The sequence below is a fragment of the Ralstonia pickettii genome (assembly GCF_001699815.1).
GTDB classification, from domain to species: Bacteria; Pseudomonadota; Gammaproteobacteria; order Burkholderiales; family Burkholderiaceae; genus Ralstonia; species Ralstonia thomasii.
This window is the reverse complement of record NZ_MCGB01000077.1, coordinates 1-55,941: the sequence shown is the minus strand read 5'-3', so window position 1 is coordinate 55,941 and position 55,941 is coordinate 1. Positions and strand designations below refer to the sequence as shown.

The following is a 55,941-nucleotide window of genomic DNA, read 5'->3' as shown; positions in this document are numbered from 1 at the left end:
TGCAACCCACGGGCGAGAAAGACCCGTTCGCGCTGCGCCGCCACGCGCTGGGCATCCTGCGCATGCTGATCGAGAAGCCGCTCGCGCTCACGATTGACGATGCACTGCAGATCGCCGCTGCCAGCTTCGACGGCATCGCCGCCGTCAAACCGAACCTGGCCGCCATCACCGACTTCCTCTACGACCGCCTGCGCGGCTACCTGAAGGACAAGGGCTACAGCACCAACGAGGTCGAAGCCGTGGTGAGTCAGCGCCCGCAGCGCCTAGACGACATCGTCGCGCGCCTAGAAGCCGTACGCGCCTTTGCTGCCCTGCCGCAGGCCGAGGCGCTGGCGGCCGCCAACAAGCGCATCACCAACATCCTGAAGAAAACGGACGTGGCCATTGGTGCCGTGCAGCCGCCACTGCTCAAGGAAGACGCCGAGCGCGCGCTGCACCAATCCGTGGTTTCAGCGGAACCGCAGGTGCACGACGCCTTCGCACGCGGCGATTTCACCACTGCGCTCAAGACGTTGGCCGGTCTGCGCGAAGCGGTCGACACCTTCTTCGACGGCGTGATGGTGATGGCCGACGACACCGCGCTGCGCGACAACCGCCTGGCGCTGCTGGCTGAACTGCACGGACTGATGAACCGCGTGGCGGACATCTCCAAGCTGGCCGCCTGATCGGCACCCCAAGCACCGTTCGGAGCCCACCATGCCCCACGTTCCCAAACTGGTGATTCTCGACCGCGATGGCGTCATCAACCGAGACAGCGACCAGTTCATCAAGTCGCCCGACGAGTGGATCGCGCTCGAGGGCAGCCTGGAAGCCATTGCCGAACTTAACCAGGCGGGCTACCAGGTGGTGGTGGCAACCAACCAGTCGGGCATCGGACGCGGCCTGTTTGAGGCCGCCGCGCTCAACGCCATGCACGAGAAGATGTACAAGGCGCTCGCCACCTACGGCGGGCGCGTCGATGCCGTCTTCTTCTGCCCGCACACCGCCGCCGATGCCTGCGAATGCCGCAAGCCCAAGTCCGGCATGCTGCGCGAGATTGCACGCCGCTTCGACGTGGACCTCACGGGCGTGCCGGTCGTGGGAGACTCGCTGCGCGATCTGCAAGCCGGCGTCGAAGTCGGCGCCGTACCGCACCTCGTACTGACCGGCAAGGGCACCAAGACCCGCGATGCCGGCGACCTGCCCCCGGGCACCCAAATTCACGAGGACCTGCGTGCGTTTGCGCGTGCGCTGCTGTCCCCCGCGCCCCAGGGCACGCCCACGCGCGCCCCTTGAATTCGCCCCCAATGACTTTTATCCGTTCGCTGCTGTACCTGATTTTCCTGATTGTCTGGACGCCGATCTATGCGGTGGCCTGCTTCATCGTGTTCCCGTTCATGAATCCGGCTCGCCGGTTCTGGATGGTGTCGGGCTGGACCAAATCCGCCATCTGGATGGCGCGCTGGCTGCTCGGCATCCGTTGGCAATACCAGGGCTGGGAGCACATCGAAGAAGCCGTCGCCACCAACAAGCCGGTGGTGCTGCTCTCCAAGCATCAGTCCGCGTGGGAAACCATGGCCTATGTCGCGACCATGCCTCGGCCGCTGTGCTACGTATTCAAGCGCGAGCTGCTGTATGTGCCCTTCTTCGGCTGGGCGCTGGGCATGCTCAAAATGGTGCACATCAACCGCAAGGACGGCGCCAACGCGTTCGCCTCGGTCGCACGTCAGGGCAAGGAACGCATGGCCGAAGGCGCGTGGGTGATCATGTTCCCGGAAGGCACCCGCACGCGCTCGGGCGACCCGAAGCCGCGCTACAAGAGCGGCGGTGCGCGTTTTGCCGTGGATACCGGCGCGTGGGTCATCCCGATCGCCCACAACTCCGGCCGCGTGTGGCCGCGCAATTCGTTCCTGAAGCATCCGGGCCTGATCACGCTGTCGGTCGGTCCGGCCATCCCGACTGCAGGCAAGACCAGCGACGAACTCAACCGCGAAGTCGAAGCATGGATCGAAGCGGAAATGCGTAGAATCGACGCCGATAGCTACCGCGAGCACGCATGAAACTGCTGCGCCCACCGACTTCGCCCACCACCGCCGACAGCGTCCAGCTTGAGCTGCCGCTGCTCGCACCCGAAGCCTCGTCGCCCACGCAGCCGCCTGACGCGCCGCTCCTCGCCCCGCCCGCACTCGATTTTTCCACCGCACCGCTTGGCCCCCACCAGCGCCGCCTGACGCTGGGCGAGCGCGCGCTCATCTATAACCTCAAGCGCTCGTCGCGGCGGACCATCGGCTTTGTCATCGATGACCGCGGCCTGTCGATCACGGCACCGCGCTGGGTCACGCTCGCCGAGATCGAACACGCCATCGCCGAAAAGCAGAAGTGGATCTTCGCCAAGCTGGCCGAATGGCGCACGAGCGCCGCACGCCGCATGCTGCCGACGATGGAGTGGCAGGACGGCGCCGGATTGCCGTTCCTCGGCAAGACGATCACGCTCAAGCTGGAATCGCCCATCGGCGCATTGATGTTCGATGCCGACACCAGCATGCTGCACCTGGGCCTGCCGCACACCACCACCGAGCAGCAGATCAAGGACCGCGTGCAAGGCTGGCTGCAGACGCAAGCCCGACGCCTCTTCGGCGAGCGTCTTGAGGTATATGCCGAGCGCCTTGGCGTGCGGCATAGCGCGTATGCACTCTCCTCCGCCGCCACGCGCTGGGGAAGCTGCACCGCCGACGGCAAGATCCGCCTGAACTGGCGCCTCGTGCATTTCCCCCTCAGCTTGATCGACTACGTGGTTGCGCATGAACTGGCGCATCTCAAAGAGATGAACCACAGCCCGCGCTTCTGGGACACGGTGGAGTCGATCTTTCCTGAGTTTCGTGAGGCGCGGGAGCAACTGCGCTCGCATCCGCCGGAATACTTGCCGGCGTTCTGATTCGCCCTGCCGACGCTCCTGCGGCGGATGCGGCGGTTGCAGAGAACGCCTGTCCTGCACGCTCGGCCACACCCTCCTACAATATTGCCTTCCCCACAGTCCTCCAGGAAGGAAACCCCATGCGAATGCTCCACACCATGCTGCGCGTCGGCGACATGCAGCGCTCGATCGACTTCTACACCAAGGTGCTCGGCATGCAACTGCTGCGCACCAGCGACAACCCCGAGTACAAGTACTCGCTGGCGTTCGTCGGCTACGGCCCGGAAGCCAGCAACACGGTCATCGAACTGACCTACAACTACGGGGTGAGCGAGTACGAACTCGGCACGGCATTCGGGCACTTGGCCATCGAGGTCGACGATGCCGCACAAGCCTGTGACCAGATTCGTAACGCAGGCGGCAAGGTCACGCGTGAAGCGGGCCCGGTCAAGGGCGGCAGCACCATCATCGCGTTTGTGGAAGATCCGGATGGCTACAAGATCGAGCTGATCCAGGCGCGCTCGATGCCCGATGGCAACCGCCACTGACGCCATCCGCCGGCCGCTGGACGGCACTGCCATCGGCCTGATGGTGGTGCTGTGCATGTGCTGGGGCTTTCAGCAGGTTGCCATCAAGGTGGCCGCGCACGACGTGGGGCCCGTCATGCAGGCCGGTGTGCGCTCGGCAATCGCGTCGGTCCTGGTACTGGCGTTTGCGCTGTGGCGCGGCACGTGCCTGTCGGTGCGTGACGGCACATTGGCCGGTGGTCTGATGGCCGGTGTGCTCTTCGGGGTCGAGTTCCTGTGCATCTTCATTGGCCTGAGCTACACCACTGCCTCGCGCATGGCGGTGTTCCTTTACACCGCGCCGATCTTCACCGCCCTCGGCCTGCACTTTTTCGTGCCGGGTGAGCACCTGCGCCCGCGCCAGTGGGCCGGGATCGGCATTGCGTTTGCGGGGATCGTGCTGGCGTTCGCCGACGGTGTCCTGCACCCGGCGGCCGGGCCGTCGACCTCGCTGGGCGACGCGCTGGGCGTGGTGGCAGGCGCGCTGTGGGGCGCGACGACCATCGTCGTGCGGGCAAGCAAGCTTTCCGAAGCACCGGCAGCGAAGACGCTGCTGTACCAACTTGCCGTCTCGGCCGTGCTGTTGCTGTTGATGGCCGCCGGCACCGGCCAGGCCTTTACGGCAAACCTTACACCGACCGCGCTGGCCAGCCTCGCCTACCAATCCGTGCTGATTGCGTTCGCCAGTTACCTGACGTGGTTCTGGCTGCTGCGCCGCTACCTGGCATCGCGGTTGTCGGTGTTCTCGTTCCTGACGCCGCTGTTTGGCGTGGCGTTTGGCGTGCTGCTGTTGCACGAGCCGGTGGGACTGCGGTTTGCTCTGGCGGCGGCGCTCGTGCTGTCGGGCATCCTGCTCGTCAATCTTCGCTAAGGTCGGAGGCGCTGCCGGCAATGCGATTGGCCGGCAGTGCGTTCGCCACTGCCACGAAGTCTTCCACCGACACTTCTTCTGCGCGCCGGCCCAGGTCAAAGCCAAGCGCTTCGAAATCGATCACATCGCGCAGCGCGCCCAGCGTGTTGCGCAACACCTTGCGGCGCTGCGAAAACGCCATCGTCACCACCGTGCCAAGCGCGCGCAGGTCGACCGGCGCATACGGCGATTTGTCGGCCGGCCACGGAATCATCCGCACCACCGCCGAATCCACTTTGGGCGGCGGGTTGAACGAGCCCGGCGGCACATCCAGCACCAGCTCCATGTAGTACCGCACCTGCAGCATCACCGACAGCCGGCTGAACGCCTTGCTACCCGGCGCGGCGACCATGCGGTCGACCACTTCTTTCTGCAGCATGAAATGCTGATCGCGCACACGATCGGCGAACGTGGCCAGATGAAACAGCAGCGGGCTCGAGATGTTGTACGGCAGGTTGCCGACGATGCGCAGCGGCCGGCCCGCCTCCTGCAGCGAACCGAAATCGAACGCCAGTGCATCGCCCGCATGCACGATCAGCCGATCACCGAATCGCTGCTGCAAGCGCGCGACAAGGTCTCGATCCAGCTCGACCACCTGCAGCGTGCGCACGCGCTCCATCAGCGGCACCGTGAGCGCGCCCAGGCCGGGGCCGATCTCGACAAGTACATCGTCGGGCTTCGGATCGATGGCGGCAACGATGGCGTGGATCACGCCGTCATCGACCAGGAAGTTCTGGCCGAAGCGCTTGCGGGCCTGGTGCCCTTGGTGAACGCCGGTCGTGGATCGTGCCATTGCGAACTCGAAATCGAAGAGGTGAAGGAAACTCAGGAGCGCGCGGTGTGCCGCGCCATGGCGATGGCAGTATCGATCGCCTCGATCATGCTGCCGAACTCGGCGCGGCCCGTGCCGGCCAAGTCCAGCGCCGTGCCGTGGTCCACCGACGTGCGGACAAACGGCAAGCCCAGCGTGATGTTCACGCCATGGCCGAAGGTGCCGTACTTGAGCGGCGCCAAACCTTGGTCGTGGTACATCGCCAGCACGCAATCGGCATCGGCCAGCAGGCGCGGCTGGAACAGCGTATCGGCCGGATACGGACCGCGGGCATCGATTCCGCGTGCACGCGCCCGCGCGATGGCGGGCTCGATCACCTCGATCTCTTCGCGGCCGAGGTGGCCGGATTCACCCGCATGCGGATTCAACCCCGTCACGAGGATGCGAGGTGCGTTCAGTCCAAAACGCATGCGCAGGTCACGCTGCACGATGTCCAGCGTTTCGTCGAGCACCGCGGGGGTGATGGCGTCCGGCACCTCGCGCAGCGGCAAGTGCGTCGTCGCCAGCGCCACGCGCAGCATGGCGTTGTCGTGCGCCGGCTGCGGACCGGCGAGCATCATTACCACGCGCGGCGTTCGGCTGCGCTCGGCCAGGTACTCGGTGTGGCCGGTAAAAGGCACGCCTGCGTCGTTGATCGTGCTCTTCTGCACCGGCGCCGTGACCATCGCGTCGTAACGGACGCCATCTTCGGTGCCGATCTGGCAACCGTCGATGGCAGCGTCGAGCAAGTCCAGCACATAGCGGCCGTTGGCGGCATCGAGCACGCCGGCGCGCACCGGCGCACCCAGCGGGCGCTCCACGACAGTCAGCGCCGTCGAGGCAACGCGCCAGAAATCGCCCTGCGCGATCGCGTCAGCGCGTGCCTGCAGCAGCGCGGCATCGCCAATCACGTGCCACTGCACATCGGCGTAACGCGGCAATGCCTGCCGCGCCAAATGCAGCAAAGCGGCCACGGTGATGTCGGGGCCGATACCGGCGGGTTCGCCAGTGGTGATGGCAATGTTCAGCATGCAGCGCTTTCCTGCGATGGTTTCTGGAGCGATCTAGAAACGCCACGGCCGCCCGCAGGCGGCCGTGAGCGATGCGGATGCCCGTAGCTTATTGCTGACGGTTCACGCGGTATTCCACGTGTGCCGAATCGCGCAGTTCACGCAGCCAATCCTCATAGGCGGCCTGCACCTTCTGCTCGCGAATGACCGAGCGCGCGTAGTCGCGCTCGCGGTCTCCCGACACCTCTGCCTCGCGGCGGCCTTCCACCTGGATCAGGTGCACACCGAACTGGCTTTGCACCGGCTGCGACACATCGCCCGGCTTGAGCTGGTTCATGGCCTGCTCAAATTCCGGCACCAGCTGGCCCGGCGACACCCAGCCCAGCTCGCCACCCGCACCGGCAGAGCCGTCCTGCGAATACCGGCGTGCCGCATCGCCAAAATCGTAGCCGTGGACGATCCGGTCACGCAGGCCCACCAACTGGCGGCGCGCGTCGTCCGCCGACATCGTCGGACCGGTCTTGATCAGGATGTGGCGCACTTGCGTCTGCTGCACCTTGGCGGCAATGGCCGTGCTCGATGCGCGCTTCTCCAACAGCTTGATCACGTGATAACCAGCCGGGCTTTCGACCACTTGGCTCGCCACCTGGCCCGCCTTCATGTCGACCACGGCGTTGGCAAACACAGCCGGCAGGCGCCCGATCGGCCGCAGCCCAAGCTCGCCGCCTTGCGCGGCATCTTGCGCGCCAGAATTGTCACGCGCCAGCTTGGCGAAATCCGCGCCGCCCTGCGCTTGCTTGAGCAGGCCTTCGGCCTTCTTGCGCGCTGCGGCCTTCTCGGCATCCGTGGCGCCTTCGGCGACCGGCACGAGAATCTGCGCGACGTTGTATTGCTGTTCGCCGGCCGGGGCCGTGCCGCCACCCTGCTGCGCCAGATAGTTGTCGATCTCGCCGTCGTAGACCTGCACCTTCGAGTCGACCTCGCGCTCACGCAGGCGCGCCAGAAGGATTTCCTGACGCAGGTCGTCGCGGTACTTGTCGTACGTCATGCCGGCGTCCTTCAGCTTGCTCTTGAGCTGCGGCACCGACAGGTTGTTGCGCTGGGCCACGCTTTCCACGGCGCGATCCACATCGGCGTCGGACACGCGGATGCCGCTTTCCTTGGCGGTCTGCGCCTGCACGCGCTCCAGGATGAGCTGCTCAAGCACTTCGCCGAGCAGATCGGCGCGCGGCGGCAGCGGGCGGTTCTGTGCGCGGAACGTGCGCTCGACCAGATCCGCGCGGTTGAGCAGTTCGCGGCGGGTGATGACGTCGGTGTTGACCACAGCCACCACCTCGTCGACCAACTGGCTGCGCGGCGCGCCTGGAGCCGTTGGCTCGGGCAGCGTGCCCTGCAGCAGCGGCTGGCTCGGCGACGAACCGGGGTTGGCGAAGATGCCCCGCACCGGTGCACTCTTTTTTGCCGATTGCGCCTGCTGCGCGTGGACGGCTGGCGACAGCGTGGTCCCCGCCAACAGCGCAAGCAGCACGCCGGTGGCAACACGCAAGCGGCCCAGAGGAGCCACACGCGTGGCGAAAGCGGTCGATTGGAAAGCCATGATGTCGTTATTCATATTGATCCAGCACGGACGGCGTGATCGGCTGTGCGTTCACCGGCTGGTAGCCGGGCACGTTCAGACGAATCACGTCGATCGGATTGTTCCCCACCTTCGACAAACCCTTGAATTCGATCTGGGCAAAGATATGCGTCGTATAGCCCGAAACCGCATTGCTGTAGCGCTGTACCGCCAGTCGGCCGACCCAGCAGTCCGCCACATATTCGAGGCCGAGCAGCACATCCGATGGCTTGCGCGCATCCAGGTCGTAACCGATGCGACCCAGGCCGTAGAGGCGCCGCGTAATCGGCCACTGCGTGGAGATATCGGCCTGTTCCAGCGGCAACTGACCGGTATTGGCGTCTTGCCGGTAATAGCGGTAGCCGAGGTTGATCACCTTGTTGGCTTCCGGCTTCCAGCTGAACGCGACCGTCGAACGCATGATGCGGTCGAGGTCCTGATTGTACTGAAGGTTCGTATCGAAAAAGATGCCGCGGAACATCTGGATCGTGGTCGCACCCAGAAGGTCCGAATAGCGGCGTACCGACGTCGGGGCCGCACCCGCCAGCGTCACGCGCTGCCCGTCGAGATCGACGCGCTGCGCAATCGTGGCACGCAGGCGCTCGATGCCTGATTCGGCCTCGATGAAACGCGTGGTCACACCTGCCGTCACCTTGTTGTTGTCGGCAATGCGGTCGTAACCGGTGTACGGGTTCTCGGTAAATATCTGCCCGAGGTTGTAGTCCGACTGGCCGGTATCGAACAACGGAATCTGCGACTGGTCGCGATACGGCGTGTACACGTAGAACACGCGCGGCTCCAGCGTCTGGATGTAGCTCACGCCGAACAATTTGGAGACCAGCGGCGCATCGCGCTCGAAGGTCATGCCCGAATCGAGCGAGAACGTCGGAAGCGTGCGATTGATCTGCGTGTCCTGCGTGTCGCCGGCCGGGCGGTCCAGGCGGTATGCGGTGGTGTTCAGGATGAACTTCGGGGTGACGTACCAGCCGGGGCGGACGATCGGGTAGCTGATCGTCGGCTGCATGAACAGGCGCTCGCCCTGCACGGTATTGGCCGTCGGGATCGAAAACCGCGTGTAGTCGGTCAGGAAATTGATGTCAAAGCCGCCAACGTCGTACTTGTTATAGGTCAGGCTCAACTGCGGCAGTCGCTCATACGGTGCTGCGAGTGGCGTTGTGGCGGTCGACAGCGTCTGGAACTTCTGCACGCGCGCCAGCGCAACCCAGTCGCCGAACGAGTAACTAACACCGCCCTCCTGGATGTACTGCCGCTGCGTCGCCGTGACAATGCTGCGGCCGAGGTCATCCGGGTAGGTGTTATCGGAAACCTTGTTGTAGTTGATGTAGCCGGTCAGGCCCGGCGCCAGGCGCTGTGTGTGTACTGCCGAAATCGACCAGCGGTTGCGGCCTGCCTCACGATCATCGGGCAGGAATTCGCCACGCAGAACGCCGCTGTACGATGTATCGAGATAGCGGTATTCCGCGCCGAGCTGCAAGCCGCGCTGGCTCAGCAGACGCGGATACAACGTCAGATCGCGATTCGGCGCGATGTTGAAGTAGTACGGCAGCGTGACGTCGGCCCCGCTGCGGCTGTTGTAGCCGAACACCGGTGCCAGGAAACCGCTGCGCCGATCGTCATTGAGCGGAAAATCCATGACCGGCGCCGCAAACACCGGCACGCCGAAGAAGTGCAGCACGCCGTTGCGGCCCGTGCCGACCTGGCGGTCGCTGTCGATGTCGATGCGGCTGGCGCTGAAGTACCAGTCGACGTTGTCGGGCGAGCACGTGGTGTACGTGCCGCGCGTGATGCGGCTGTTGTCCTTGTCGACGAAGTCGATGCGGTCTGCAGTGCCGTGGCCGCCGTTCGAGTGGAACTCGTAGCTCGGCGTGCTGATGGTCCCTTCGTTGGCGGTAATCTTCAGCTTGGCGTCCGGGCCGGTGACCAGCGTGCCGCCCTTGAACAGGCGCACGTTGCCGGTTGCGGTTGCGACGTCGGTGTCCTGGTTGTAATCGAGCGTGTCGCCCTTCAGCACCGAGCCGTTGCGGCGCAGTTCGCCATTACCGCGCAGGTGGATGTCTTCGTTGGTGCGACCGTCCATCTTGTCGGCCGCGGTAAACGTGGGGACAGTGTTGTCCGGTCGCTGGACGGGCTCGGCCATCTTGGGCACCAGCGGACTGCCGCCGGGCGTGGTCGGTCCGGACGTCGCCAGCGCGGTCACCGACGAGGCCGGAGTGACAGCGGGCGCCGTCGCTTGCGTTGTGCCCGTGCTCTGCGCCGCGGACGTCGCCGTCCAGACACCGGCCACCGCAAATACCAGCGGGCGCAATGCCAGCGTGCCACGCCTGATGGTGGCCAAGTCGGCGGGCCGCTGATCGGGCGCGGCGACAGCAGCGCGCTGCCGGTTCTTCCTGGCTCGGTTCGGTTCGGTCATGCAGATCGGGAACAGGGCCGCGCGCGCAACGGCACGCACAGGCACAAAATCAGTCGGTACTGCGGTCAATCCCGCCGCCGGACGCAGCCTGGACAAGGCCGGCGCTCGCTCGCGGCGAAACTCGGTCGGGTATTATACGGGGCTTCCTCCCAGCCTCATTCCAGCATTCTCTCAGCATGGCTTCGACCCCTGGCGCCGCAGCAGGCGCAACCGACGCACGCCTCAGCCAATTGCGCGACTGGCTCGGCACATTGCCCGCCGCCCACGGCCTGCGCATCGACACGCTGCAACCTGCTTCGGCCGATGCCAGCTTCCGCCGGTATTTCCGCCTGGACAGCGCCGTCAGTGGCAAGCCCGGCACGCTGGTCGTCATGGACGCCCCGCCGCCGCAGGAAGACTGCCGCCCGTTCGTCCATGTGGCCGGTCTGCTCAATGGTGCCGGCGTGCGCGCGCCGCTGGTGCTGGAGCAGGATCTTGCGCAGGGCTTCTTGCTGCTGACCGACCTGGGCCCACAAACGTATCTGCAATCGCTGCGCGAGCGCGATTTCGACCTCGCCTACGCCAACACGCTGTTCCGCCCTGCCATCCATACTCTGGTGCGCTGGCAGTTGGCTTCCCGCGAAGGCGAGCTGCCGCCGTATGACGAGGCGCTGCTGCGCCGCGAACTGTCGCTGTTTCCGGACTGGTACGTCGACCGCCACCTGCAACGCCCGCTCGACGCCACCCAGCGCGAATCGCTCGACAAGGTGTTCAAGCTGCTGGTCGATAGCGCCTTGGCCCAGCCGCGCGTGTACGTGCATCGTGACTACATGCCCCGTAATTTGATGATCAACGCGGCCGACCCATCGCAGCCGGGCGTGCTGGACTTCCAAGACGCCGTCTACGGACCGATCACCTACGACGCCGCCTCGCTGCTGCGCGACGCCTTCCTGTCGTGGGACGAAGAGCAGGAGCTGGATTGGGCCGTGCGCTACTGGGAAGCGGCCCGCGCCGCCAAGTTGCCCGTGGACGAAGACTTCGGCGAGTTCTACCGTGCGCTCGAATGGATGGGCGCGCAACGCCATCTGAAGGTGGCCGGCATTTTCGCGCGCCTGTGCTACCGCGACGGCAAGACCGGCTACGTGGAAGACACCCCGCGCTTCATCGCCTACCTGCGCCGTGTGTGCAGCCGCTACAACGCGCTGGCGCCGCTGGCTCGCCTGCTCGATCAACTCGAAGATCGCGCGCAGCAGATCGGCTACACGTTCTGATGGTTTCCCCCCGCGCCGTTGAGTTTCGCGCCGGCATGCTGGCGCTCGCGCCCATGCTGCTGGGCGTGGTGCCGTTCGGCCTGATCTACGGCGTGCTCGCCACGTCGGCCGGCATGCCCGCGTGGCTTGCCGTGGCGATGAGCGCCATCGTTTTCGGTGGCGCCTCGCAGATGATCCTCGTGCAGTTGTGGGCCGGTGGCGCGCCCGCGCTGGTGATTGCGGCGACGGTCTCGATGGTGAATCTGCGGCACGCGCTGTATTCGGCCAGCATTGCGCCGGCGCTGGCGCACCTGCCGCGCCGCTGGAAATGGCTGATCGCCTATCTGCTGACCGACGAGGCCTTCGCCGCCATGAACCGCCGCGTTGTCACCGCGCAGGCCGGTAGCGCGGAAGCTGCCTATCGCCATTGGTATTTCCTCGGCGCTGGCGTGGCGCTGTGGTCGAGCTGGCAGGCGTCGACGATCGTCGGCGTGGTGCTGGGCGCGCAGGTGCCGACCTCGTGGCCGCTCGATTTCTTCCTGCCGCTGACGTTCATCGCCATCGTGGTGCCGGCACTGCGCACGCGCGCACAACTCGCTGCAGCGTTGGCGGGCGCCGCGCTGGCCGTGGCGTGGACGGGCTGGCCGCACAAGCTCGGGCTGATGAGCGCGGCGTGCGTGGGCATTGCCGTCGGTGCGCTGGTTGAGCGCTTGCTTGCCCGGCCGTCCGACAAGGGGGCTGCCGCATGAAAGCCCTGATCCTCTTCGGCGTGCTGCTGATTGCCGGCGCGGCGACCTACCTGATCCGCCTATCGTTCATCGCGCTGGAAGGGCGCATGAACCTGCCGACGTGGTTCCGCAACTCCCTGCCCTACGTGCCGGCCGCGATGCTGACCGCGCTCATCGCGCCCGACCTGCTGATGCGCGACGGCGCGCTCGCGGTGTCGGTCGACAACCCGCGCCTGCTTGCCGGCATCGTCGCCATCGTCATCGCACGGGTGACGAAGAGCGCGATGTGGACCATCGTCGGCGGCATGGCTGTGCTGCTGATTCTCATGAAGGTGATGGCTTGAATTCGACCACGCGCGCCATGATTTTTGCGGCGGGCCGCGGCGACCGCATGCGTCCGCTGACGGACCACACGCCCAAGCCGCTGCTCACCGTGGGCGGCAAACCGCTGATCGTCTGGCAGATCGAGCGCCTGGCTGCGGCCGGCGTGCGCGACATCGTCATCAACCACGCATGGCTGGGCGCGCAGATCGAAGCCGCGCTGGGAGATGGCAGTGCGTGGGGCGTGCGCCTCGCGTATTCGCCGGAAGGGCAGGCACTGGAAACGGCAGGCGGGGTCGCGCAGGCCATGTCGCTGCTGCATGCCGGCGAGGGCCACAGCGTATTCATCGCCGTCAGCGGCGATGTGTTCTGCGATTACGACTACGCCTTGCTGCGTGACCGGGCGCCCGCAATGGCCGCGCAAGCGGCACCCAGCATGCACCTGGTGATGGTGCCGAACCCGCCGTACCACCTGCGCGGCGATTTCGCGCTGGATAACGAAGGCGTGCTCCACGCCGACGGCACCGAGCGGCTCACGTTCGGCAACATCGGCTTGTACGACACGCGCCTGTTTGCCAGCATCGCGCCCGGCACGCGGCTGGCGATGACGCCGCTGTACCACCAGGCCATCGCCGAAGGCCGCGCTACGGGCGAGCGCTTCGACGGTCGCTGGGAAAACGTCGGAACGCCGGCCCAGCTGGCCGCACTCGACGCAGAACTCGCGGTGCGCTAGGCGCTTACGCCATCGCGGCGGACAACGATTCCGCCGTCATCGGGCGGCCCAGCAGGTAGCCCTGCAGCGAGTGACAACCGAGCCGCGTGAGAAACGCCTGCTGCTCGGCCGTCTCCACACCCTCTGCGACGATGCGCAGGTTCAGCGTCTGGCCCAGCGCCACGATGGCCGAGACGATGGCCGCGTCTTCCGTGTCGTGCGCCAGGTCGCGCACGAAGCCGCGGTCGATTTTCAGCTCGCTGGCGGGCAACCGCTTGAGATACAGCAGGCTGGAATAGCCGGTGCCGAAATCGTCGATCGAAATCCGCACGCCCATCGCGTCGAGCCGCTGCAGGATCTGCAGGCTCGCATCGACGTCGCGCATGGCCGTCGACTCCGTAATCTCCAGCGTCAGGCTGCGCGGGTCCAGCGCGTGGCGCGCGAGCGTATCGCGCACGCTGTCGATGAGTGCGGCATGGCCGAACTGCAGCGCGGAGAGATTCACGGCGACGCTCCAGCCGCTGTGCCCCTCGCGTTGCCATTGCGCCATCTGGCGACAGGCTTCGTCCAACACCCACGCGCCCAGCGGCACGATCAGGCCGGTCTTTTCGGCCAGCGGGATGAATTCATCGGCGGGCACCAGACCGCGCTGCGGATGCTGCCAGCGCACCAGCGCCTCGACGCCCATGATCGGCCCGTTGGGCGCGTTGAATTTCGGCTGGTAATGCAGCACGAGTTCGTGCCGCTCGACCGCGCGTCGCAGGTCTTGCACAAGCTGCAACTGCTGATGCACGTCGGCGTTCATCGATGGCTCAAAAAAGCTATAGGCGTTCCGGCCCAGGCCCTTTGCGTGGTACATCGCCGCATCGGCATTGGTCAGCAGGTCGTGCTGGTTGCCGCCGTCGCCAGGGTAGATCGCGATGCCGATGCTGGTGGAGACGCGCAGCTCGTGACCGCCGGCCATGAAGGGCTCGCGCACCACTTCTAGCAGCGCGTTGGCCAGGGTGCCGGCGTCTTCCGGATCGTCCACATAGGCGAGAACCACGAATTCGTCGCCGCCGACACGCGCCACGGTGTCCTGCTGGCGCACCCGCGCACCGATGCGCTGGGCAACGTCGATCAGCAGCAGGTCACCCACATGGTGGCCATAGACATCGTTGACGGCCTTGAAGCCATCGAGGTCCATGAACATGAGCGCGAAGCGGTGCTTCTCACGTTCGGCGGTGCGGATCGCCTGGGTCAGACGGTCTTCCAGCAGCACGCGGTTGGAAAGTTTGGTCAGGTTGTCGTGCAGCGCCAGGTAGGCCAGCTCCTTGTTGGCCGCGGCCAGCGAGTTCGCCAGCAAGGCGGTGCGTGCCTCCATGCGCAAGTCGAGCACCGAGATGATGAGCGCGATAGCCAGCACCGCCAGCGTGACGATGATGATGACCAGCGCCAGCCATTCGGCACTCGCGCCGGTATGCGCAGCGCCACACACGCTGCCCAATGGAAACGCCGCCGCCGACATGCCCGTGTAGTGCATGCCGACAATGGCCACGCCCATCACCACCGCTGAACCGGCACGCAGCGCACGGACGCGCCGCGACTGCCGCCGCAGGCGGAATGCGATCCACAGCGCAACGCCCGATGCCAGCACGGCAATCACGACCGACACCCCAAATCTGCCGGGGTTGTATTGAATGCCCGGATTCATGCGCAGCGCGGCCATGCCCGTGTAGTGCATGCCCGCCACGCCGGCCCCCATGAGCAGCGCTCCGCCTACCAGGCGCGGCCAAGGCAGTTCACGCCGGCTGACCAGCCACAACGCAAACGTCGACGCCCCAATGCCGATGGCGAGTGAGGCAAGCGTGATGCCCACGTCATATCCAACCGGGATCGGCAGGTTCAGCGCCAGCATGCCGACAAAGTGCATCGACCAGATGCCCAGCCCCATGGCCGACGCGCCGCCGATAAGCCACCACAACGCTGCGCGGCCTTGTGCGGTGACGACCCGTCCGGCCATATCCAGCGCCGTATACGACGCCAGGATGGCCACAAAGAGGGAAAGCAGGACGAGAAGAGGGTTGTAACTGCTGGCGAGCATCGGTTCTCCTGGGCAGGCCGATCCAATGCGGCCAATCCACGGCAGGCGGAGGTCGCAACCGGGATGCAAAACAGGTCAGTCTTAACGGGGGGCGCCGCCCGGGACTTTAGGAGAAGCCGTCCGCACCGCACAAGTCTCCTTTTGGATGTGGCAATGCCCCTCCCTGAATGACCGCCAGGCGCGGCGTTACAATCGACACATCCTTTCTGCTGCTGGAAAACACGACATGTCCGCCACCGAACTCGCTTTCCTCCAGACCTATCGCCAGCGCCGCGAGCGCATCGTGCAGTGGCTGCGCGCGGCGGGTGGCGGGGTCGCCATCGTGCCGACCGCGCCCGAGGCGATGCGCAACCGCGACAGCGATTATCCCTACCGGCACGACAGCTACTTCTATTACCTGACCGGCTTCACCGAGCCCGAAGCGGTACTCGCCATCGTGGTACCCGCAGGCAGCGCACCGGCGCGCAGCGTGCTGTTCTGCCGCCCGAAGCACGAAGAGCGTGAAATCTGGGACGGCTTCCGCTTCGGCCCCGAAGCAGCGAAGGACGCCTTCGGCCTGGATGAGGCGCACTCGGTGGAAGAGATCGATGCGACGTTGCCAAAGCTGCTCGCCAACGCCGCCGCCGTGGCATGTCCGCTGGCCGAGAGCAGCGCGTTCGACCGCCGCATGCGCCGCTGGCTCGATGCAGTGCGCATGCAAGGCCGCGCGGGGGTGTCGTCGCCGCACCAGGCGCTGGACGTGCGCGCCATCCTCGATGAGATGCGGCTGTTCAAGGACGCAAGCGAACTCGACATCATGCGCCGTGCCGGACGCATTTCCGCCGGAGCGCACGTGCGCGCCATGCAGGCGTCGCGTGCCGGGCTGCGTGAATACCATCTCGAAGCGGAGCTGCTATATGAATTCCGCCGCCACGGTGCGCAAAGCGTTGCCTATAACTCCATCGTGGCGACGGGCCCGAACGCGTGCGTACTGCACTACCGCGCCGGCAACGCAGAACTGCGCGACGGCGATCTCTGCCTGATCGATGCCGGCTGTGAGCTGGATGGCTACGCGTCAGACATCACCCGCACGTTCCCGGTCAATGGCCGCTTCACCGGCCCGCAACGCGAGCTGTATGCGCTGGTGGTGGCCGCGCAGGAAGCCGCCCTTGCCGAGACGCGCCCCGGCGTGCCTTACAACGTGCCGCACGATGCCGCCACGCGCGTGCTGGCGCAAGGCATGCTCGACACCGGCCTGCTCGACGCCGACAAGGTCGGCACGCTCGACGACGTGATCGCCGGCGGCCAATACCGCCAGTTCTACATGCACCGCACCGGCCATTGGCTCGGCATGGACGTGCACGATGTGGGCGAATACCGCACGCCCGGCACCGCTGCTCCGGCTGAAGGCGAACGCCCGTGGCGCCCGCTGGAAGCCGGCATGGTGCTGACCGTCGAACCCGGCATCTACGTGCGCCCCGCGCCCGGCGTGCCGGAACAGTACTGGCACATCGGCATCCGCATTGAAGACGACGCCATCGTCACGCCCGAAGGCTGCGAAATCATCACGCGCGACGTGCCCGTAGCCCCGGACGAAATCGAACTGGTGATGCGGGGCCAGGCATGACCGACAGCATCACAGCGAGCAGCGCCGCACCGGACTTCGACGTGGCCATCGTTGGCGCCGGGCCCGTCGGGCTGGCGCTGGCCAACTGGTTGCTGCGCGACACCGACTGGCGCATCGCCCTGTTCGATGCGCGCGACGCCGAAGCCGCCGCGCGAGACCCGCGCGCGCTGGCGCTGTCTCATGGCTCGCGCGTGCTGCTGCAGGAGATTGGCGGCTGGCCCACGCGCGCCACGCCCATCACGCACATCCACGTCTCGCAACGCGGCCACTTCGGGCAGGCGCATATCCGCCGTGAAGACTACGACGTCCCCGCGCTCGGACACGTCGTGCAATACGGCGACCTGAGCGCCGCGCTCAACGCCGCCCTCGACACGCAGATGGAGCGTCACCCGGGGCGCCTCACCCGCTATGACCACACGCCCGTGGAGCGCGTCGAACAACTGCCGCGCGCCGACGGTACGGTCGCCCCGGCACGCGTGCGGGCGCTGCGCGAAGGGCGCCATCCGCTGGCCATCGAAACCGAAGTCGTCATCCAGGCCGAAGGCGGGTTGTTCGACGACGCACGCAAGCAGCAACGCGGCATCGCCCAGGCGCGCCGGCGCGATTACGGCCAGACCGCCATCGTCGCGCACGTGCGCTGCAGCGCCCCGCTCGAAGGCTGGGCATGGGAGCGTTTCACGCCCGAAGGCCCGCTCGCATTGCTGCCGCAGGATGACGCGCAAGGTCCCGGCTACGCCCTTGTCTGGTGCTGCGCGCCCGACGAAGCGCGCCGACGCGCAGCGTTGCCCGACGACGCCTTCCTCGCCGAACTGGGCGCTGCCTTTGGCGAGCGCATGGGCCGCTTCACGCACGCCAGCCCGCGCCATACGTTCGCGCTCGGGCTGCACGCCCAGCGCATTCCGGTCGACCGCCGCGTCGCCGCCATCGGCAATGCCGCCCAGACGATCCACCCGGTGGCGGGCCAGGGCTTCAACCTCGGCCTGCGCGATGCGTTCGAAATGGCACGCGCGCTTCGGGATGGGGCAACGGCGGCCACCCTCGCCCGTTTCGCCCGCGAACGCGCATTTGACCGCGCCGTCACCATCGGCCTGACCGATTTGCTGCCGCGCGCGTTTGCCGTGCCGGGCCGGTCGTTTGGCCACCTGCGCGGCGCCGCGCTCACGCTGCTGGAATGCCTGCCGCCGCTCAAGCATGGGCTCGCCCGGCAGATGATGTTCGGGCAGCGAGGCTAACGGATGGCGTGTGCCGAGGTAGGCGCTGCAGGCGACCGCCAGCAGATCACCGTGGTGGGCGCCGGCATTGTCGGCACGGCGTGCGCACTGCAATTGCAACGGGATGGCCACCAGGTCACGCTGCTCGATCAGGCCGGCATTGGCGAAGGCTGCTCGTTCGGCAACGCCGGCTGCCTGAGCGTGGCGTCGGTCGTGCCGATGGCGCTACCGGGCATGCTGAAGCAGGTGCCCAAATGGCTGGCCGATCCAATGGGCCCGCTGACGGTACGTTGGCACTATCTGCCGCGCGCGCTGCCCTGGCTGCTGCAATGGGTGTTTGCGGGCAACGAGACGCAGGCCCGTGCGACGGCGCAGCCGCTGGCGAGTCTCTTCAGCGCGACCTTTCCCGGTTATCGAAACCTGCTCGACGCCGCGCAATATGACGGCCTGATCCGTCAGACGGGCCATCTGTATGTGTGGCGCACGCTGGCGCGCTCGTCGGGCGATGTGCTGGCGCAGTCCATTCGCGATGCCACCGGCGTGCGCTCGCAAGCCCTGAGCGCCGGCGAAGCGCGCGAACTCGAGCCCGCACTGGCCGCCGACATCCAATCCGGCCTGCTGCTGCCCGACAACGGCTTCACGGTCAACCCGGAACGTCTGGTCAAGACGCTGGCGGCCAACTTTGCCGCAGCGGGCGGCACCTTCCTGCGCCGCAAGGTGCTGGACGTGGAATTCGGCCGAAGCGACTACGGCGGCCCGACGCGGCTGCACACCGATTGCGGCACGCTGCCCGTGTCGAAGCTGGTGCTGTGCGCGGGTGCGTGGTCGATGCGGCTGGGCGCAAAGCTCACCAGCATCCGCATTCCGCTCAACACGGAACGCGGCTATCACGCCACGCTGCGCGCGCCCAGCGTGCAGCCTTCACGGCCAATCATGGATTGCGAGCGCAAGTTCATCGCGACGCCCATGGAAGGCGGCCTGCGCATTGCCGGCACCGTGGAGATCGGCGGGTTGGACGCTGCGCCCGACTACCGCCGCGCCCGCATCCTCATGCGACAGGGCCAGCAGCTCTTCCCCGGCCTCGGCTTTACGGACGACAGCCAATGGATGGGCCATCGGCCCTCTCTACCCGACAGCCTGCCCGTGATCGACCGCTCGGAGCGCTACCGCAACGTGTTCTTCGCGTTCGGGCACGGCCACCTGGGCATGACAGGCGCGCCAGGCACCGCCCGACTCATCGCCGATCTGGTCAGCGAGCGCACGCCTTTCATCGACGGCCGCCCCTACGGCCTGCAACGGTTCCGCTAGCGCCAGCCACGGCAAGAACCCGGCCGCCGACCGCACTGCCGCATAGTTTGTGCACAACATTTAGGCAATCCGGCGGTTTGGCGGTAAAATCCCGTCCTCGCATTTTTCACTCCCGTCGCTCCGCCCGATCATCATTCGACTCTGGGCGGAAGGGGTGATTTTTCGTTTCTTTCAGCCGCGTCTTCCTCGACAGCCTTGCAGATCGGACCGCATACCCTTCGCAACAACCTGTTCGTCGCTCCCATGGCGGGTGTGACGGATCGCCCGTTCCGGCAGCTCTGCAAGCGGCTGGGCGCGGGCTATGCCGTGTCCGAGATGGTCGCGTCCAACGCGCAGCTCTGGAAAAGCGAGAAGACCATGCGGCGCGCCAACCACACGGGCGAGGTCGAGCCGATCGCCGTGCAGATTGCCGGCGCCGAGCCGATGATGATGGCCGAGGCCGCGCGCTACAACGTCGATCGCGGCGCGCAAATCATCGACATCAACATGGGCTGCCCGGCCAAGAAGGTGTGCAACGTGGCCGCTGGTTCTGCCCTGCTGCAGAACGAGCCGCTGGTCCAGCGCATTGTCGAGGCCGTGGTGGGTGCGGTCGGCGACCGCGTGCCCGTGACGCTCAAGATCCGTACCGGTTGGGACCGCGAACACCGCAACGCATTGAGCGTGGCGCGCATTGCACAGGACGCCGGCATCAGCATGCTGACCGTGCATGGCCGCACGCGCGCCGATCTGTATCACGGTGAAGCGGAATACGACACCATCGCCGCGGTCAAGGCGTCGGTGCGCATTCCCGTGGTGGCCAACGGCGACATCACCACGCCGGCCAAGGCCAAGCACGTGCTGGCCGTGACCGGCGCCGACGCCATCATGATCGGCCGCGCGGCGCAGGGGCGCCCGTGGCTGTTCCGCGAGATCGAGCATTTCCTGCAGACCGGCACGCTGCTGCCGGCGCCGGAGGTGGAAGAGATTCGCGGCATCATGAACGCGCATCTGGAAGAGCACTACGCGTTCTATGGCGAATACACCGGCGTGCGCACCGCACGCAAGCACATCGCCTGGTACACGCGCGGGTTGGCGGGGGCCAACCTGTTCCGCCACCGCATGAACACCATCGAGGACACCGCGGCCCAGTTGGCCGCCGTCAATGCGTTCTTCGACGAGCAGCGTGCGCTGTCCGACCGTCTGGTCTACGAAGACCAGGCGACCGGTGGCGACCACCCCAGGACGGGCAACAACGACAACAACAAGGAACTGCTTGCCGCATGAGCCGCAACCCGATCGAACGTTGCATCCGCGACAGCCTGGATGCGTATTACCGTGACCTGGACGGCGAGAACCCGTCCAACGTCTACGACATGGTGCTGCAGGCCATTGAACGGCCGCTGTTGGAAACCGTGATGGAATGGGCTTCCAACAACCAGTCGCAGGCGGCCGACTACCTCGGCATCAACCGCAACACGCTGCGCAAGAAGTTGCAGCAGCACGGCCTCATCTGAGGTTGCGGGCCGGCCTTTGAACCGATTTCCTTTCTGACGGCGCCTCCTGCCAGTTCGGCAAACCCAGCGCCACACCCGCCCACCGGCGTTTCCACCATGATCCAGCAAGCCCTGCTTTCCGTTTCCGACAAGACCGGCATCGTCGACTTTGCCCGTGCCCTGCACGAGCGCGGCGTCAAGCTCCTCTCCACCGGCGGCACCGCCAAGCTGCTCGCCGAGTCCAGCCTGCCCGTGACGGAAGTGGCGGACTACACCGGCTTTCCGGAAATGCTCGACGGCCGCGTCAAGACGCTGCACCCGAAGGTGCACGGCGGCATCCTGGCCCGTCGCGACCTGCCCGAGCACATGGCCGCACTGTCCGAACACAGCATCCCGACCATCGACCTTCTGGTGGTGAACCTGTACCCGTTCCAGCAGACGGTGGCCAAGGACGAATGCTCGCTGGCCGACGCCATCGAGAACATCGACATCGGCGGCCCGACCATGCTGCGCTCGGCGGCCAAGAACCACCGCGATGTGACAGTCATCGTTGACCCGGCCGACTACGCCACCGTGCTGGCCGAAATGCAGGCCAACAACAACACGGTCGGCTACGAAACCAACTTCATGCTGGCCAAGAAGGTGTTCGCGCACACCGCGCAGTACGACGGCGCCATCACCAACTACCTGACGAGCCTCGGCGCCGACAAGTCGCACAGCACGCGCAGCGCCTATCCGCAGACGCTGAACCTCGCCTTCGACAAGGTGCAGGAGATGCGTTACGGCGAAAACCCGCATCAGTCCGCCGCGTTCTACCGCGACCTGAAAGCCGTCGACGGCGCGCTCGCCAATTACAAGCAACTGCAGGGCAAGGAGCTGTCGTACAACAACATCGCCGACGCCGATGCCGCGTGGGAATGCGTGAAGTCGTTCGATGCGGCCCACGGCGCTGCATGCGTCATCATCAAGCACGCCAACCCGTGCGGCGTGGCCATCGGCGGCACCGCGCAGGAAGCGTATGAGAAGGCCTTCAAGACCGACTCGACCTCGGCCTTCGGCGGCATCATCGCCTTCAACGTGCCGCTGGATGAAGCAGCCGCACAGGTGGTGGCCAAGCAGTTCGTGGAAGTGCTGATCGCCCCGGGCTTCTCGGAAGGCGCACGTGCCGTGTTCGCCGCCAAGCAAAACGTGCGTGTGCTGGAGATTCCGTTGGGCAAGGGCGTGAATGCGTACGACTTCAAGCGCGTTGGCGGCGGCCTGCTGGTGCAGAGCCCGGACGCCAAGAACGTGCAGCCGAGCGAGCTGCGCGTGGTTACCAAGCGCCACCCCACGCCAAAGGAAATGGACGACCTGATGTTTGCCTGGCGCGTCGCCAAGTTCGTCAAGTCCAACGCCATCGTGTTCTGCGGCGGCGGCATGACGCTGGGTGTGGGCGCCGGCCAGATGAGCCGTGTGGACTCGGCCCGCATCGCCAGCATCAAGGCACAGAACGCAGGCCTGACGCTGGCCGGTTCGGCTGTGGCATCGGATGCGTTCTTCCCGTTTCGCGACGGCCTGGACGTGGTGGTCGATGCTGGCGCCTCGTGCGTGATCCAGCCGGGCGGCTCGGTACGCGACGATGAAGTGATCGCCGCCGCCGACGAACGCAACGTGGCGATGATCTTCACGGGCACGCGCCACTTCCGCCACTAAGCAACATCGTCCACGCGACGAACGAACGGGGCAAGGCGTAAACTGGCGCCTTGCCCCGTTTCCATTTCTGCCCACTTCCTTCATGCGCATCCTCGGCATCGATCCCGGCCTTCGCACCACGGGTTTCGGCGTGCTCGAACGGCACGGCCACAAGCTCGTCTACGTGGCCTCGGGCACGATCAAGAGCAACGGCAATGCCGACCTGCCCAGCCGCCTGAAGACGCTGTATGACGGCGTGTCCGAACTGGTGAGCACATACCGGCCGGACTGCGCTTCCATCGAAAAGGTGTTCGTCAACGTCAACCCGCAATCGACGCTGCTGCTGGGCCAAGCCCGCGGCGCGGTGATCTGCGGCCTGATGAGCGGCAACCTGCCCGTGTTCGAGTACACCGCGCTACAACTGAAGCAGGCCGTGGTCGGCTATGGCCGCGCCAACAAGGATCAGGTGCAGGAGATGGTCGTGCGCCTGCTCAACCTCGAGGGCAAACCCGGCGCGGACGCATCCGACGCCCTGGGCGTGGCGATCTGCCATGCGCACGGCGGCGAGACGCTGGCCGCCATGGCCGGTCTGGCGCCACAGCTTGCGCAAAAGGGGCTGCGCGTGCGGCGCGGCCGCCTCGTCGGCTGACAGGATTCTTGAAGCCCGCAGGTAGCGGCATCCGGGCACGGCGACTACCATGCGGGTACCCGTATTCAGGAGCCCCCGATGCCTCGCCGCCTCATCCTGCCGAGCCTGCTGATCTTGAGTACGTCCGTCGCCCTCTACGCCTGCCGGCTGGAGTACCACCACGGCAGCGGTGGCGGTGGCAACACCACGCCCATCGCCACCATCCAGGTGATCGGCCATCGCGGTGCCTCCGCATTGCGACCGGAGCACACGCTGGCCTCGTACCAGAAAGCCATCGACGACGGCGCGGACATCATCGAGCCGGATCTCGTCTCCACCAAAGACGGCGTGCTGGTTGCGCGCCACGAGAACGAGATCTCCGGCACGACCAACGTGGCCGACGTGGCAGCGTTTGCCGGGCGCAAGACCACCAAGACGATCGACGGCCAGAGCGTCACGGGCTGGTTCACCGAAGACTTCACGCTTGGAGAACTGAAAACGCTGCGCGCACGCGAGCGCATCCCGAACATCCGCCCCGACAACGTCGCCTACAACGACCAGTTCGACATCCCCACACTCGACGAGATCATCGCGCTGGCGCGGGACCAATCCGCCAAGCTCGGCCGCAACATCGGCATCTATCCGGAGACGAAGCACCCGACGTACTTCCAGTCGATCGGCCTGCCGCTGGAAGACCGGCTGATCGACGGCCTGCGCCGTGACGCGTTCACGGCCAGCCGCACGACGGTCTACATCCAGTCGTTCGAGGTGGCCAATCTCAAGGCCATTCGCAACAAGATCGGCGGCAGCCAACCGAACTGGAAACTCGTACAGCTGATGGGCACATCCGGCCGACAGCCCTACGATTTTGTGGTCGCCAAAGACAGCCGTACCTTCGGCGACATGATGACGAGCCAAGGCATGCGCGACATCGCCGCATACGCCAACGGCGTCGGCCCGGACAAGAGCAGCATCATGGGCCTGGATGCGAACGGCAAGCTGACCGATCCGACCGACCTGATCCGCAACGCGCACAACGCCGGGCTGGTGGTCCATCCATATACGTTCCGCCCCGAGAACACCTTCCTGCCGCCGTCGCTGCGCAGCGGTGCGGACAACACGCGCAACGTCAACGGCTCGATCACGGAGATCCAGGCGTTCCTGCGCGCGGGCGTCGATGGCTTCTTTACCGACGATCCGGCGGTCGGGCGGCAAGCCGTGTCGACCTTCAAGCGCTAGTCTTCGCGCATCGGAACCGTAGCGAGCGGCCGAGCCTGGATCGGGCCGCGCAGTAGGTTTGGGCTACACTGCGTCCCGTTTTGGAGGAGGAACCCCACCCATGATCGGACGCATCGCCGGGACGCTGATCGAAAAGAACCCGCCGCATCTGCTGGTCGATTGCCACGGCGTCGGCTACGAGATCGACGTGCCGATGAGCACGTTCTATAACCTGCCCGCCACCGGCGAGAAGGTCGTCCTGCTCACGCAGCAGATCGTGCGCGAGGATGCGCACCTGCTCTACGGTTTCGGCACCGCCGCGGAGCGCGAAACCTTCCGCCAACTCATCAAGATTTCGGGCATCGGCGCGCGCATCGCGCTGGCGGTGCTGTCGGGCATGTCGGTGGCCGAACTCGCGCAGGCCGTCACGCTGCAGGAAGCCGGGCGGCTGACGCGCATCCCGGGCATCGGTAAGAAGACGGCCGAGCGCCTGCTGCTCGAACTCAAGGGCAAGCTCGGCGCCGACCTGGGTACGGTGCCCGGCGGCCCAGCCGTCTCGGACGACGCGGTCGACGTGCTCAACGCCCTGCTGGCACTAGGGTATTCCGACAAGGAAGCGGCGCTCGCCATCAAGCAGGTGCCGGCCGGCACGGGCGTGTCCGAGGGAATCAAGCTGGCGCTCAAGGCGCTGTCCAAGGGCTGACGCCCGGGCGCGGCAAGACGGTAGAATGGCCTGCTCGCGCCTTTCCGGCGCCGTCTGCCCGTCATGATCGAAACCGACAAGCTCGCCGCCAAGGCTGTCTCTGCTGAGCGCATCATCTCAGCCTCCCCCGCCTCCCCCAATGAGGAGGCGTTCGAGCGCGCGCTGCGCCCCAAGCTGCTCGACGAATACGTCGGTCAGGAAAAGGTGCGCGGCCAGCTCGACATCTTCATGACCGCGGCCAAGAACCGCAGCGAAGCGCTGGACCATGTGCTGCTGTTCGGCCCGCCGGGTCTCGGCAAGACGACGCTGGCGCACATCATCGCGCGCGAAATGGGCGTCAACCTGCGCCAGACTTCCGGCCCCGTGCTGGAGCGCCCGGGCGATCTGGCTGCACTGCTGACCAACCTCGAAGCCAACGACGTCCTCTTCATCGACGAGATTCACCGGCTCTCGCCCGTGGTGGAAGAAATTCTGTACCCGGCGCTGGAGGACTACCAGATCGACATCATGATCGGCGAGGGCCCGGCGGCGCGCTCGGTCAAGCTTGATCTGCAGCCCTTTACGCTCGTGGGCGCCACCACGCGCGCCGGCATGCTGACCAACCCGCTGCGCGATCGCTTCGGGATCGTCGCGCGGCTGGAGTTCTATACGCCTGCCGAACTGGCAAAGATCGTCACGCGCTCATCAGGCCTGCTGAACGCCCACATCGTGGACGAGGGGGCGCTGGAAATTGCAAAGCGCTCGCGCGGCACGCCCCGTATCGCCAACCGTCTGCTACGTCGCGTGCGCGACTTCGCCGAAGTCAAGGCCGACGGCATCATCACCCGCGAAGTCGCCGATGCCGCCCTCGCCATGCTCGACGTGGACGCGGTCGGCTTCGACCTGATGGACCGCAAGCTGCTCGAGGCGATCCTGCACAAGTTCAACGGCGGCCCGGTCGGCATCGACAACCTGGCCGCCGCCATCGGCGAAGAGCGCGACACGATCGAAGACGTGCTCGAGCCCTACCTGATCCAGCAAGGCTACCTGCAGCGCACGCCACGCGGCCGCGTGGCCACGGCTTCGGCATACCAGCACTTCGGGCTGGGCGCTCCCAAGAGCGGCCCGGTGCGGGACCTCTGGGACGACAACCAATAACCCCCGCGCGCCCCGACATGTCTGCCGCCCCGCACCACCCGAACCGCACGTTCCGATACTACGACTTCATCATGGCGGCCTTCGTCACAGTGCTGCTGTGCTCGAACCTGATCGGCGCGTCCAAGGCGGCGCAGGTCACGTTGCCGGTGCTCGGATCGGTCACCTTCGGCGCTGGCGTGCTGTTCTTTCCAATTTCCTACATCTTCGGCGACATCCTCACCGAGGTGTACGGTTACGGGCGTGATCGGCGCGTGGTGTGGGCGGGCTTTGCCGCACTGATCTTTGCGTCGTTCATGTCGCTGGTCGTGCTGGCGCTACCGGTGGCGCCCTTCATGGCCGGTTATCAGAGGAGCCTGAACGACGTGTTCGGCAACACGCCGCGCATCGTCGCCGGGTCGCTCATTGCGTTCTGGTGTGGCAGCTTCGCCAACAGCTACACGCTGGCGAAGATGAAGATCGCGACGGAAGGAAAATGGCTGTGGACGCGCATCGTCGGATCCACCGTGGTGGGCGAGGCGGTCGATTCGTCGCTGTTCTACGTGATCGCCTTCTACGGCATCTGGCCCCACGAACAGGTGCTGCGTGTCGCCATTGCGCAATACATCCTCAAGACTGGCTGGGAAATCGTCGCAACGCCGCTCACCTACCGCGTCGTCGCCTTCCTCAAGCGCGCCGAGAACGAGGATTACTACGACCGCGACACCAACTTCACGCCGTTCCGGCTGAAGGTTTAAGGAACACGGCGGTCCACTTCGTCGAGCACCAGCAAATCCAGGTGCGCGACATCCCCCCATTGCAACACGGTCAGTTGATGACCATCGGATGAAAGCCGGTTGATGCTCGCGTTGCGCAGCTCGTGCTGGCGCGGCTCGGTGAGCGTCATGGCGTTGGCGTGGCGGTACAGGCAATCGAGCACGCCGCCGTGGCTGACCAGCGCGATGCGCTCGCCGGGGTGGCGACGGATCAGCCGGAGCGCAGTCTCGACCGCACGTTCGTGGAATTCAGTGAGGGTCTCGCCGCCGGGCGGGGCAAATTCGGGCACGCGGTTCTGCCAGGCATCAAAGTCGTCCGGATGCCGTGCGGCAACTTCGGCGTAGGTCAGACCTTCGAACTGGCCGTAGCAGCGCTCGCGCAAACCGGCGTCGTCGCGCACGGGCACGCCCACTTCATCTGCCAGCGCCCGCGCCGTCTGCCTGGCGCGCGACAGATCGCTCGCATAGACCGCATCGAACCGCTCGCGCGCGAGTGCCTTGCCCAACTGCGCAGCCTGCTCCAGCCCTTGCGTGTTCAGCGGCACGTCGAGTTGGCCTTGCAGGCGCCGTTCACGGTTCCAGTCGGTCTCGCCGTGGCGGATGAGCACGATGTGGGTGATCTGCAGCATCGGCAGGGGGATGGCGGCGGCGCGTGGCATCTCAGGGTTCCTGGACGAATCAGACAGATTTGGCCGCTTCCGGCGCGGCAGTCTTGGCAACAGATGCTGCGGCTTGCGGCGCAATCTGCAGCCAGAACGTGACCGGGCCATCGTTGACGAGCGACACCTTCATGTCGGCGCCAAACTCGCCGGTTGCCACGATGGGATGCTGGGCACGCGCGCGCGCCACGAAGTGTTCGTACAGGCGGCGCCCATCTTCCGGCGCAGCAGCGGGCGTGAAGCTCGGCCGTGTGCCAGACTTGGTATCGGCCGCCAGCGTGAACTGCGATACGACCAGCAAGCCGCCCGCCTGCCCGTTGCCGTCGATGTTGCGCACGGGCAGGTTCATCTTGCCCTGCGCGTCGGAGAACACGCGATAGTTCAGCAGCTTCTCCAGCAGACGATCGGCTCGGCGGCGGTGTCCCCACGTTCTGCACAGACCAGTGCGAGCAAACCCGGGCCGATCTCGCCGACGACGCGGCCGTCCACACGGACCGCCGCCTCGGACACACGCTGGATCAGCCCAATCACTTCAGCACCACGCGCGCAAAGCGACGCTTGCCGACCTGCATCACGAAGGTGCCGGCGTCGACCTTCAGGCCCTTGTCGCTGATGACGGTGCCGTCGATCTTCACGCCGCCCTGCTCGATGTTGCGGTTGGCGTCCGACGTGGACGGGCAGAGCCCAGCCTGCTTGAGCAGTTGTGCAATACCCAGTGGTGCGCCCGACAGCTCGATCTGCGGAATGTCGTCCGGCACACCGCCGCGGGCACGGTGGTTGAAATCTTCCAGTGCGCGCTCGGCATCGGCCTGGCTGTGGAAGCGGGCAACGATCTCCTGCGCCAGCATCACCTTGCAATCGCGCGGGTTGCGGCCCAGCGCGATCTCTTGCTTCATCAGGTCGATCTCGGCCAGCGGGCGGAACGACAGCAGCGTGTAGTACGTCCACATCAGGTCATCGGAGATGCTCATCAGCTTGCCGAACATCTCGTTGGGCGCCTCGCTGATACCGACGTAGTTGCCCTTGGACTTGGACATCTTCTCGACGCCGTCCAGGCCCACCAGCAGCGGCATCGTCAGGATGCACTGCGGCTCCTGGCCGTATTCCTTCTGCAGTTCGCGGCCGACCAGCAGGTTGAACTTCTGATCGGTGCCGCCCAGTTCCAGATCCGATTTGAGCGCGACCGAGTCATAGCCCTGCATCAGCGGGTAGAGGAATTCGTGCACCGAGATCGGCACGCCGGCCTTGTAGCGCTTGGTGAAGTCATCGCGCTCCATCATGCGGGCGACGGTGTACTTGGCGGCGAGTTGGATGATGCCGCGCGCGCCCAGCGGGTCGCACCACTCGCTGTTGTAGCGAATTTCGGTCTTGCTCGGGTCCAGCACCATGCTGGCCTGGCGGTAGTACGTCTGCGCGTTGGCTTCGATCTGCTCGCGCGTCAGCGGCGGGCGCGTGGCGTTGCGGCCGGACGGGTCACCAATGGTCGACGTGAAGTCGCCGATCAGGAAGATCACCTGATGCCCTAGGTCCTGCAACTGGCGCATCTTGTTGAGCACCACCGTGTGGCCGATGTGGATGTCAGGGGCCGTGGGATCGAGGCCCAGCTTGATGCGCAGGGGTACGCCGGTGGCAGCGCTCTTGGCCAGCTTCTGCTCCCACTCGGCGGCGATCAGCAGTTCGTCGCAGCCGCGCAGCGAGACTTCCATCGCGTGCGCCACCTCCGGGGTGACCGGATACTTGAGTGTGCCCGGCGTGGCGTTGTCGGAAGCGGCGGGAGTGGCAGATGCAGTCATGGCAAAAGGAAAGGTCACCGCGCCGCACGTGGAAAACGGCGCGAACGGATCAACAATCAGGGAAACGGTGCGTGCACGATAGCCGACATCGATTCAGGCGTGCCGGCCGCGCGATCCGGGGATTTTACCGTGATGTGTCCATTTGGCCTGCCATTGCGCTGGTAAGCTGTCGCGCATGAGCCATCCCAACCCCACCGCACTCCCCGCCGATCGCTATATCGGCTTGATGTCGGGCACCAGCCTGGACGGCGTCGATGGCGTGCTGGCGGACTTTTCCGGCGAACACCCGGCCGTCCTCGCCGACGCCTACGTACCCTTCTCGCCCGAACTGCGCCAGCGCTTTCTGGACCTGCAGCACGCCGGCCACGACGAGATCCATCGCGAGGCGTTGGCCGCCAACGCGCTGGCCATGATCTACGCCGAATGCGTCGCCCGGCTGCTTGCGTCCACCGGCCTGGCCGCGCACGATGTACAGGCCATCGGCGCCCATGGGCAAACGATTCGTCATCAGCCCGGCACGCATGATGGCATCGGCTACACGCGCCAGACCCAGCACCCCGCGGTATTGGCTGAACGCACCGGCATCGACGTCATTGCCGATTTCCGTAGCCGAGACATCGCGGCCGGCGGCCAAGGCGCACCGCTCGTACCGGCGCTGCATCGCGCGCTGTTCGGCCTGCCGGATGCATGGCGCGTGGTATGCAACATTGGCGGCATCGCCAACCTCACGGTCTTGCCGCCGCAAACTTCCGACACGCGCGACGCCGTACTTGGCTTCGACTGCGGCCCCGGCAACGCGCTGATGGATTATTGGGTCCATACGCACCGCGACAGCCCGTACGACGCCGACGGCGCGTGGGCCCGCAGCGGACGCGTCGGCGAAGCCCTGCTCGAGCGCCTGAAGGCCGAGCCGTTCTTTGCGGCGCCCCCGCCTAAGAGCACCGGCCGCGATCTGTTCAACCCGGCGTGGCTGCAACAAGCCCTCGGCGATGCGCTGAACACCGCCCGCCCTGAAGATGTTCAAGCCACGCTGCTCGCCCTCACTGCTGACACCATCACCGATGCCGTACGTGCGCATGCGCCGCAGGCAGCGTCACTGCTCGTCTGCGGCGGCGGCGCACGCAATGGCGCGCTGATGGCACGTATCGGGCAACAGTTGCCGGGCGTTAGAGTTGCTCCGACCGATGCGTTCGGCGTGCCCGCGCATCAGGTGGAAGCGCTCGCCTTCGCATGGCTCGCGCGCCAGTGCGTGCTCCGCGCCCACGGCAACCTGCACACCGCGACAGGCGCATCGGGCGCTCGCGTCCTTGGCGCGATCTACCCCGCTTGAGCACCCATTTTGCGGGCAACAAAAAAGCGCACCGAAGTGCGCTTTTTCTTTTAAGCGAGGGAGACGTCAGACCGAGAACGACGAGCCGCAACCACACGTGGTCGAAGCATTCGGGTTCTTGATGACGAATTGCGCGCCGTTGATGTCTTCCTTGTAGTCGATCTCGGCGCCCACCAGATACTGGTAGCTCATCGAGTCGATCAAGAGTGACACGCCATTCTTGGTCATGGTCGTATCGTCTTCGTTGGTCTCTTCGTCAAAGGTGAAGCCGTACTGGAAGCCCGAGCACCCGCCGCCTTGCACGAACACGCGCAGCTTCAACTCCGGGTTGCCTTCCTCTTCAATCAGTTGCTTGACCTTGTCCGCAGCGCTGTCGGTAAAGACCAGCGGAGCCGGAACCTCGTTCACATCGGGCGTGGCTGCCTGCGCGACTGCGTTCATGAAAATCTCCTGTGGGAACGTCTAAAACTTGCCTGTATTTTAAGCGCAAGCTGCAAATCGTGCCGAAGCCCCGCGTTTCAAGTGGGCATTGTGCGGTGCGCCAGCAACGGCCGGCGCGGGATGTGATCAATCCTGGTTGGACGCCAGCTTGAGATTGGGCAGCAACTTCACATCGCCAGGCGTCGCGTGCGTCAACGTGCCCATAACAACGGCACCTTGGTGCATTTCCAGCGCTGCATATTGGACGTTGCCTTCGATGCGCGCCTTCGGCTGCAACTCCAACAGTTCTGCCACGTGCACGGGGCCAACGACCGTGCCGTTCAGGATCAGGTGCCCAACATGCACTTCGCCCTCAACGCGTGCGCTGTCGGTAATCACCAGCATGCTTGGCTTGTCCGGATCGCCGTAAATGTTGCCCTTGATCTCACCGTCGATCCGCAGACCGCCCGAAAAGCGCAGATCCCCCTCCAGCTTGGTACGGGCCCCCAGTAGCGTTTCAATCGCCAGCCCTTTCTTTTTGCCAAACAGCATCGTCGACTCCTCTGTGTACAGATCCTCGACAGGACAATGCCCGTCAGATGGAAAAACTCTGGCTCGCTTTGATCTTGCCGTTCTGCAGCACTTTCACCATCACCGACTGCACCGTGGTGCCCGGGGGCACGTCCACCCAGCCCTCGAGGCGCTGGTAGTGCGTGAGCTTGACGCGGGCGCTGGTGGCGGGTGATCCGCTGGCCGCAGCGCCCGGGAAATCGATCGTAGCAGGTTTGCCAGCCTGCACCACGTTGAGCGTGAGCGCCAATTGCCCCTCGAATTCGGAGACGGGTGCGAACGCCTTGCCCCCGCCCTGCATCAACAGAACGCGGAACCGCATGCGCGTCGGTTGCGCCTCGTCCGGCGCGATGCGGAAGCTGCGCACGTAAATGCCCGCGGAATTGGTGGGCGCGGGCAACAGGCTGTCAAAGAAAGCCAGATCTTCCTTCAACTGCGCGTTTTCGGTTTCCAGCGCCTTGAGTTGCTCGGCCATTTGCGCCTGAGCGCCTTCAGCGATACCCAGACGGGCATCCACGGTGCCGGCGGATGCAGAAAGCTTATCGCGTTCGGCCTGCACGGCGGCCAGCCTGGCGGTCAGCTCGCGGTTCATTGCACGCAAATCGGCGTCGTGCGGACCGGTCAGACGGCGCCCTTCCTCGAAGGCCCACAGCGCCGCTGCGGCCGCAAGCCCAAGTACCACTGCAACCAGCAACACCGTCACCGGCCAAGGCAGACGCGAACGTACTGTGACGTTCGGAGCGAGCACGGAAGCGCGGCGCAACAAGCGACGCGCCTTCATGCGCCCGCCTCCTGACCCGCGTTACGAATCAGAATCGGATTAGGAGAAATAGCGGATTGCATCATACGGGGCGAACGCTAACGAGATGTGAATTGTAGTCCTGCGGACATGTCGGAGCTGTTGCAAAGGGTAAGCAAGGCGCCGAAAACATCACACTGTTTGGTTCGAACGCTCCAAAACAAAAAACCACACCCGAGGGTGTGGTTTTTTGCTGAAGCAGCAGGAAGCGGATTAACGCTTCGAGAACTGCTTGGCGCGGCGGGCCTTGCGCAGACCAACCTTCTTACGCTCGACTTCACGTGCATCGCGCGTCACCAGACCGGCCTTCGACAGGGCGGGCTTGAGCGTCGCATCGTAATCGATCAGGGCGCGAGTGATGCCGTGACGCACAGCACCGGCTTGGCCGGTTTCACCGCCGCCGACCACGTTCACCTTGATGTCGAACGTAGCTGCGTGGTTGGTCAGTTCCAGCGGCTGACGCACGATCATCAGCGAGGTTTCACGAGCGAAGTACTCGTTGATGGCCTTGCCGTTGACGATGATGTCGCCCTTGCCGGACTTGATGAAGACACGTGCCACAGCGCTCTTGCGGCGGCCGGTGCCATAGTTCCAGTTTCCGATCATGGATTAGGCCCCTTAGATTTCCAGCGCTTTCGGCTGCTGAGCTTCGTGCGGATGCGAGCCTTCGGCGTAAACCTTCAGCTTCTTGATCATCGCGTAGCCCAGCGGACCCTTCGGCAGCATGCCCTTCACAGCCTTCTCCAGGGCGCGGCCCGGGAAACGCTGCTGCATCTTGCCAAACGTCGTTTCATAGATACCGCCCGGGTAACCCGAGTGGCGATAGTACTTCTTGTCGGTCGTCTTGGCGCCCGTCACACGCAGCTTGGCTGCGTTGATGACGATGATGAAATCGCCGGTATCGACGTGCGGAGTGAATTCGGGCTTGTGCTTGCCGCGCAGTCGGTGTGCCACTTCGCTGGCGACACGCCCGAGGACCTTGTCCGTCGCGTCAATCACGTACCAATCGCGCTTCACCTCATGGGGCTTTGCGGAAAAGGTCTTCATGATTTTTCCAAATATTGAGTCAGTGCCCGAGTGGACCCGTATCGCGCTGAGAACTTGCGTTCAGACTGCTCACGAACGGATCGTCTTGCGGACGCCTGCGCAACCCCATGCGAGGTCATCGCCGGCCCGCCTTCCCGCTTGTTGGTGCGGGCTCTCTGGATTTCTTTTCCGCGGGCAATCCGGAAAAGATTTCAATTGTACCCCGCGCAGACCTCTTGACACAAGAAAAAGGGGCGCTCGAGTCGAGTGGACGAAAAAAAACCCAAGCCATCAAGCTTGGGTTTGAATCCACCAAAGGAGGAGGGTGGAGGAGACACCTGCTGATCGTTGACTTGGTGGGTTGCACCGCATCAGCCGATCCAATGGTGCGAATTATACCCATTTCTGGGGCATGCGCAAGGCAATTTGCACTACGAAATCTAATTTCGTAATGTGAAAAGCAAATGAGATCAGGGAAAACAGGTAAATTCCTATATGCATCAATACCTTGCGTTCATTTCCTGCGAAGCAGATTGCTGTTCACTAGAGATATTCTTCCAATTTCGGCGCGATTTCGGTGCAGAAGTCGCGGGTTGCACCTTTTCGCACGGGCATCACTGTCAAGCCGCGTTCACCCTAGGGGGGCCAACGCAGGCGAGGGCCGATGGCTACAATGTGGCTTTTCGTCGGCGCTGGCCGACCCTCTGCACAAGGATTGGACATGGATTGCACTGTGAGCTGGACCGGCCCGGATGGCATGGCCTTTTTGGCGGAAACCGGCAGCGGCCACCTCGTCACGATGGATGGGGCCCCGGACGGCGGTGGCCGCAACCTCGCACCGCGCCCGATGGAAATGGTCTTACTGGGCACCGGTGGCTGCACCGCCTATGACGTGGTGCTGATCCTGAAGCGGGGTCGCCAGGACGTGCAAGGCTGCAGCGTCAAGCTGCACGCCGACCGCGCCGAGACCGATCCGAAGGTCTTCACGCGCATCCACTTCACCTTCACGGTGACGGGACGCAACCTGAAGCGGGAAACGGTAGAGCGTGCCGTGCAGCTGTCGCACGAGAAATACTGCTCGGCATCGATCATGCTGGCCAAGACGGCCGAGATCACGCACTCGTTGGAACTGGTGGACCTGGCCACCCAGCCGACGGCATCGGAATAAATAAGAAGCGAAGCGGACCGATAAGCCGGATTCTGTGCGCCGCGTGGCCGAAACCAGCGGCGTGACAACCATTCCTCTAGACCGGCTGTTGCCAGCCGGCTCAAGCTCCCTACCCGCAGACTCAGCGAGCCGCTTCATCGCCTGCTTACTTGGGATTGCTCCGGGTGGAGGTTACCGCGTTTCACCCTTCGCCCTGGCCGAAGCCCGGGCGAAGACTCGTCTCTGTGGCCCTATTCCGCACGTCACCGTGGATGGTCGTTAGCCATCACCCTGCTCTATGGAGTCCGGACTTTCCTCCCCTTCCGCTCGCACGAGGCGGCGAAAGCAGCGATTGTCTGGTCCGCTTCGCGAGGCGCGAGTCTAGCACTGTTCAGGTACGAAGCGCCGCCGGCCGAGCCGAAAGACCGTCGTATCCAGATAGAAGCCGGCGTCTTCATTGGCATTGCACCAACCGGGTATACCCATGACGGGCAACGGGCGGAAATGGCGGGGCGCGAGATCGGCGTGCAGCAGCGTCTCGGCCAGTGCAGCGTCGAGCGAGGGGCGCTCCGCCGGCAACGCAGCCACGCGCACCGGCCACGCATGGGCCGTGATCGACTTGTAAGGCGCGACCAGCTTTTCCAATACCGCATGGCCGAACGGCAGAACCGCGCACGTTGCGCCCCACGTTGCCCTGCCCTCGACGAACAAGCCGCGCCAGTCGAACCCGGTCAGATAGCGCTCCGGCGCGTCTTGGGTGTGCAGGAAGATCAGGGCGTTTTCGTCGAACAACGTGGCGGCATCGCGGACGGTGCCGCGTGCCGTGCCAATCCCGTCCTGCGTAATCGCCCGCGCCTGACGCGCGTTGAGCGCCGCTTTGGCACGCGGCCAATGCAGCCAGATCAGGGCGTTGAAAAAGTCGTGGAGATTGTCCCGCGTCGGCACCTCGCCGGTGGCGGCGATGTTTGCTTCATAAGCGGTGCCGGCCGGCAGTGCATCTTGCGGGACGAAGCGCACGGCATGGCCGCTGCACGTGCGGATCGCTTGAGCCGCCGGCTGTGCATTCAGTGCGTCTCGAAGATCGGCGCCGCGCGCGATAGCGTCTGCGAGCGGCGCGCCGACTGCAGCGAGCGGTGCGAACGCCGGATGGCCCCAGTCGATCGCACCGAGATCAGCGGCCACCAACTCAGACAGACTTCCAGCGCAGCATCTCGCCGCCACGCAACGGCACCAGCGTCTGCTCGCCAAACGGGACTTCGGCGGGAAGCTGCCATTGCGAGCGCGTAAGCGTGAGCGTGCCGGCGTTGCGCGGCAGGCCGTAGAAGTCCGGCCCGTGGAGGCTCGCGAAACCTTCGAGCTTGTCGAGCGCGTTGGCGTCTTCAAAGGCCTCGGCGTACAGCTCCATCGCGTGCAGCGCGGTGTAGCAGCCGGCGCAGCCGCAAGCGTGTTCCTTCACACCCTTGGCGTGCGGTGCGCTGTCGGTACCGAGGAAGAAGCGCGGGTGGCCCGAGGTGGCCGCTGCCACCAGCGCCAGGCGGTGCGTTTCACGCTTGAGCACCGGCAGGCAGTAGTAATGCGGGCGGATGCCGCCGACGAACAGCGCATTGCGGTTGTACAGCAGATGATGCGCGGTGATGGTTGCGCCAACCGGGCCTTCCGCATCGCGCACGTATTCGGCGGCATGCTTGGTGGTGATGTGCTCGAACACGACCTTGAGCGCGGGGAAATCGCGGCGCAGCGGCAGCATCACGGTGTCGATGAAGACCGCCTCGCGATCGAAGATGTCGACGGTCGGGTCCGTCACCTCGCCGTGCACGAGCAGCGGCATGCCGACTTCCTGCATCGCTTCGAGCGTCTTGGCGCAGCGGCGCAGGTCGGTCACGCCGGCATCGCTGTTGGTGGTGGCACCGGCCGGATACAGCTTCACGCCATGGATGAAACCGCTGGCGCGGGCCTCCCGGATGACCTCAGGCGAAGTGTTGTCGGTCAGGTACAGCGTCATCAGCGGCTCGAACTGCGTGCCTGCGGGCAACGCGGCGAGGATGCGCTCGCGGTAGGCGCGTGCCTGGGCGGTGGTGGTCACCGGCGGCTTGAGGTTAGGCATGATGATCGCCCGGCCGAACTGGCGCGCGGTGTCGCCCACCACATCGGCGAGCGCATCGCCGTCGCGCAGGTGCAGGTGCCAGTCATCGGGGCGGACGATCGTAAGAGTGTCGGTCATGGTGCGTGCGGAAGCGGTCAGCAAAAACGTGAATCAGAGAATGAGGATGACGCGGTAGTCGTTGACGTTGGTGCGCGTCGGGCCGGTGACGATCAAGTCATCGGCGGCAGCAAAGAAACCGTAGGCGTCGTGTGCATCGAGCGCGGCGCGGGCGGCAACGCCCTTGGCGGCGGCGCGCGCGATGGAGCCGGGGTCAAGCAGCGCACCCGCATTGTCCTCCGATCCATCGATGCCGTCTGTATCGGCGGCCAGTGCGTAGATATCACCCATGTCTTCGAGCGTGACACCGAGCGAGAGCAGGAACTCCGCGCAGCGCCCGCCGCGGCCGCCGGTCACGCCCGGCGGAATCGTCACCGTGCATTCGCCACCGGAGATGAGTGCCACCGGCGCCACAAACGGCGTGCCGTGCTGGCGCACCTGCCTCGCCAGCGCGCCGTACACCTGGGCGACCTCACGCGCCTCGCCGGTCACCGTGTCGCCGAGGATGGCGGTGTGGATGCCACGCGTCGCAAATACCTGCGCGCCGGCCTGCAAACTCTGTTGCGCAGTGGCGATGACGTGGTTGGTCACGCGTGCAAAACAGGCGTCGCCGGGTTTGGGCGTTTCGGCAATCTCGCCGCGTGCGCCACGTTCGAGGTGCGCGTGCACGGTATCGGGTATCTGCGCACCCCAACGCTTGATGATGGCCAGCGCATCGGCGTAGGTGCTCGCATCCGGCACGGTCGGGCCGCTGGCAATGGCGCTTGGATCGTCGCCCGCCACGTCGGAGACGATCAGCGTCGTGGCCGGCGCGCGCGAAGCGGCGGCAAGCCGCCCGCCTTGAATGCGCGACAAATGCTTGCGCACGATGTTCATGTCGGTGATCGGAGCGCCGCAGCGCAGCAACTCGCGCGTCACGTCTTTCAGATCGCCCATCGGGATGCCCTCGGCGGGCAACGACAGCAGGCTGGAGCCGCCACCCGAAACCAGCACGATCAGGCGGTCGCGCTCGGTGAGCGCGCAAACCCGATCCAGGATTTCCTGCGCCGCCTGTTCGCCCGCCTCGTCCGGCACCGGGTGTCCGGCTTCGATAACGCGGATGTGCTCGGTCGGCAGGCCATGCGCATAACGCGTGATGACCAGGCCTTCGATCTTTGCGCGGCCGGCATAGGCCTGCTCGACGGCCAGCGCCATCGAGGCAGCCGCCTTGCCGGCGCCGACCACGAGCGTCTTGCCGCCGGCATGCGGCGGGGGGAGGAAGTCAGCGACGATCTTCAGTGGGTCCGCCGCGCCCACGGCGGCGGCGTAGCTCTCCAGCAGGAGGGCACGGGCGGCGGTGCGATCGAGCTTCATGGGGATGACGTCCGGTGTGGGCAATCTGGGGGCGATGGTGTGCGGCATGTGCGCAACGCCCGGCAGCGGGGCGCGGCGCCGTGAAGACGAAGGCGCTTGGCACCCCCGGCAGCCGGCAGGATAATGGTTATTTTATTGCATCCGACTTTTCCCCTACCATGTGCCAGCTGCTGGGCATGAACTGCGCCGAACCGACCGATGTGACGTTCTCGTTCACCGGGTTCGCCGCGCGCGGTGGCGTCACCGACCACCATGCCGACGGCTTTGGCGTCGCCTTCTTCGAAGACAAGGCCTGCCGCCTGTTCATCGACAATCAGTCGGCCGGCACCTCGCCGGTGGCGGAACTGGTCAAGCGCTACCCGATCAAGTCCAAGAACGTCATCTCGCACATCCGCAAGGCGACGCAGGGCACGGTGCGGCTGGAAAACTGCCACCCGTTCATGCGGGAGCTGTGGGGCCGGCATTGGATCTTTGCGCACAACGGCGACCTGAAGAACTTCTCGCCGTTTCTCTCGGGCGTCTACCAGCCCGTGGGCGATACCGACAGCGAACTCGCCTTCTGTTTCATCATGCAGGCGCTGCGCAAGCGCTTTCCGGGGTCGCAGCCACCGCTTAACGAGCTGTTCTACGCGCTGTCCGACATCACCAAGGAAATCACCCGCTACGGTGTGTTCAATTTCTTGCTCTGCAACGGGCAGGCGCAGTTCGCGCATTGCTCAACGCGGCTGTATTACATCGTGCGGCAGTGGCCGTTCTCGACGGCGCATTTGATCGACGCCGACATGACGATCGACTTCGCCAAATACACCACGCCCGCCGATCGCGTGGCTGTCATCGCCACCGCACCGCTCACCGACAACGAAGTCTGGACGCAATTCGCGCCGGGCGAGCTGCTGATGTTCGAATCGGGCCAAGCCACGATGGCGACCAAGGTGCCGATTCCGGAAGCCGTGCAGATCGCCAACGCGGCCAATACGGCTTGCACCTGACATGATCATCGCCCAACAAAAAGCCGCTCCTGAAAGAGCGGCTTTTTGTTGCCTCCAACCCGGCGCTTAAATCGGTTCACAATCCGTAGCGAGCGGCCCGAGGTTGGTCCGAGAAGCGCAGCCGTACATGGGTACGGCGAGCATCGCAGGGCCAAGATCGGGTCGCGCAGTAGGATCGTGAAGCGATTTTCAGTGCGACAGGATCTTCGACAGGAACTGCTTGGCGCGATCGGAACGCGCGTCGATGTTGCCGAAGAACTCTTCCTTCTCGCAGTCTTCAACGATGCGGCCCTGGTCCATGAAGATCACGCGATTGGCGACCTTGCGAGCGAAGCCCATTTCGTGGGTCACGCACATCATGGTCATGCCTTCCTTGGCCAGCTCCACCATCACGTCGAGCACTTCATTGACCATTTCCGGGTCCAGCGCGGAGGTCGGCTCGTCGAACAGCATGCAGATCGGGTCCATCGACAGCGCACGGGCGATTGCCACCCGCTGCTGCTGACCGCCCGACAGCTGGCCCGGGTACTTGGCAGCGTGCGCCTTCAGACCCACGCGATCCAGATACTTCAGGCCCTTGGCCATGGCCTCTTCTTTCGAGCGGCCCAGCACCTTCTGCTGTGCAATCGTCAGGTTCTCGGTAATCGAGAGGTGCGGAAACAGCTCGAAGTTCTGGAACACCATGCCCACGCGCGAACGCAGCTTCGGCAGGTTGGTGCCCTTGGCGCCGACCGAAGTGCCGTCGACGAAGATTTCGCCCTTCTGGAACGGCTCCAGCGCGTTGACGGTCTTGATCAGCGTGGACTTGCCGGAACCCGACGGGCCGCACACCACCACCACCTCGCTCTTCTTCACGCTGGTGGTGCAGTCGGTCAGCACCTGGAAGCTGCCGTACCACTTGGAAACGTTCTTGATCTCGATCATTGGGTCACCTTCTTCTGAAGTCGCTTCACCAGCACGGAGGCGCCGAAGCAGATCACGAAATAGCACAAGCCGGCAAACAGCAGCAGCTCGACGATACGGCCGTCGCGCTCACCGATGTTGTATGCCTGCGTAAAGAAGTCCGACAGCGCGCTCACATACACCAGCGACGTATCCTGGAACAGGACGATGGCCTGGGTGAGCAGCAACGGAATCATGTTGCGGAATGCCTGCGGCAGGATCACCAGGCGCATGGCCTGGCCGTACGTCATACCCATCGCGTAGGCGGCGAACATCTGCCCGCGCGAGACGCTCTGGATACCGGCGCGGATGATCTCCGAGTAATACGCCGCTTCAAACAGCGCGAAGGCGACCAGCGCGGACGTCATGCGCATGTCGGTGGCCGGCGACAGGTTGAAGATTTTCTGCAGTACCTGCGGCACGATCAGGAAGAACCACAGCAGCACCATCACCAGCGGGATGGACCGGAAGAGGTTCACGTACGCCTGCCCGAACACCTGCAGCGGCTTGATGCCCGACAGGCGCATCATCGCCAGCAGCGTGCCCCACACGATGCCGACCAGGATGGCCGTGCCTGTGATCTCGAGCGAAAGGAGCATGCCCTCGCCGAGCACGCGCATGTTGTCGACGTTGATGGACGAGAAATCGAATTGATAAGCCATGAAGAGTCCTCGCCCGATTACTTGCCACCGATAAAGCCAGGCAGCCGGGAACGTGCTTCCACCCAGCGCATGAGGCCCATAACGGTCAGGTTGATCAGCATGTACATCAGCGTCACGGCGATGAACGATTCGTACGGCTGTGCGGTGTAGTCGACCAACTGGCGGCCTTGTGCGGCAAGCTCAAGCAAGCCGATCGTCGAGGCCACGGCAGAGTTCTTGAAGATATTCAGAAACTCCGACGTAAGCGGCGGCACGATGATGCGGAACGACATCGGCAACATCACGTAGCGATACGTCTGTGCAAGCGTGAAGCCCATCGCCAGGCCTGCGTTGCGCTGGCCGCGCGGCAGCGAATTGATACCCGAGCGCACCTGTTCGCACACACGCGCCGCGGTAAAGGTACCGAGGCACAGCATCGCGGACAGGAACATCGCCGTGGCGGGGTTCATCTGTTTAATGTAGTCGCCGCCCGGCACGAGTTCTGGCATGACGAAGTACCAGATGAAGAGCTGCACGATCAGCGGAATGTTGCGGAACACTTCCACGTACGCTGCGGCAAGGCCCGACAGCCACTTGTTCGGCACCGTACGCAGCACGCCCAGCACGGAGCCGATGACGAGCGCGATGATCCAGGAAGACAGGCCGAGCACGACGGTGGTCTTCAACCCCGCCAGCAGCCAGTCCAGATAGGTCTGATTCTGGGCGGCTTCCGTAAAGAAGACGCCCCAGTTCCAGTGGTAATTCATGATGGTTCCCTCAAAAAGAAACGGAAGGGAGAAGACCTGTTAACCGGCCTTTGCCTTCCGTTTCGGTGACGCTTGTATCAGGCCCGTTGAGGGAGCCGATCAGTCAAGAGCCTTGTCGTTCGGGTTCTTGATCAGCGCCTTCATGTCGTCCGACAGCGGGAACTCCATATTCACGCCCTTGGGCGGAACCGGCTGCTCGAACCACTTCTTGTATTCGGCGTTGATCGTGCCGTCCTTCATCATGCCGGCGATCGTCTTGTCGGCCAGGGCCTTGAACGGCTTGTCGTCCTTGCGAACCATACAGCCGTAGGCTTCGCGCGATTGCGGCTTGGCCACGACCACCCACTCAGCCGGGTTCTTGGCCTTGGCGCGCTCGCCGTACAGCAGGGCGTCGTCCATCATGAACGCAACAGCGCGGCCCGATTCCAGCGTCAGGAACGACTGGCCGTGGTCCTTCGTGCTGATGATGTTCATGCCCATCTGCTTCTCATCGTTCATCTTGCGCAGCAGGCGTTCCGAAGTCGTACCGGCGGTGGTCACGACGTTCTTGCCCTTCAGGTCTGCCCAATCTTTGACGCCCGAATCCTTCTTCACCATGATGCGCGTGCCGATGATGAAGATGGTGTTCGTGAACGATGCCTGCTTCTGACGCTCGAGGTTGTTCGTGGTCGAACCGCACTCCAGATCGATGGTGCCGTTCTGCAGCAGCGTGATGCGGTTCTGCGAAGTGACCGGGATCTCGTTGACCTTCAGGTCCTTCAGGCCGAGCTGCTTCTTCACGTCCTCGGCAATCTTGGTGGCGACGTCGTACGAATAGCCGATCGTGCGGACACCGCCGACGTTGTAGCTGAACGGAATCGACGAATCGCGCACGCCCAGCGTGATGGTGCCGGTGTCTTTGATCTTCTTGAGCGTACCAGTCAGCTCTTCTGCGTGGGCAGCGCTGCCGAACGCACCAACGGCGACACCAACGGCAGCAACCACGGTTGCCAGCTTGGCGAGGTTCATGAAAGTCTCCTTTTGACCATGAAAGAGAAAGACGGGACTGTACCAAAAAACGTTTGGCGACAGTATTGGTGTTGCCACTAAATCGTTGAATCCAACGGAGTTTTTCCTCCGGCGCGGACCCTGCCGCAACCGCGTTTTCCGAGCAACCGGATACCTTGCGTTGTGCTTTTCCGAAAAACCGGACAAGACGCGCAGCGCCATGCACGGCAACGCTCTGCAACATCGGCACGCAGGCCCGGTTGCTTGAGCGGATGGCCGCCAGTTGCTAAGGAAAAACAAGGGGAAATAAAGCCCGCCCGATGTGCGCTCTCTGTCGCTTAACGAACCCGACTTGAGATGGGAAGGACGACGTTGATGCCATCGCCCTTCTCATGGTGCGGTGCTCCGGAACGTTATGGTTCGCCCCATGAGCACCGGCTTTCTTCAACCGTCGCGCATGGCCGCCTGATCGGCAGCAACGCGATAGACCGGTGCAGCACCCTGTTGGAGCACCGCGCCGGTATTGACCAGCGCGTTGCCGATCAGGGGTACAGACCGCGCTCTTGGCGGGCCTGCAGAATCCGCGTACAGGCGATGATGAACGCCGCCGTACGCAGAGTAACCTTGTTGTCCTGCGCCACTTGCCAGACGCCACGGAAGGCGTCTTGCATGATCCGTACCAGACGCTGGTTGATCTCGTCTTCGGTCCAGAAGAAGCTCGAGAAATCCTGCACCCATTCGAAATAGCTGACCGTTACGCCGCCAGCGTTGGCGATCACGTCCGGGCAGACCAGGATGCCCCGGTCGCGCAGGATGTCGTCCGCCTCGGGCGTCGTCGGGCCGTTTGCACCTTCCACGACAATCTTTGCCTTGATATGAGGCGCGTTCTTGGCAGTGATCTGGCCTTCCAGCGCGGCCGGGATCAGGAATTCGCAGTCCAGCGCCCAGAAGTCGTCTTGCGAGACGGCCTCTGCAGCAAAGCCGGCCACGCTGCCATTGTGGTCAACGTGCTTGATGAGCGCGTCGACATCCAGGCCGTTGCCGTTGAACACAATGCCCTTGTGGTCTTGCACGGCAATGACCTTGGCACCAGCGTCGTGGAACAGCTTGGCTGCCACGCTGCCCACGTTGCCGAAACCCTGCACCACCACGCGCGCGCCCTTGACGTCGATCCCGAGGTTGCGTGCGGCTTCGCTGCCGACCACGAACACGCCGCGGCCAGTGGCTTCGCGACGGCCCAGGCTGCCGCCCAGTGCGATCGGCTTGCCGGTCACCACGCCAGTGGCGGTGGAGCCTTCGTTCATGGAGTACGTGTCCATCATCCACGCCATGATCTGCGCGTTGGTGTTCACGTCCGGGGCCGGAATGTCCTTGTTCGGGCCGATGATGATGCCGATCTCGCTCGTGTAGCGGCGCGTCAGGCGTTCAAGTTCGCCGGAAGACAGCTTGCGCGGGTCGACGCGGATACCACCCTTGGCACCACCGTACGGCACATTCACGGCCGCATTCTTCACCGACATCCAGGCAGACAACGCCATCACTTCCGACAGCGTCACGTCCTGGTGGAAACGCACGCCGCCCTTGCCCGGGCCGCGCGACGTGTTGTGCTGCACGCGATAGCCCTCGAAGTGGGCGATGCGGCCGTCGTCCATCTGGATCGGCACGTCGACGATCAGCGCGCGCTTCGGGCGCTTGAGCGTTTCAACCCAACGTGCAAGCGAGCCGAGGTAGGGGGTAACCCGATCGACCTGCTGCAGATAGATGCCCCACGGGCCGAGATTGTCGGCCGGCAGATAGGACGGGATGGCGTGCTGGAGTGTCGACGGAGATGCGACATTGGACATGGCTGTCTTCCTTTTTTGGGCCTCGGTAAGGCCCTTCAAGTCCCACAAAATGCCCGCCAGCTTAGGGACCGCCCGGAACGAAATCCAATGCCATTTTTACATCGGGTTATGCATTGAACGCATAACCCCGGGGACGAATTCGATGGCCCGTTCAGCCCGCCAGCGCGCTCCACAGCGTGTCGATCAGCTCGCGTTTGCGCTTGGACTGGGGGTGCCGACGGTCGTGTGCGCCGCTCTGGGGGTGCTCACGGTAAAGCCGGATTTCCATCTCGATCGACAACGTACCGCCGCCCTTGCCTTCCGCGCGCACGAGGCGACCCGCTGCCACATCCTCACGCACCGCACTCTCGGGCAGGAAGGCCACGCCATGGCCCGCCAGCGCCATCACCTTGAGCGCCTCGGCCATGTCGGTTTCGTAGCACTTGTCGAGCAGCGGCGCCACCGGCGAGTTTTCCAGCAGCACATCCACCATGCGCCCGAGAAAGGCATTGGGCGTATAGCTCAGGTAGGCGATGGGTTTGCGTGCGGTGGGAACGAGTCGATAGATCGGCCGCCCGCTGGCATCGGGCTTGGAGAACGGCGAAAGCCGCTCGGTGCCCAGCACCAGCATGTCGTAGCGCGTGGGGTCGAGCTGGATCATCTGCCGCGCGTGGTGATAGACCATCACGAGATCGCAGCCGCCCTCCACCAGCGTCATCACCGCATCGTGCACATTGAGCGCGCGCAGCCTGCATTGCAGCTTGCCGATCTTCTCTTCCACCTGCGCGAGCCAGCCGGGGAAGAACGTCAGCGATAGCGTATGCGGCACGGCAAAGTCGATCGTCGACGCACTGGCCGGACGCTGGCCGCGCATCAGTGCGCGCGTCTCACTCACCTGGGCGAGCATCGCCAAAGCCTGTTCGTAGAAGACCTCTCCGGCGGGCGTCAGGCGTGTTGGGTAGCTTGATCGGTCGATCAGCTCATTGCCGAGCCAGGCCTCGAGGGATTGAATGCGCCGCGAAAACGCCGGCTGCGTCACGTGCCGCAGCTCGGCCGAGCGCGAAAAGCTGCGCGTCTCGGCCAGGCTGATGAAGTCTTCCAGCCATTTGAGTTCCATCGGATTGCCTCTCCCTCAACCTGCTCGGGCGTCTTCTGCTTCTTCGGCAACGCGCTCTGGCTCGCGTGCCTGCATGCGCCACATCTGCGCGTAACGGCCTTCCGCACGCAACAACGATTCATGCGTGCCTCGCTCGATGATGCGACCGTGCTCCATCACCAGAATCTGGTGCGCACGGACGATGGTCGACAACCGGTGCGCAACGACCAGCGTGGTGTGGTTCTGCGCCAGGCGCATCAGCTCTTCCTGGATGGCGTGCTCGGTGCGCGAGTCGAGCGCAGACGTCGCTTCGTCAAACACGAGAATCGGCGGGCGCTTGAGCAAGGTGCGTGCAATCGCCACACGCTGCTTCTCGCCGCCGGAGAGCTTCAGGCCGCGCTCGCCGACTTGCGTCTCGTAGCCGTCGGGCAGCGATTCGACAAAGTGGTGAATCTGCGCCGCGCGGGCGGCTTCAATCACCTCTTCGCGGCTCGCATCCGGGCGGCCGTAAGCAATGTTGTAGTAGATGCTGTCGTTGAAGAGCACCGTGTCTTGCGGAACGATGCCGATGGCAGCGCGCACGCTCGATTGCGTGACATCGCGCAGGTCCTGACCGTCGATCTGGATAGCGCCCGACTTCACGTCATAGAAGCGGAACAGCAGGCGCGCCAGGGTCGACTTGCCCGAGCCGCTCTGCCCAACGACGGCGGTGGTCGTGCCGGCCGGAATCGTGAAATCCACATCGAACAGGATCTGGCGATTGGCTTCGTAGCTGAAGTCGACATGCGCGAAGCGCACTTCGCCCGCATGCACCGTCAGCGGCGGAGCGTCGGGCTTGTCGGCGACTTCGCGGTTGGTCTGCAGCAGGTTGAACATGCGGTCCATGTCGGTCACGGCCTGCTTCAGCTCGCGGTAGATCACGCCCAGGAAGTTGAGCGGAATGTAGATCTGCAGCATCAGCGTGTTGACCAGCACGAGGTCGCCCAGCGTCATGTGCCCCGCCGCCACACCTTGCGTGGCGCGATACAGGATCAGGATGAGCGCCGTGGCCACAATGAGCTGCTGGCCGAAGTTCAGCACCGACAAAGAATTCTGCGAGCGGATGGCTGCGGCGCGGTAGTGCTTCAGGTTCTCGTCGTAGCGACGTGCTTCGTAGTCTTCGTTGCCGAAGTACTTGACCGTTTCAAAGTTCAGCAGCGAATCGATCGCCTTCTGGTTGGCGCGCGAATCCAGCTCGTTCATCTTGCGGCGGAAGTGCGTGCGCCAGTTCGTCACCGTCACCGTAAACACGATGTAGCTGACCAGCGCGCAAAACGTGATGAGCGCGAACCACACGTCGTACTTCACGAAGAAATACGTGATGACGAGGCCGACTTCCACCAGCGTCGGCAGGATGCTGTACAGCGAATACGAGATGAGCGACTGGATGCCGCGTGTGCCGCGCTCGATGTCGCGGCTCATGCCGCCGGTCTGGCGCTCCAGATGAAAGCGCAGCGACAGCGCGTGCAGATGGCGGAACACCTGCAGTGCGAGCGTGCGCACCGAACTCTCCGTGACCTTCGCGAACAGGATTTCGCGCAGCTCCGAGAACAGCGACGTCGACAGCCGCAGCAGCCCGTAACCAATGATGATGCCCACCGGCACAACCAGCAGCGCGCGCGGGTCGGACGGCGACACGTTCATGGCATCGATCAGCCGCTTCATGACCATCGGCACACCGAGGTTTGCCACCTTGGCCGCGATCAGAAACGACAGTGCCAGCGCCACCCGCCACTTGTAGGCCAGTAGATACGGCAGCAGGCTCTTGATGGTGCGCCAGTCGCCGCGGGCAGCCCCCGGCGGAGGCGGTTCGGAAGAGGCGGGAAAGCGGCGCATGTGCGGTGCAATAAAATGGCGGATTGTGTATTCTCCCACCGATCACCTGCGCGCGCCCCAGGCGCGCTGGTGGGCCCTCCCTCCCGCCTCAATGCTGCCCTGCATCATCATGTCCGATACCCATGCCGCCACCGAAACCGTCACGCTGCCCGCCGACAAGCAGCCCGCCGTGCGCGTGATGCCCATGCCGTCCGACGCCAACGTCCACGGTGATGTGTTTGGCGGCTGGATCATGTCGCAGGTGGACATTGCCGGGTCGATCCCAGCCGTGGTACGCGCCAACGGCCGTGTCGCCACGATCGCGGTCAACTCGTTTGTCTTCAAGCAACCTGTGTACGTGGGCGATCTGGTGAGCTTCTACGCTAACGTGGTCAAGACGGGGCGCACGTCGATCACCGTGGATGTGGAGGTCTATGCGCAACGCATGCACGCCAGCGGTCGCCACGCCACCGTCAAGGTGACGGAAGCCACCCTCACCTACGTGGCGACCGACGAGACTCGCAAGCCGCGCGTGCTGCCGCCGCTCTGAAGGGGCAACGGCCAAGAAAAAACCCGGCTTCGCGCCGGGTTTTCTTTTGCAGGTGAACGATTCGCTCAGTTGAACTTGGAGAAATCCGGGCGGCGCTTTTCGAAGAACGCCGTGAACGCCTCGCGCGCCTCGGGGGCACGCAGCATTTCCCCAAATTGCTTGCCTTCCACCGACATGCGCTCGGCGATCTGCGGCGTGGCGCCCTCCTTCATCAGGCGCTTGGTGGCGCGCAGCGATGCGGGCGGCAGCAGCGTCAGCTTGCGCGCCTGCGTACGCACGAAGGCATCCAGCTCGCCAGCCGGCAGCACGCGATTGACCAGCCCCAGCTCGCGCGCTTCGTTCGCGTCGAACGGCTCGCCGAAGAGCAGCTTGTCCGCCGCGCGGTGGTAGCCGGCCAGCTGCGGCAGCAGCAAGCTCGATGCGGCTTCAGGGCAGAGGCCCAGCTGCGCGAATGGCATCGACAGCTTGGCCGTCTCGGATGCGTAGACGAGGTCGCAATGCAGCAGCATGGTCGTACCCACGCCGACAGCCGCGCCGCTCACGGAGGCGATCAACGGCTTGCTCGCTGTGCTGATCGCTCGCAGGAACTGGTGCACAGGGGCGCTCTCGTCCTTGGGCGGATTCTTCATGAAGTCTTCGAGATCGTTGCCCGCCGTGAACACGCTCTCGTGGCCGGCCAGCACAATCACGCGGATGGCGGGATCGGTTTCGGCAGCCACCAGGGCATCGGCCAACGTTTGATACATCGCGGCCGTGATGGCGTTCTTGCGGTCCAGACGATCAAAGGTCAGCGTCAGGACGCCGTCTGCGGTCTCGGTACGAATCGACATGAAAACTCCAGGTGAAGCCTGCGCGGCTAAATCGGCACAGGCGAATCAGATAGATAACCGACGGAGAACGCGTTGGCCCCCACGTTCAACGCCACGGTCAGGCTCATCGGCGCGAGCAGCACTTCCACGCCGTGCTCCTGTGCGGTTCGCATCAACGCTTGCACCGGCTCCATGCGGCGCACGGTATCGAGCGAACCGGAATACGTGATCGCCACCACCGGCGTGGCCAGACGCTCCTCGGTAATCATGGTTTCGGTGTGCGCGAGCAGGCGGCGAATTCCCTCGTCGGAGCCGCGCACCTTGGCGATGGCTTCGGTGTCGCCGCGGTGCATATGAATGAGCGGCCGCACGTTGAAGGCCGTGCCCATCATGTAGCGCCCCCAGGTGATGCTCTTCTCGCCCTTCTGCTTGGCGCGCGTGTACATGTACAGCAACTCATCGGGCACGAGATAGACGTGTGAGGCATCGCGCAGGCGATTCTCGATCACGTGCACCACGTCACGCACCTCTGCGCCTTCCCGCAACATGCGTGCTGCTTCATGCACCATCAGCGCTTGGCCCGGGCCAATGGCGCCGGTATCGACCACCGTCAACTCGAACAGCCCTGAGCGGCCCGCATCCTTGCGTGGCTTGAAGCTCTTGGCCGTGGTGCCCACCACCGCGCCGGTTGCGTGGCTGTAGAAATGACTGCGCGAGCTGGCAATCGTCAGCAGCAAGGCACGGTCGTGCTGCGTGACCACGTGCTTGAGCAGGAAGTCTTCAATCTCGCGTTCGAGCAGCGGAATCGATTCGGCATAGTGATCCTGCTTGTCGACGAGGTATTTGCGATAAAGCTGCGGCAGCGCCGCCTCGTCGCGGCGGTCTTCTACAAACAATTCGCCCGCACGAATGCGGAACGGCACCACGCCCAACCCCAGTTGATCGATCATCGAGCGTGGCATATCGCATGCCGCGTCGGTCAATACGATTGTGTCGCCGATAGTGTTGCCCATCGCACGCCCTCCTCTTGGTGCACCGCCGGTGGCCCGGTGGTGTGTCTCCTCTGTTGCGGAATCATGGTTCCGCTTCTGTCGCGATGCCGGCTAGGTGCCGGCTGCGTTCTTCGGCGCGCTTGTTGATGTAGTACTGCGCGCGCCTGCGCAATCATGCGTGTTGAGACGGGCGATTTACAAGCAGGGGGAAGAACTTAATCCTTCCCCCTGACGTGGGGTCACATGCGTTCGAAAATGCCCGCAGCGCCCATGCCGGTGCCGACGCACATCGTCACCATGCCGTACTTCTGGTTGCGACGGCGCAGGCCGTGCACCACCGTGGCCGCACGAATGGCACCGGTGGCGCCCAGCGGGTGGCCCAGCGCGATCGCGCCACCCAGCGGGTTGATCTTGCTGGTGTCCAGGCCCAGGTCCTGGATCACGGCCAGAGACTGCGCGGCGAACGCTTCGTTCAGCTCGATCCAGTCGATCTGGTCCTGCGTCAGGCCGCCCGCCTTCAGCGCGGCAGGAATCGCTTCCTTCGGACCAATCCCCATGATCTCCGGCGGCACACCGCGCACCGCAAACGACACAAAGCGCGCCAGCGGCACCAGGTTGAACTGCTTGAGGATCTTCTCCGACACCAGGATCAACGCGCCCGAGCCGTCCGACGTCTGCGAGCTATTGCCGGCCGTCACGCTGCCCTTATTCGCGAACACGGCGCGCAGCTTGCCCAGGCCTTCGACCGACGTATCGGCACGCGGGCCTTCATCCAGCGACATCGTGCGCGTCCTGATGTCGATTGCGCCCGTACCCAGGTTCGGGAACTTCTCGATGATCTCGATCGGGGTGATCTCGTCCTTGAACTCGCCGGCTTGCTGCGCGGCCAGCGCCTTCTGGTGCGAAGCCAGCGAGAAGGCGTCCTGCGCCTCGCGCGAGATCTTCCATTGCTGGGCGACCTTCTCCGCCGTCAGGCCCATGCCGTAGGCGATGCCGACGTTCTCGTCGCGCGTGAAAATCTCCGGCGACATTGACGGCGAGTTGCCCATCATCGGCACCATGCTCATCGATTCGACACCGGCGGCGATCATCACGTCGGATTCGCCCACCCGGATGCGGTCAGCCGCCATGGCCACGGCGGTCAGGCCAGAGGCGCAGAAGCGGTTGACGGTTACACCGCCCACAGAGTTGGGCAGGCCGGCCAGCAGCGCGCCGATACGCGCCACGTTCAGGCCCTGCTGCGCTTCCGGAATCGCACAGCCGACGATGGCGTCTTCGATCAACGCCGGGTCCAGGTTCGGCACCTGGGCGACAGCACTCTTGAGGATGGTCGCCAGCAGGTCATCCGGGCGCAGGTTCTTGAGCGTGCCCTTGGGCGCCTTGCCGATCGGGGAACGCGTCGCTGCGACGATATAGGCGTCTTGCAATTGCTTGGTCATGATGAAACTCCTGTTTCTCTGTCGTCGCGGCGATTAGTTACGCACCGGCTTGCCGGTCTGCAGCATGCCCATGATGCGTTCCTGGGTCTTGGCGCTGCCGAGCAGGTCCACGAAGGCCTTGCGCTCCAGCGCCAGCAGCCATTCTTCATCCACCAGCGCGCCGGCTTCGACGTCACCGCCGCACACGGCTTCAGCGATGCGCGAGGCAATCGTGAAGTCGTGCTGCGAGATGAAGCCGCCGTCACGCATGTTCACCAGCGACGCCTTGATCGTCGCGATACCCGAACGACCTGCCACCGGAATGCCCACCGGACGCAGCGGCGCGCGGTAGCCCGAGTCGGACAGCGCGCGCACTTCATTGCGCGCAACGTGCAGCAATTCGTGCACGTTGAACACAATCGTGTCGGTCGGTTGCAGGTAGCCGATCTTCTGCGCGTCCAGCGCGGAAGACGACACCTTGGCCATAGCCGCAGCCTGGAAGCGGTTGGTCAGGAACTGCAGGATGTTCGTGCTGCCCGCTGCCTGCGCAGCCTTGGCAGCGGCCAAGGCCGCTTCCTTCAGGCCGCCACCTGCCGGCACCAGGCCCACGCCCACTTCCACGAGACCGATGTACGTCTCCAGCGCAGCCACACGCTTGGCCGAGTGCAGCAGCAGTTCGCAGCCGCCGCCCAGTGCGATGCCCGATGCGGCCGACACGACCGGCACGCCGGCGTACTTCACACGCATCATGCCGTCCTGAAACTTCTTGACGAACGGCTCGATGCCCTTGGCGCCGCCCATCATAAAGGCGGGCATGGCTTCTTCGAGGTTTGCACCGGCGGAGAACGGGCCGCCCGGCGCGCCCAGCTTGAGAGACGTCGGCTGCCACACCACCAGACCCTTATAGCCGGCTTCGGCCAGGTCAACGGCACGCGTCAGACCGTCGATGACGCTCGGCCCGATCGTATTCATCTTGCTCTTGAACGAGACGACCAGCACGTCGTCCTGGCCGGCCGCATCGTCCACCCAGATGCGCACGGCGTCGGTCTCTTCGATGGTCTTGCCATACGTGAGCGGATTGACCGTGGTCGCACCCTTGATGGGTGCGCGGAACACCTGGCGGCCGTACACCGGCAGCGTGCTGCGTTGCAGGAACGTGCCCTGTTTGGCCGACCACGAACCCTGTGCCGAATGCACACCGCCGTTGTCCGCCACTGGGCCGGAAAACACCCACTGCGGCAGCGCTGCGTTCGACAGCGCCTTGCCGGCTTCGATGTCTTCCTTCACCCACTCGGCCACCTGCTTCCAGCCCGCCTCTTGCCAGTCTTCGAACGGGCCGCTGTTCCAGCCGAAGCCCCAGCGGATCGCCAGATCCACTTCCGCGGCGGAGTCGGCAATTTGCTCCAGGTACACGGCGATGTAGTGGAACACGTCACGGAACACAGCCCACAGGAACTGCGCCTGCGGGTTGGTCGATTCGCGCAGCAGCTTCAGACGCTCGGCCGGCTCCTTCTTCAGGATGCGCACAACGATGTCATCCGCCTTCTTGCCACTTGGGCCGTACTGGCCGCTTTGCGGATCCAGCACCTTGATTTCTTTGCCTTCCTTTTTGTAGAAACCGGCGCCGGCCTTCTGGCCCAGGGCGCCCGCCTCCACCAGCTTGGCCAGCACGGGCGGCGTAGCGTAGACCGGAGCGAACGGATCCTCCTTCAGGTTGTCCTGCATCGTCTTGATGACGTGCGCCATCGTGTCCAGGCCCACCACGTCCGCCGTGCGGAACGTCGCTGACTTGGCACGGCCCAGCTTCGAGCCCGTCAGGTCATCGACCACGTCGAACGGAATGCCGTACTTGGCCGACTCCGCAAATACGGCCAGGATCGAGAAGATGCCGACGCGGTTGGCGATGAAGTTGGGCGTGTCCTTCGCGCGCACCACGCCCTTGCCGAGCGCGGAGGTCAGGAACGTTTCCAGCTTGTCGAGAATGTCGCCGCGCGTGTGGGCAGTCGGGATCAGCTCGACCAGGTGCATGTAGCGCGGCGGATTGAAGAAGTGCACGCCGCAGAAGCGCGACTTCAGCTCGGCATCAAAGCCATCGGATAGTTCGGTGATCGACAGACCCGACGTGTTGGAGGCAAAGATCGCATGCGGGGCGATGTGCGGCGCGACCTTCTTATACAGGTCGTGCTTCCAGTCCATGCGCTCGGCAATCGCTTCGATCACGAGATCGCAATCGCGCAGCTTTTCGATGTCGTCTTCGTAGTTGGCCGCCTGGATCAGGTTGGCGTCATCCTTGATACCGAGCGGCGCCGGCGACAGCTTCTTCAGGTTTTCAATGGCCTTCAGCGCGATGCCGCTCTTCGGGCCTTCCTTGGCCGGAAGATCAAACAGCGTGACAGGAACCTTGGCGTTGATCAGGTGCGCGGCAATCTGCGCCCCCATCACGCCGGCGCCCAGCACAGCAACGCGCCGGACGAGGAAATTGGAACGCTGGCCGGCCTGCGGCTGCGCGCTGGTGGGGAGTTCAGTGCGGGTCATGGTGTCCTCGCGGGAGGTGAGGAAGAGACAAGCGGGGCGACGGTCTTTGCGCGTCGCCCCGGGTAAGTGCGCCTGTTAGAACAGGTCGGCTTCGAGTGCCATCAGCGTCGCGCCGCCGGCACGTGCCATGCGGATCTGCGAAGCGGTCTCAGGCAGCAGCTTGGCAAAGTAGAAGCGCGCCGTCGCCAGCTTGACCTTGTAGAACGAGTCGCCACTGTCTTGCTTTTCCAGAGCGATCTTGGCCATGCGGGCCCAGAAGTACGAGAACACCAGATGGCCGACCACACGCAGGTACGGCACAGCGGCGGCGCCGACTTCGTCCGGGTTGGCCATTGCCTTCATGCCGATTTCCATGGTCAGCTTCTGGACCTTGTCACCGATGTCGGCCAGCGGGTTGATGAATTCCTGCATGGCTTCGTTGGTGCCTTCGGCTTCCACAAAGTCCTGGACCAGCTTGCCGAATTTCTTCATCTTGGCGCCCATGTCGCCGAGGATCTTGCGGCCCAGCAGGTCCAGCGACTGCACGGTATTCGTGCCTTCGTAGATCATGTTGATGCGGGCGTCGCGCACGTACTGCTCCATGCCCCACTCGGCGATGTAGCCGTGGCCGCCGAATACCTGCATGCCTTCGTTGGTGGAGATGAATGCGTTGTCGCTCAGGAAAGCCTTGGCGATCGGCGTCAGCAGCGCGACGAGGTCGGCGGCGTCCTTGCGCGCCGACTCATCGGAGTGCGACAGCTCTCGGTCGATCTGAAGGGCGATCCAGTAGCTAAATGCACGGCCGCCTTCGGCAAAGGCGCGTTGCGTCAGCAGCATGCGGCGCACGTCCGGGTGCACGATGATCGGGTCGGCCGGCTTGTCCGGTGCCTTCGGGCCCGACAGGCTGCGCATCTGCAGACGTTCCTTGGCGTAGGCAGCGGAGTTTTGGTACGCGACTTCGGTCAGGCCCAGGCTCTGCATGCCGACGCCGAGACGGGCGGCGTTCATCATCACGAACATGGCGTTCAGGCCCTTGTTCGGCTCGCCGACCATCCAACCGCGCGCACCGTCCAGATTGATCACGCAGGTAGCGTTGCCGTGAATGCCCATCTTGTGTTCGATGGAGCCGCACTTCACGGTGTTGCGCTCGCCCGGGTTGCCGTTGGCATCGGGGATGAACTTGGGCACCACGAACAGCGAGATGCCCTTCGTGCCGCCCGGCGCGTCCGGCAGACGTGCCAGCACCAGGTGAATGATGTTCTCGGCCAGGTCGTGCTCGCCCGCCGAGATGAAGATCTTCGTGCCGGTGATGGCATACGAGCCATCGGCCAGCGGTTCAGCCCTGGTGCGCAGGATGCCCAGGTCGGTGCCGCAATGCGGCTCGGTCAGACACATCGTGCCGGTCCACACGCCCGACACCAGTTTCGGCAGGTAACGCTGCTTGAGCTCGTCGGTGCCGTGTGCGTGCAGGGCTTCGTACGCGCCATGCGACAGGCCCGGATACATCGTCCAGGCCTGGTTGGCCGAATTCAGCATCTCGTACAGCGCGTTGTTGATCAGGATGGGCAGACCTTGGCCGCCGTATTCCGGATCGCAGCCCAGCGAGGGCCAGCCGGCCTCGACGTACTGTTGATACGCCTCCTTGAAGCCCTTCGGAGCGGTCACCACGCCGTCGCCGTGGTACGTGCAGCCCTCGCGATCGCCGGACTGGTTGAGCGGGAAGATGACTTCGGAGCAGAACTTGCCCGCTTCCTCGATCACCTGGTTGATGGTGTCGGCATCGATCTCCGCGTGCTGCGGCATCTCCTTCAAGTGGTTCTCGACGCCGAGAAGCTCATGGAGGACAAACTGCATGTCGCGCAACGGTGCGGTGTATTGACCCATCTTGGGCTCCTTGGTTGTTGCTGCGCGACCCGCTAGGTGTGCGACGGCCGCGTCAGGTTCGGTAAGACTGAATGAGTTTGTTAGAGCGTGTTATGCACTTTGGACGACAGGTGCGGCGTGAACGAGCATGAGCATGGCAAAGACGACGAAATGCAAGCCGGCGAGTGTTTCAGGCAAGCGCTCGTAGTCGCGTGCGAGTCTTCGAAACCGATTGAGCCATCCGAAACTGCGCTCGACGACCCATCGGCGTGGCAGCAGGACAAAGCCTTTCTTCGCCTCTGGCAGTTTGATGACCTGCAATTCGATGCCTTCGTCCCGCGCGGCTTGCGCTGGTTCTTCGCCCGTATAACCCTGGTCGGCAAA

The 55,941-nt window shown here is 64.5% G+C and carries 53 protein-coding genes, 1 other RNA gene and 1 pseudogene (1 of these 55 only partly in view); 25 read left to right on the top strand and 30 right to left on the bottom strand.

Annotated elements, in window-relative coordinates; translation table 11 throughout:
- The 6 genes from glyS to BEK68_RS16195 all read left to right on the top strand — a co-directional run.
- Nucleotides 1–665, top strand: the 3' end of a protein-coding gene (gene glyS, locus BEK68_RS16220; protein WP_009239103.1) for a glycine--tRNA ligase subunit beta. It extends 1,429 nt beyond the left edge of the window; 665 of the gene's 2,094 nt are visible here — the last part of the coding sequence; its start codon lies beyond the left edge, outside the window; its stop codon occupies nt 663–665.
- 31 nt (nt 666–696) lie between these two features.
- On the top strand, nt 697–1,275 hold the full coding sequence (gmhB, locus tag BEK68_RS16215; protein WP_004635527.1) for a D-glycero-beta-D-manno-heptose 1,7-bisphosphate 7-phosphatase: 579 nt from the start codon (nt 697–699) through the stop codon (nt 1,273–1,275).
- Nucleotides 1,276–1,286: 11 nt separating this feature from the next.
- A complete protein-coding gene (locus tag BEK68_RS16210) occupies nt 1,287–2,039 on the top strand; it encodes a lysophospholipid acyltransferase family protein (protein WP_009239104.1) in 753 nt (250 codons plus the stop codon).
- Nucleotides 2,036–2,914: a M48 family metallopeptidase gene (locus tag BEK68_RS16205; RefSeq protein ID WP_004635531.1), complete on the top strand. Its 879-nt coding sequence runs from the start codon at nt 2,036–2,038 to the stop codon at nt 2,912–2,914. Before BEK68_RS16210 ends, BEK68_RS16205 begins: the two co-directional genes overlap by 4 nt.
- Nucleotides 2,915–3,033: 119 nt before the next feature.
- The gene (gloA, locus tag BEK68_RS16200; RefSeq protein ID WP_004635533.1) at nt 3,034–3,441 is read left to right on the top strand and encodes a lactoylglutathione lyase; all 408 of its coding nucleotides are present in this window, start codon (nt 3,034–3,036) and stop codon (nt 3,439–3,441) included.
- The gene (locus BEK68_RS16195) at nt 3,425–4,330 is read left to right on the top strand and encodes a DMT family transporter (RefSeq protein ID WP_009239105.1); all 906 of its coding nucleotides are present in this window, start codon (nt 3,425–3,427) and stop codon (nt 4,328–4,330) included. The genes gloA and BEK68_RS16195 overlap by 17 nt, the downstream gene beginning before the upstream one ends.
- Here the strand turns inward: BEK68_RS16195 and rsmA are convergent.
- The 4 genes from rsmA to BEK68_RS16175 form a co-directional block, all read right to left on the bottom strand.
- A complete protein-coding gene (rsmA, locus tag BEK68_RS16190) occupies nt 4,317–5,162 on the bottom strand; it encodes a 16S rRNA (adenine(1518)-N(6)/adenine(1519)-N(6))-dimethyltransferase RsmA (RefSeq protein WP_009239106.1) in 846 nt (281 codons plus the stop codon). The two genes, BEK68_RS16195 and rsmA, sit on opposite strands and share 14 nt — an antisense overlap.
- A 32-nt stretch (nt 5,163–5,194) precedes the next feature.
- Nucleotides 5,195–6,211, bottom strand: coding sequence for a 4-hydroxythreonine-4-phosphate dehydrogenase PdxA (gene pdxA, locus BEK68_RS16185; RefSeq protein WP_009239107.1), 1,017 nt, complete (start codon nt 6,209–6,211; stop codon nt 5,195–5,197).
- 88 nt (nt 6,212–6,299) lie between these two features.
- On the bottom strand, nt 6,300–7,802 hold the full coding sequence (locus BEK68_RS16180; protein ID WP_004635541.1) for a peptidylprolyl isomerase: 1,503 nt from the start codon (nt 7,800–7,802) through the stop codon (nt 6,300–6,302).
- A complete protein-coding gene (locus tag BEK68_RS16175; RefSeq protein ID WP_012434897.1) occupies nt 7,795–10,236 on the bottom strand; it encodes an LPS-assembly protein LptD in 2,442 nt (813 codons plus the stop codon). Before BEK68_RS16175 ends, BEK68_RS16180 begins: the two co-directional genes overlap by 8 nt.
- A gap of 176 nt (nt 10,237–10,412) precedes the next feature.
- On the opposite strand from BEK68_RS16175, the gene BEK68_RS16170 reads away from it, so the two are divergent.
- The 4 genes from BEK68_RS16170 to murU are packed head-to-tail and all read left to right on the top strand — an operon-like array spanning nt 10,413 to nt 13,247.
- On the top strand, nt 10,413–11,486 hold the full coding sequence (locus BEK68_RS16170) for an aminoglycoside phosphotransferase family protein (protein ID WP_009239109.1): 1,074 nt from the start codon (nt 10,413–10,415) through the stop codon (nt 11,484–11,486).
- Entirely contained in the window at nt 11,486–12,214 is a 729-nt protein-coding gene (locus BEK68_RS16165; protein ID WP_009239110.1) for an AzlC family ABC transporter permease, read from the top strand. Before BEK68_RS16170 ends, BEK68_RS16165 begins: the two co-directional genes overlap by 1 nt.
- Nucleotides 12,211–12,537 (top strand): AzlD domain-containing protein, encoded by a 327-nt coding sequence (locus BEK68_RS16160; protein WP_009239111.1) that lies wholly within the window; start codon nt 12,211–12,213, stop codon nt 12,535–12,537. The genes BEK68_RS16165 and BEK68_RS16160 overlap by 4 nt, the downstream gene beginning before the upstream one ends.
- A gap of 17 nt (nt 12,538–12,554) precedes the next feature.
- Nucleotides 12,555–13,247, top strand: a complete 693-nt coding sequence (gene murU / locus BEK68_RS16155) for an N-acetylmuramate alpha-1-phosphate uridylyltransferase MurU (protein ID WP_009239112.1) — start codon at nt 12,555–12,557, stop codon at nt 13,245–13,247.
- 4 nt (nt 13,248–13,251) lie between these two features.
- Here murU and BEK68_RS16150 read toward each other — a convergent pair whose 3' ends face one another.
- A complete protein-coding gene (locus BEK68_RS16150) occupies nt 13,252–15,309 on the bottom strand; it encodes a putative bifunctional diguanylate cyclase/phosphodiesterase (RefSeq protein WP_009239113.1) in 2,058 nt (685 codons plus the stop codon).
- Between the two features lie 226 nt (nt 15,310–15,535).
- Between BEK68_RS16150 and BEK68_RS16145 the strand changes: the two genes are divergently transcribed.
- From BEK68_RS16145 to BEK68_RS16095, 11 genes are all read left to right on the top strand, one after another.
- On the top strand, nt 15,536–16,915 hold the full coding sequence (locus BEK68_RS16145; RefSeq protein ID WP_009239114.1) for an aminopeptidase P N-terminal domain-containing protein: 1,380 nt from the start codon (nt 15,536–15,538) through the stop codon (nt 16,913–16,915).
- Nucleotides 16,912–18,147, top strand: coding sequence for a UbiH/UbiF/VisC/COQ6 family ubiquinone biosynthesis hydroxylase (locus BEK68_RS16140; RefSeq protein WP_009239115.1), 1,236 nt, complete (start codon nt 16,912–16,914; stop codon nt 18,145–18,147). The genes BEK68_RS16145 and BEK68_RS16140 overlap by 4 nt, the downstream gene beginning before the upstream one ends.
- 3 nt (nt 18,148–18,150) lie before the next feature.
- Nucleotides 18,151–19,434, top strand: a complete 1,284-nt coding sequence (locus BEK68_RS16135) for an NAD(P)/FAD-dependent oxidoreductase (RefSeq protein ID WP_009239116.1) — start codon at nt 18,151–18,153, stop codon at nt 19,432–19,434.
- Nucleotides 19,435–19,629: 195 nt separating this feature from the next.
- Nucleotides 19,630–20,697, top strand: a complete 1,068-nt coding sequence (dusB, locus tag BEK68_RS16130) for a tRNA dihydrouridine synthase DusB (protein WP_009277151.1) — start codon at nt 19,630–19,632, stop codon at nt 20,695–20,697.
- Entirely contained in the window at nt 20,694–20,927 is a 234-nt protein-coding gene (locus BEK68_RS16125) for a Fis family transcriptional regulator (RefSeq protein WP_004635563.1), read from the top strand. Before dusB ends, BEK68_RS16125 begins: the two co-directional genes overlap by 4 nt.
- A gap of 96 nt (nt 20,928–21,023) precedes the next feature.
- Entirely contained in the window at nt 21,024–22,598 is a 1,575-nt protein-coding gene (gene purH, locus BEK68_RS16120) for a bifunctional phosphoribosylaminoimidazolecarboxamide formyltransferase/IMP cyclohydrolase (RefSeq protein ID WP_009239118.1), read from the top strand.
- 82 nt (nt 22,599–22,680) lie between these two features.
- Nucleotides 22,681–23,226, top strand: coding sequence for a crossover junction endodeoxyribonuclease RuvC (ruvC, locus tag BEK68_RS16115; RefSeq protein ID WP_004635567.1), 546 nt, complete (start codon nt 22,681–22,683; stop codon nt 23,224–23,226).
- Nucleotides 23,227–23,304: 78 nt separating this feature from the next.
- The gene (locus BEK68_RS16110) at nt 23,305–24,444 is read left to right on the top strand and encodes a glycerophosphodiester phosphodiesterase (protein ID WP_004635569.1); all 1,140 of its coding nucleotides are present in this window, start codon (nt 23,305–23,307) and stop codon (nt 24,442–24,444) included.
- A gap of 100 nt (nt 24,445–24,544) precedes the next feature.
- Nucleotides 24,545–25,126, top strand: a complete 582-nt coding sequence (gene ruvA / locus BEK68_RS16105; RefSeq protein ID WP_004635578.1) for a Holliday junction branch migration protein RuvA — start codon at nt 24,545–24,547, stop codon at nt 25,124–25,126.
- Between the two features lie 63 nt (nt 25,127–25,189).
- Entirely contained in the window at nt 25,190–26,263 is a 1,074-nt protein-coding gene (gene ruvB, locus BEK68_RS16100; RefSeq protein ID WP_004635579.1) for a Holliday junction branch migration DNA helicase RuvB, read from the top strand.
- 17 nt (nt 26,264–26,280) lie between these two features.
- The gene (locus BEK68_RS16095) at nt 26,281–26,997 is read left to right on the top strand and encodes a queuosine precursor transporter (RefSeq protein ID WP_009239119.1); all 717 of its coding nucleotides are present in this window, start codon (nt 26,281–26,283) and stop codon (nt 26,995–26,997) included.
- Here BEK68_RS16095 and BEK68_RS16090 read toward each other — a convergent pair.
- From BEK68_RS16090 to tyrS, 3 genes and pseudogenes are all read right to left on the bottom strand, one after another.
- Entirely contained in the window at nt 26,994–27,674 is a 681-nt protein-coding gene (locus BEK68_RS16090) for a histidine phosphatase family protein (RefSeq protein WP_009239120.1), read from the bottom strand. The two genes, BEK68_RS16095 and BEK68_RS16090, sit on opposite strands and share 4 nt — an antisense overlap.
- Nucleotides 27,675–27,693: 19 nt before the next feature.
- A pseudogene (dtd, locus tag BEK68_RS16085) lies at nt 27,694–28,205 on the bottom strand (D-aminoacyl-tRNA deacylase).
- On the bottom strand, nt 28,202–29,467 hold the full coding sequence (gene tyrS, locus BEK68_RS16080) for a tyrosine--tRNA ligase (RefSeq protein WP_004635586.1): 1,266 nt from the start codon (nt 29,465–29,467) through the stop codon (nt 28,202–28,204). The pseudogene dtd and the gene tyrS overlap by 4 nt, the downstream one beginning before the upstream one ends.
- 175 nt (nt 29,468–29,642) lie before the next feature.
- Between tyrS and BEK68_RS16075 the strand changes: the two genes are divergently transcribed.
- A complete protein-coding gene (locus BEK68_RS16075) occupies nt 29,643–30,797 on the top strand; it encodes an anhydro-N-acetylmuramic acid kinase (RefSeq protein WP_009239121.1) in 1,155 nt (384 codons plus the stop codon).
- Nucleotides 30,798–30,863: 66 nt separating this feature from the next.
- On the opposite strand, the gene erpA is transcribed toward BEK68_RS16075, so the two are convergent.
- The 5 genes from erpA to rplM form a co-directional block, all read right to left on the bottom strand.
- Complete coding sequence (erpA, locus tag BEK68_RS16070; RefSeq protein ID WP_004633183.1) at nt 30,864–31,238, bottom strand: iron-sulfur cluster insertion protein ErpA; 375 nt, start codon at nt 31,236–31,238, stop codon at nt 30,864–30,866.
- Between the two features lie 126 nt (nt 31,239–31,364).
- Nucleotides 31,365–31,769, bottom strand: coding sequence for a bactofilin family protein (locus tag BEK68_RS16065; RefSeq protein ID WP_004633186.1), 405 nt, complete (start codon nt 31,767–31,769; stop codon nt 31,365–31,367).
- A gap of 43 nt (nt 31,770–31,812) precedes the next feature.
- Nucleotides 31,813–32,568, bottom strand: a complete 756-nt coding sequence (locus tag BEK68_RS16060) for a DUF6776 family protein (protein ID WP_004633188.1) — start codon at nt 32,566–32,568, stop codon at nt 31,813–31,815.
- A 231-nt stretch (nt 32,569–32,799) separates the two neighbouring features.
- Entirely contained in the window at nt 32,800–33,192 is a 393-nt protein-coding gene (rpsI, locus tag BEK68_RS16055; protein WP_004633190.1) for a 30S ribosomal protein S9, read from the bottom strand.
- 12 nt (nt 33,193–33,204) lie between these two features.
- Nucleotides 33,205–33,633 (bottom strand): 50S ribosomal protein L13, encoded by a 429-nt coding sequence (rplM, locus tag BEK68_RS16050; RefSeq protein ID WP_009239122.1) that lies wholly within the window; start codon nt 33,631–33,633, stop codon nt 33,205–33,207.
- A gap of 700 nt (nt 33,634–34,333) precedes the next feature.
- On the opposite strand from rplM, the gene BEK68_RS16045 reads away from it, so the two are divergent.
- Nucleotides 34,334–34,780, top strand: coding sequence for an OsmC family protein (locus BEK68_RS16045; RefSeq protein WP_004633197.1), 447 nt, complete (start codon nt 34,334–34,336; stop codon nt 34,778–34,780).
- Nucleotides 34,781–34,785: 5 nt separating this feature from the next.
- Here BEK68_RS16045 and rnpB read toward each other — a convergent pair.
- The 4 genes from rnpB to BEK68_RS16025 form a co-directional block, all read right to left on the bottom strand.
- An RNA gene (gene rnpB, locus BEK68_RS16040) (RNase P RNA component class A) lies at nt 34,786–35,127 on the bottom strand.
- 13 nt (nt 35,128–35,140) lie between these two features.
- Nucleotides 35,141–35,941: a DUF3025 domain-containing protein gene (locus BEK68_RS16035; RefSeq protein WP_009239123.1), complete on the bottom strand. Its 801-nt coding sequence runs from the start codon at nt 35,939–35,941 to the stop codon at nt 35,141–35,143.
- 4 nt (nt 35,942–35,945) lie between these two features.
- Nucleotides 35,946–36,980 carry a dihydroorotase gene (gene pyrC, locus BEK68_RS16030; RefSeq protein WP_004633200.1) on the bottom strand — a complete coding sequence of 345 codons (1,035 nt, stop codon included), beginning with the start codon at nt 36,978–36,980 and terminating at the stop codon, nt 35,946–35,948.
- A gap of 33 nt (nt 36,981–37,013) precedes the next feature.
- Nucleotides 37,014–38,312: a glycerate kinase type-2 family protein gene (locus tag BEK68_RS16025; protein WP_009239124.1), complete on the bottom strand. Its 1,299-nt coding sequence runs from the start codon at nt 38,310–38,312 to the stop codon at nt 37,014–37,016.
- Between the two features lie 158 nt (nt 38,313–38,470).
- On the opposite strand from BEK68_RS16025, the gene BEK68_RS16020 reads away from it, so the two are divergent.
- The gene (locus BEK68_RS16020) at nt 38,471–39,301 is read left to right on the top strand and encodes a class II glutamine amidotransferase (RefSeq protein ID WP_004633204.1); all 831 of its coding nucleotides are present in this window, start codon (nt 38,471–38,473) and stop codon (nt 39,299–39,301) included.
- Nucleotides 39,302–39,490: 189 nt separating this feature from the next.
- On the opposite strand, the gene BEK68_RS16015 is transcribed toward BEK68_RS16020, so the two are convergent.
- The 7 genes from BEK68_RS16015 to BEK68_RS15985 form a co-directional block, all read right to left on the bottom strand.
- Nucleotides 39,491–40,225 (bottom strand): amino acid ABC transporter ATP-binding protein, encoded by a 735-nt coding sequence (locus tag BEK68_RS16015; RefSeq protein ID WP_004633206.1) that lies wholly within the window; start codon nt 40,223–40,225, stop codon nt 39,491–39,493.
- A complete protein-coding gene (gene gltK / locus BEK68_RS16010) occupies nt 40,222–40,905 on the bottom strand; it encodes a glutamate/aspartate ABC transporter permease GltK (RefSeq protein WP_004633208.1) in 684 nt (227 codons plus the stop codon). The genes BEK68_RS16015 and gltK overlap by 4 nt, the downstream gene beginning before the upstream one ends.
- Before the next feature lie 17 nt (nt 40,906–40,922).
- The gene (locus BEK68_RS16005; protein ID WP_004633209.1) at nt 40,923–41,651 is read right to left on the bottom strand and encodes an amino acid ABC transporter permease; all 729 of its coding nucleotides are present in this window, start codon (nt 41,649–41,651) and stop codon (nt 40,923–40,925) included.
- Nucleotides 41,652–41,750: 99 nt separating this feature from the next.
- Nucleotides 41,751–42,659 carry a glutamate/aspartate ABC transporter substrate-binding protein gene (locus BEK68_RS16000; protein ID WP_004633211.1) on the bottom strand — a complete coding sequence of 303 codons (909 nt, stop codon included), beginning with the start codon at nt 42,657–42,659 and terminating at the stop codon, nt 41,751–41,753.
- Nucleotides 42,660–43,180: 521 nt separating this feature from the next.
- Nucleotides 43,181–44,482 (bottom strand): Glu/Leu/Phe/Val family dehydrogenase, encoded by a 1,302-nt coding sequence (locus tag BEK68_RS15995; RefSeq protein WP_004633212.1) that lies wholly within the window; start codon nt 44,480–44,482, stop codon nt 43,181–43,183.
- Between the two features lie 151 nt (nt 44,483–44,633).
- The gene (locus BEK68_RS15990) at nt 44,634–45,578 is read right to left on the bottom strand and encodes a LysR substrate-binding domain-containing protein (RefSeq protein ID WP_004633215.1); all 945 of its coding nucleotides are present in this window, start codon (nt 45,576–45,578) and stop codon (nt 44,634–44,636) included.
- Nucleotides 45,579–45,593: 15 nt separating this feature from the next.
- Complete coding sequence (locus tag BEK68_RS15985; RefSeq protein WP_004633216.1) at nt 45,594–47,432, bottom strand: ABCB family ABC transporter ATP-binding protein/permease; 1,839 nt, start codon at nt 47,430–47,432, stop codon at nt 45,594–45,596.
- Between the two features lie 91 nt (nt 47,433–47,523).
- On the opposite strand from BEK68_RS15985, the gene BEK68_RS15980 reads away from it, so the two are divergent.
- A complete protein-coding gene (locus tag BEK68_RS15980) occupies nt 47,524–47,961 on the top strand; it encodes an acyl-CoA thioesterase (protein ID WP_004633219.1) in 438 nt (145 codons plus the stop codon).
- A gap of 65 nt (nt 47,962–48,026) precedes the next feature.
- Here BEK68_RS15980 and BEK68_RS15975 read toward each other — a convergent pair whose 3' ends face one another.
- From BEK68_RS15975 to BEK68_RS15950, 6 genes are all read right to left on the bottom strand, one after another.
- Nucleotides 48,027–48,791, bottom strand: coding sequence for an enoyl-CoA hydratase (locus tag BEK68_RS15975; RefSeq protein ID WP_009239125.1), 765 nt, complete (start codon nt 48,789–48,791; stop codon nt 48,027–48,029).
- A 26-nt stretch (nt 48,792–48,817) separates the two neighbouring features.
- Nucleotides 48,818–49,783 (bottom strand): DegV family protein, encoded by a 966-nt coding sequence (locus BEK68_RS15970; protein WP_009239126.1) that lies wholly within the window; start codon nt 49,781–49,783, stop codon nt 48,818–48,820.
- Nucleotides 49,784–50,001: 218 nt separating this feature from the next.
- On the bottom strand, nt 50,002–51,201 hold the full coding sequence (locus BEK68_RS15965; protein WP_009239127.1) for an acetyl-CoA C-acyltransferase: 1,200 nt from the start codon (nt 51,199–51,201) through the stop codon (nt 50,002–50,004).
- 33 nt (nt 51,202–51,234) lie between these two features.
- Nucleotides 51,235–53,715, bottom strand: coding sequence for a 3-hydroxyacyl-CoA dehydrogenase/enoyl-CoA hydratase family protein (locus tag BEK68_RS15960; RefSeq protein WP_009239128.1), 2,481 nt, complete (start codon nt 53,713–53,715; stop codon nt 51,235–51,237).
- 75 nt (nt 53,716–53,790) lie between these two features.
- On the bottom strand, nt 53,791–55,578 hold the full coding sequence (locus BEK68_RS15955; RefSeq protein ID WP_009239129.1) for an acyl-CoA dehydrogenase C-terminal domain-containing protein: 1,788 nt from the start codon (nt 55,576–55,578) through the stop codon (nt 53,791–53,793).
- A gap of 90 nt (nt 55,579–55,668) precedes the next feature.
- Nucleotides 55,669–55,941 (bottom strand): transposase (locus tag BEK68_RS15950; RefSeq protein ID WP_139111360.1); only part of this gene is annotated, 273 nt, incomplete at its 5' end.

What these genes read in the sequence shown, in the direction of transcription:
- gmhB (WP_004635527.1), top strand. Translation starts at nt 697, where the DNA reads ATGCCCCACGTTCCCAAACTGGTGATTCTCGACCGCGATGGCGTCATC.
- BEK68_RS16210 (WP_009239104.1), top strand. Translation starts at nt 1,287, where the DNA reads ATGACTTTTATCCGTTCGCTGCTGTACCTGATTTTCCTGATTGTCTGG.
- BEK68_RS16205 (WP_004635531.1), top strand. Translation starts at nt 2,036, where the DNA reads ATGAAACTGCTGCGCCCACCGACTTCGCCCACCACCGCCGACAGCGTC.
- gloA (WP_004635533.1), top strand. Translation starts at nt 3,034, where the DNA reads ATGCGAATGCTCCACACCATGCTGCGCGTCGGCGACATGCAGCGCTCG.
- BEK68_RS16195 (WP_009239105.1), top strand. Translation starts at nt 3,425, where the DNA reads ATGGCAACCGCCACTGACGCCATCCGCCGGCCGCTGGACGGCACTGCC.
- rsmA (WP_009239106.1), bottom strand. Translation starts at nt 5,162, where the DNA reads ATGGCACGATCCACGACCGGCGTTCACCAAGGGCACCAGGCCCGCAAG.
- pdxA (WP_009239107.1), bottom strand. Translation starts at nt 6,211, where the DNA reads ATGCTGAACATTGCCATCACCACTGGCGAACCCGCCGGTATCGGCCCC.
- BEK68_RS16180 (WP_004635541.1), bottom strand. Translation starts at nt 7,802, where the DNA reads ATGAATAACGACATCATGGCTTTCCAATCGACCGCTTTCGCCACGCGT.
- BEK68_RS16175 (WP_012434897.1), bottom strand. Translation starts at nt 10,236, where the DNA reads ATGACCGAACCGAACCGAGCCAGGAAGAACCGGCAGCGCGCTGCTGTC.
- BEK68_RS16170 (WP_009239109.1), top strand. Translation starts at nt 10,413, where the DNA reads ATGGCTTCGACCCCTGGCGCCGCAGCAGGCGCAACCGACGCACGCCTC.
- BEK68_RS16165 (WP_009239110.1), top strand. Translation starts at nt 11,486, where the DNA reads ATGGTTTCCCCCCGCGCCGTTGAGTTTCGCGCCGGCATGCTGGCGCTC.
- BEK68_RS16160 (WP_009239111.1), top strand. Translation starts at nt 12,211, where the DNA reads ATGAAAGCCCTGATCCTCTTCGGCGTGCTGCTGATTGCCGGCGCGGCG.
- murU (WP_009239112.1), top strand. Translation starts at nt 12,555, where the DNA reads ATGATTTTTGCGGCGGGCCGCGGCGACCGCATGCGTCCGCTGACGGAC.
- BEK68_RS16150 (WP_009239113.1), bottom strand. Translation starts at nt 15,309, where the DNA reads ATGCTCGCCAGCAGTTACAACCCTCTTCTCGTCCTGCTTTCCCTCTTT.
- BEK68_RS16145 (WP_009239114.1), top strand. Translation starts at nt 15,536, where the DNA reads ATGTCCGCCACCGAACTCGCTTTCCTCCAGACCTATCGCCAGCGCCGC.
- BEK68_RS16140 (WP_009239115.1), top strand. Translation starts at nt 16,912, where the DNA reads ATGACCGACAGCATCACAGCGAGCAGCGCCGCACCGGACTTCGACGTG.
- BEK68_RS16135 (WP_009239116.1), top strand. Translation starts at nt 18,151, where the DNA reads ATGGCGTGTGCCGAGGTAGGCGCTGCAGGCGACCGCCAGCAGATCACC.
- BEK68_RS16125 (WP_004635563.1), top strand. Translation starts at nt 20,694, where the DNA reads ATGAGCCGCAACCCGATCGAACGTTGCATCCGCGACAGCCTGGATGCG.
- purH (WP_009239118.1), top strand. Translation starts at nt 21,024, where the DNA reads ATGATCCAGCAAGCCCTGCTTTCCGTTTCCGACAAGACCGGCATCGTC.
- ruvC (WP_004635567.1), top strand. Translation starts at nt 22,681, where the DNA reads ATGCGCATCCTCGGCATCGATCCCGGCCTTCGCACCACGGGTTTCGGC.
- BEK68_RS16110 (WP_004635569.1), top strand. Translation starts at nt 23,305, where the DNA reads ATGCCTCGCCGCCTCATCCTGCCGAGCCTGCTGATCTTGAGTACGTCC.
- ruvA (WP_004635578.1), top strand. Translation starts at nt 24,545, where the DNA reads ATGATCGGACGCATCGCCGGGACGCTGATCGAAAAGAACCCGCCGCAT.
- ruvB (WP_004635579.1), top strand. Translation starts at nt 25,190, where the DNA reads ATGATCGAAACCGACAAGCTCGCCGCCAAGGCTGTCTCTGCTGAGCGC.
- BEK68_RS16095 (WP_009239119.1), top strand. Translation starts at nt 26,281, where the DNA reads ATGTCTGCCGCCCCGCACCACCCGAACCGCACGTTCCGATACTACGAC.
- BEK68_RS16090 (WP_009239120.1), bottom strand. Translation starts at nt 27,674, where the DNA reads ATGCCACGCGCCGCCGCCATCCCCCTGCCGATGCTGCAGATCACCCAC.
- tyrS (WP_004635586.1), bottom strand. Translation starts at nt 29,467, where the DNA reads ATGACTGCATCTGCCACTCCCGCCGCTTCCGACAACGCCACGCCGGGC.
- BEK68_RS16075 (WP_009239121.1), top strand. Translation starts at nt 29,643, where the DNA reads ATGAGCCATCCCAACCCCACCGCACTCCCCGCCGATCGCTATATCGGC.
- erpA (WP_004633183.1), bottom strand. Translation starts at nt 31,238, where the DNA reads ATGAACGCAGTCGCGCAGGCAGCCACGCCCGATGTGAACGAGGTTCCG.
- BEK68_RS16065 (WP_004633186.1), bottom strand. Translation starts at nt 31,769, where the DNA reads ATGCTGTTTGGCAAAAAGAAAGGGCTGGCGATTGAAACGCTACTGGGG.
- BEK68_RS16060 (WP_004633188.1), bottom strand. Translation starts at nt 32,568, where the DNA reads ATGAAGGCGCGTCGCTTGTTGCGCCGCGCTTCCGTGCTCGCTCCGAAC.
- rpsI (WP_004633190.1), bottom strand. Translation starts at nt 33,192, where the DNA reads ATGATCGGAAACTGGAACTATGGCACCGGCCGCCGCAAGAGCGCTGTG.
- rplM (WP_009239122.1), bottom strand. Translation starts at nt 33,633, where the DNA reads ATGAAGACCTTTTCCGCAAAGCCCCATGAGGTGAAGCGCGATTGGTAC.
- BEK68_RS16045 (WP_004633197.1), top strand. Translation starts at nt 34,334, where the DNA reads ATGGATTGCACTGTGAGCTGGACCGGCCCGGATGGCATGGCCTTTTTG.
- pyrC (WP_004633200.1), bottom strand. Translation starts at nt 36,980, where the DNA reads ATGACCGACACTCTTACGATCGTCCGCCCCGATGACTGGCACCTGCAC.
- BEK68_RS16025 (WP_009239124.1), bottom strand. Translation starts at nt 38,312, where the DNA reads ATGAAGCTCGATCGCACCGCCGCCCGTGCCCTCCTGCTGGAGAGCTAC.
- BEK68_RS16020 (WP_004633204.1), top strand. Translation starts at nt 38,471, where the DNA reads ATGTGCCAGCTGCTGGGCATGAACTGCGCCGAACCGACCGATGTGACG.
- BEK68_RS16015 (WP_004633206.1), bottom strand. Translation starts at nt 40,225, where the DNA reads ATGATCGAGATCAAGAACGTTTCCAAGTGGTACGGCAGCTTCCAGGTG.
- gltK (WP_004633208.1), bottom strand. Translation starts at nt 40,905, where the DNA reads ATGGCTTATCAATTCGATTTCTCGTCCATCAACGTCGACAACATGCGC.
- BEK68_RS16005 (WP_004633209.1), bottom strand. Translation starts at nt 41,651, where the DNA reads ATGAATTACCACTGGAACTGGGGCGTCTTCTTTACGGAAGCCGCCCAG.
- BEK68_RS16000 (WP_004633211.1), bottom strand. Translation starts at nt 42,659, where the DNA reads ATGAACCTCGCCAAGCTGGCAACCGTGGTTGCTGCCGTTGGTGTCGCC.
- BEK68_RS15995 (WP_004633212.1), bottom strand. Translation starts at nt 44,482, where the DNA reads ATGTCCAATGTCGCATCTCCGTCGACACTCCAGCACGCCATCCCGTCC.
- BEK68_RS15990 (WP_004633215.1), bottom strand. Translation starts at nt 45,578, where the DNA reads ATGGAACTCAAATGGCTGGAAGACTTCATCAGCCTGGCCGAGACGCGC.
- BEK68_RS15985 (WP_004633216.1), bottom strand. Translation starts at nt 47,432, where the DNA reads ATGCGCCGCTTTCCCGCCTCTTCCGAACCGCCTCCGCCGGGGGCTGCC.
- BEK68_RS15980 (WP_004633219.1), top strand. Translation starts at nt 47,524, where the DNA reads ATGCTGCCCTGCATCATCATGTCCGATACCCATGCCGCCACCGAAACC.
- BEK68_RS15975 (WP_009239125.1), bottom strand. Translation starts at nt 48,791, where the DNA reads ATGTCGATTCGTACCGAGACCGCAGACGGCGTCCTGACGCTGACCTTT.
- BEK68_RS15970 (WP_009239126.1), bottom strand. Translation starts at nt 49,783, where the DNA reads ATGGGCAACACTATCGGCGACACAATCGTATTGACCGACGCGGCATGC.
- BEK68_RS15965 (WP_009239127.1), bottom strand. Translation starts at nt 51,201, where the DNA reads ATGACCAAGCAATTGCAAGACGCCTATATCGTCGCAGCGACGCGTTCC.
- BEK68_RS15960 (WP_009239128.1), bottom strand. Translation starts at nt 53,715, where the DNA reads ATGACCCGCACTGAACTCCCCACCAGCGCGCAGCCGCAGGCCGGCCAG.
- BEK68_RS15955 (WP_009239129.1), bottom strand. Translation starts at nt 55,578, where the DNA reads ATGGGTCAATACACCGCACCGTTGCGCGACATGCAGTTTGTCCTCCAT.